Genomic DNA, 57,671 nt, shown 5'->3' with positions numbered 1-57,671 from the left:
TGGGTGCGTTGCCTTATAGCATTAAAAAAACGAGTGCAGGAATTGGAGAAGCCGTTTATACATTGGGATATCCAAAAGATGATGTGGTATTAGGGGATGGTTATGTAAGTTCTAAAACAGGTATTAACGGTGATACACTGGCCTACCAGATCGCAATTCCAGTAAACCCTGGAAATAGTGGAGGACCATTATTGGACAACAACGGCAATATTGTTGGTGTTATTAATGGTAAGGAAAGTAAAACGGATGGTGCGGCATTTGCAGTTAAATCACGCTACATTATGGAAGCTTTAAATGCTATTCCCCAGGATTCTTTAAACAAACGCGTTGCTTTTGGCAAGAAAAGTGTTTTACAAGGTTTAAAAAGACATAAGCAGATTGAAAAAATCCAAGATTATGTATTTATGGTTAAAGTATATAATTAGTCTCCTTTTCGTATCTTGTACTATATTTAATTTTTCATATTTTAATCAGAAAGCATCATGAGTTTAAGAATTGGAGATACAGCACCGAATTTTAAGGCTATAACATCTATCGGTGAGATAGACTTTTATGAATATTTAGGCGATAGCTGGGGAGTTTTATTCTCTCACCCGGCAGATTATACGCCGGTATGCACTACAGAATTGGGAAAAACGGCCTCTCTTAAATCAGAATTTGATCAACGAAATGTAAAAGTTTTGGCTTTAAGCGTCGATTCGGCAGAATCACATCAGGGCTGGATTAAGGATATCAATGAAACTCAAAATACAAATGTCGAGTTTCCAATTATTGCAGATCAGGACAAAAAAATAGCAGATGCTTATGATATGATCCATCCGAACGCTTCAGAAACAATGACAGTTCGTTCTTTATTTGTGATCTCTCCAGATAAGAAAGTAAAATTAATGATTACCTATCCAGCATCAACCGGTAGAAATTTTGTGGAGGTGCTGAGGGTAATTGATTCGTTGCAGTTAACCGCAAATTACAGTGTTGCAACACCTGCCGATTGGAAAGATGGGGAAGACGTTATTGTCATGAACAGCATTAAGACAGAAGATATCCCTGATAAATTTCCAAAGGGACATACAGTTATTAAACCATATTTGAGGACTACACCTCAGCCAAATAAATAATTTGGAAAACTTAATGAGGCCGTAACTGTTTTATGCAAGTGAATTAACTAATACGAAACGATTACAGTCTAAATTTATGAACACAGGTAAAGTTAAATGGTTTAATACCGAAAAGGGATATGGATTTATCATCTTTGATGGCCTCAAGGAAATTTTTGTCCACTTCAAAGATGTTATTGGAGGGATCGATGGGATCAGGGAGGGTGATGAAGTGGAATTTGAAATTACAGAAGGTAAAAAAGGTCCTCAAGCTGTAAAAGTTAGCAAGATTTAAGTCCGTTATAGCGTCATTGCGAGCGCAGAATCCGTCATTGCGAGGTTTCCACCCGTCATTGCGAGGTACGAAGCAATCTAAATGAGATTGCTTCGTACCTCGCAATGACGCTTTATACCTCCCCCTGACGGAGGAAAAACTCCCCCTGACGGAGGAAAACCTACCCCTGACGGGTGCTTAACCAAAATTCTTCGTAAATTCGACTCTATAACGATCAAGCTTTGCTTTAATTGTTTTATTTAAGGCTAACTGCTTGTTACCCGCTGTCGTACGATCTAGTGCCTGTAATACATAAAAGCCAATTTGTATATCGTTTAATAACCCTTGTTGTTGATTGGGCGCTAATGATAAAATATACTCAAATTCCTTTTCGATGTAGGATCCAGTGGCTGTGGTAATTTGATTAGCATCGTTACTGTTTCCCAAACGATATAAATTTTCTATTAGACCTACTTTGTTTAATGTATCTGAAATCGAAGAGTTTGCTAATGGGATTGCGGCCATGGTTTTCTGCATGGCCTTTTTGGCCATTTCGATCTTGTGCTCGTCTAACAGGTTCCTTGTCAGCGTATTGGCAAAAGACAATGTTCCCTGCATTACCCTTCTACTTTCTGGATCTAAATATTTAGCGGTTTTAAACCCTCCCAATTCGAATTTCTCGGTATAATGTTGGTAGGCAAGCTCGTTATTGGTTTGTTCCGTTTTAGTAAAATTCTCTTCTGTAGAAGGTTTTAACGGCAATAAACGATAGGCGAATCCTTCAAGATAAAGGTATTTATCTAATCCAAGATAGGTGTCTTCAGATACCGAAGCGGCAAAATACACCGGTCTTTTCCAGTTGTTATGCACTAAAATATCAAACATGGTCAAGTCTGATTTCAATACATGGTTTTTGGTAAAACTCCATTCCATCTGGTTCGCAATTTTCTCCTTCTCGGTAATAGCAACCGTTTTAGTCGCTAGAATATGAGCCAGATTGATCGTCATTTTTAACTTTTGGGTAGGCATGAAATTTTCAAAGCTCCCATCTCGCATTTCAATTTTATCATTCCTGTTCTCAGAAGTAAGAATGGCCAGGATTTCACTTAGTTCTACACTATCTTTGAGGCCATAATCGTAATAGCTTAAATAATCGCGTGTGCCATCTTTATATTGCTCACTATTCATTTTAATAGGCAAAGGGGCAGACTTATATTGCTGTGTTTTCATTTGGTCGATGTAGGACTCCGATGATAAGAATTGCAGGTTTACCACTCTAATGTCAGTGCGGAAGCCTTCTACTTCCTGAGCGTACCATAGTGGATAAGTGTCATTATCGGCATTGGTAAATAAGATCGCATTTGGCTCACAGCTATTCAAATAGTTTTTTGCCATTTCTATCGCAGTACTCTTTCCACTTCTATCATGATCATCCCAACCATTGACAGCCATTAATGATGGTACGGCACAACAAAGAAGCGTTACAACTGCGAATTTTAATTGCTGGAAGCGATATTTAACCACAAGTTCCCGCAAAGCAAGAACGCCCAGTCCAATTACAATCGCAAATGCGTAAAATGATCCTACATAAGCGTAATCGCGTTCCCTTACTTGCAATGGATCTTGATTGATGTATAAGATAATGGCAATACCGGTACAAAAGAATAGGGTAAGGACAACCAATGCATCGTTTCTATTTTTGCGCCATAGGTAGACTAGCCCGATCATCCCCAGTAAAAAGGGCAAACCATAGAACAGATTATATCCCTTGTTGGTAATAATACTAGGAGGTAAATTGCTTTGATTGCCCAGATTTATGGCGTCGATTGGCTTAATACCGGATAACCAATTTCCTTCTGTAATGCTTCCTTGTCCCTGGAGATCGTTTTGTCGGCCAATAAAGTTCCAGGCAAAGTAACGCCAGTACATAAAGTTTAGTTGATAATGGTAAAAGAAGCTCATGTTCTGCCAGAAGCTTGGTGTTTCACCTTCTGCAAGGTTCATCCAGTTGTTGTAAAACTTAATATGCGCTGGTTTATCGCTGTATGTGCGGGGAAACAGCGTGTTCTTGTCATATACTCTTTGATAGTTTTTACCATTTACCTCATACTTATGCGTACCTTTTCGGTAGGTTAATCCTTTTTCTTCTACAGCGATAGGGGTCGAATTAAAGAATTGTCCATACAATAAAGGTTTATCACCATATTGAGTTCTGCTTAGATAAGAAAATAGCGAGAGTGGCGTATCGGGATTAGAAAGGTTTATGCCGGGCTTGGCATTCGCTCTAATGATAATCATGAAATAGGAACTATAGCCGAACAATACAAAAGTAAGGCATATTAAACCCAGATTTAATAGATATTTGCTTTTTTTGATACTATATCTAATGCCATAGCCTATTGCAAGAGCGCTTAATGCTACAAAAGCTAACGCACCTGATCCGAAGTTCATGCCTAGGGTATTCACAAAAAGTAAGTCCAGTTTCGCTGCAAAAAGGATAAAGTATTGAATGATGCCAAATTGGATTAGGCCCAATAAAAAGCAGCCTATTAAAAAAGCTTTAAAAGTACCCCATAGCGAAGGCTTAATAGTTTTGCGAAAATAATAAATTAGCGCAATGGCTGGAATAGCTAACAAACTCAATAAATGTATACTAATAGAAAGACCTATAATGAATGAAATAAATACTAACCATTTGTCGTTCATTTTATTTTCCCATTTAAGGATTGCCCAAAATACTACCGCCGTGCACAAGGTTGAAATTGCATAAACTTCAGCTTCAACTGCCGAAAACCAGAAGGTATCAGAAAAAGTATATGATAAAGCGCCAATAGTTCCAGCAGCGATAACACTCCAAATATGAATGGTGCTGAGTTCTTCTTGCTGTTTTTTAAGGATTTTTAAAGCAATCATGTTAATTGTCCAAAATAGGAACATAACCGTAGCAGCGCTGGTAATTACAGACAAAAAGTTAATCCAATAGGCAACTTTACTTACTTCATTTCCTGCTAATAAGGAAAATAATTTGCCTATCATTAAGAAAAATGGGGCTCCGGGTTGATGTCCAACCTCCTGTTTAAATGCAGCGGCAATAAATTCACCGCAATCCCAGAAACTTAAAGTCGGCTCCATACAGAGCCAGTAAACAACGGTCGCAAAAGCAAAGATGCCAAAGCCAATGCTCGTGTTAATTAGGTCAAATTTTCTCATATGATCAAAAATACCTTATTAGCTGATGGAGAGTTGTTAAAAGACGTTAAAGAATGTTAAAATTCAAATTGGCAGACAATTCACGAATTGCTGGTTTGTGCGACTATTTGCAGGTTCGATTTATCCCCGACTTCGCAAGTCGGCCGATTTCGGCCGACTTGCGAAGTCGACACTAGTAGTGCTGGATAATTTTGGCCTTAATAACTAGATTTCCGTGAACGGTTTGCGTGAAAATGATAAAGTCATCGTGACTGGGCTGGATTTTGTATTTCTTAGCCAAAGTTTCAGCCTTCTCCGGGAAATTCCGGACAATTACATTGCCTACGAGATTTTTTTCTTTCTTGAGTTCATTTAAGGAGTGCAAAGACTGAATTTCAAATATCCGCCCTAAAAAATCAAAATTCCTCTCCTGGCTAAAGTAAAGCTGACTATGCTGCTGTAATTTCTGCAGATTAAACTGTTGGGCGATCAGGTTAAATGCACCGCTTTTTAACAAGGCTACATCTGGCTCATATAAATAGCCACTAGGCAAATCATCGGCAAAGCTGATGCTGGTTTGTAAGGCTCTTAATTCAAACGAAAAAATCTTTATATGTTCATTGATGGCGGCGCAAACAATTTTTGGTTCACCAACAAAATTCTTATCGATTACCCACAACAATTCTTTACACTCATTCTTTACACTTACAATATGTATTTCGCTAACATTTTGCAATTCCTCCAACCCAGCACTGATATCAAGCAAAGGAGCAGTTTTAATGATAATCCGACTGGCTTTTTCCAGAAATAATGGTAAATGTTCGCTTACATCAGGCGTACAATCTTTAAGTTTGAAAACCTTAGCACTGCCACTTCTTCTTGCAGGATCAATGTAAATAGTGTCGATTTTTAAAGTATTGGTTCTCAGTACTTCAATTCCATTTACCGAATGGCACGCTATATTATGCGCGCCTAAAACTTGCGCATTTTGAGCAGCTATCATAGACAAATCGGTGTTGATCTCACAACTTAGTACCGTTTTGATCTTTTTTGCAAAGAAATAACTATCAACACCAAAACCAGCTGTTAAATCAATTAAAGTTTCCCCAATGGCTAAATTTGCTTTGTAACAAGCAGTTATTTCGGATGAACATTGTTCAATGGATAGGAGTGGAGGATAATAAATAAACTCGTGGTTGTACCAAGTGGGCAATTTATGCATAGACTTTTTCTTTGCGGAAATCTGACCCGCTAACTCCGCTGCACTTATCCCTTCAAATACAGCTTTAGCTAACGCAACTTTACTTACATCGGCATTGATATGCTTACTGATGTATGCTTGTACGACCGGAGTTAGCATTTTCTGGTTCATAGCAATAATAATTAACTACTTACCTTATCTCTCATTACAATCTGACAAGTATGCCTGCTTTTTACCTCAAGTAACACGGTTTTATCAATAATCACCCGATCGATTGTATTTTGGTTATAATAGCGGATGGTTACGAGTTCTAATCCCTTGTTATATTTTACTTTATAGGTCTCTGATAGGTCTTTAAGCAAGGCATCTATTTTATCTGAATCATCGACACTGACTGAAAAACTGAGGGCCGAGTTGAGCATCGTATTTACTTTCACCTTGTTTTTATGGAACAAACTAAAAATATTGCTTAGATTTTTTTCGATGATGAAAGAATAATCCCTCGGAAAAATGGAAATCAAAACCTGGTTTACCTTAAAAATGAAGGACGGTATTGGTAGCGGTATATTAACATTGCTGATTTTGGTTCCTTCACCTTCTGGAGTTATAAACGAACGTACAAACAGCGGAATTCCCTTGTTTTGAAGTGGCTTTATAGTTTTTGGATGAATAACGGTCGCCCCATAATAGGTTAATTCAATCGCATCATGATAGGATAATTGATCTATTTTTTCAGTTTCATCGAACCATTTCGGATCGGCGTTTAATACGCCAGGTACATCTTTCCAAATAGTTAATGATTCGACATTTAAACAGGCACTGAAAATTGCGGCCGAATAATCTGATCCTTCTCTGCCGAGTGTGCTGGTAAAGTTTTCACTTGTTCCTCCAACAAAACCCTGTGTAACCACAATGCCCTTATCCAAAAAGGAAGGTAGATGTTTCTGTATTTCGTGTTCGGTTTTTTCCCAGTTTACATTCGCATCTTTGTAATTATTATCCGTTTGGATGTAATTTCTGGCATCAACCCAAATGGTGAATACCCCTACCTGATTGAGGTAAGCCGCAACAATCTTCGTAGAAACCATTTCTCCAATCGAAACAATTTGATCGTACAGGTAATCGGCTGGATCACTGGCCTCTTCTTCTAATAACCACTCAATTTCCACAAATGTATTGGCAACTTCATTAAAAATGGGGTTTTGATGATCTTCAAATAAAGCATTGAGGACATCAAAATGAAAGGCTTTTATCTCCTCAAAAATAGCGTGACAATTTTCATCCCCTTTTACATAGGCCTTAGTAAGGTCTTCAAGCCTGTTTGTCATCTTGCCCATTGCCGATATTACAATCAAAATTTGATTGGTGCCGTGGCTTTGGACGATTTTGGTCAGATTTTTAATGCCTTCTATGTCTTTTACAGAAGCTCCGCCGAATTTGAATACTTGCATGTTAGTTTTTGGTGGTGAGAATAGTATGTGGTTTTGCCAAATCTTTTAACGCTTCGAAAGGTATCACTAACTCGGTATATCCCTCAGCATACGCTTTGATTTCATAGGGATTGTATAAGAAAACCAATCCCTTGTCGCTGACATGGAAATTCTGGGCAAGTGCAAATATACCTTTGTCGAAAAAATAGCGTTCTTCGAGAGATTGTGTAGGACTTAATTGCTCGTTTTTTCTAAAGATGGCTTCCCCTATCTTTACTAACGCAGGTAATTTTCCTGCCTGGATTAACGAATCAAGCGTAATTGGCGTATTGGTTTTAGGATTGTAATTCAGAAAGGAGATGGTTGTATTTCCATGGGCACCCCCTGCATAGTCTGTGTGGGTATATTTTAAGGCAAGGTAAGTCGGACTTTGCCTTAAAACTTCAATATTGATGTTTAAAAACCAAGCTTGGGGGGTAGTGGGATTAGTGCGCACGAACTCATCATAACCTTTCATAAAACTATCTGCAATAGCCTGATAGGAGGTTGCAGGTTCGTCTTGGGCGAAATAATTGAATACCTGCCTTTTTATAAATTGATTTAAGGCGTCGTTTTTAAATACGGGATAAGAAACAATCGCCTCAGGCGTGTCAATCGGACTAACGTTGTTTTTCGGTATGTTCTTGCTTTGAACTTTTATAGAATCATATGCATAGGTCAAGGTGTCGACAGTCGTAGTATTTCGAGCATCGTCTTCTTTGGTATCTTTTCCATTTCTACAAGCGGAAATAGTTAGAATTAGCAATAAGCAAGCTATGATATTTTTCATATGAATTGATGTGTTTGTTCTTTCGAGAAAGAAGCATTTAACCATCCTTCTTCTATAGACGCTTTGTATTTATTGTAAAAATGAATAGCTGGTTCATTCCAGTCCAACACCTGCCAGGTCATGCCATTATAGTTGTTTTCTTTAGCTTCCCGGATTACTTTTTCAAAAAGCAATTTACCAGCACCCTTACCTCGATAAGCCTCAGTTACTAAAAAATCCTCTAAGTATAAACGACAACCTTTCCATGTTGAGTATCTGGTATAAAATAAAGCAAAGCCTATGATGCCCATGCTTTCATCTTCGGCTACAAATGCTTTCCAAACTGGTTTTTCACCGAATCCTGCATCAACAAATTCTGCTAATGTGACTGTTACTTGTTCCGGCGCTTTTTCATAAACAGCTAATTCGTTAATTAATTCGAGAATGCGTTCGCAATCAGCTTTAATTGCAGTTCTTATAGAAATTGGGGTGGTGTTCATCTTGCTTAGTTGTGTTATGGCGTTGAAATCTTTCTTTTTCCAAATATACTGCTTCCTATTCTAACCATCGTACTGCCTTCGGCGATGGCTAGTTTATAATCGGCCGACATGCCCATGGAGAGTTCCTTGAAATAATCATCTTTTCTAAAAAAACTTAATTTTATACCTTCAAAAAGGACTTTAAGCTCCTGAAATTCAGTTTGTGTTTGCTTTTCTGAGGCGTTGTTGGTGGCAATTCCCATTAAACCTACAATTCTTACGTTTTTACAGGTAGCAAATTCCTCACTTCTTAATAATTCGATAAGCGCATCGTATTCCAGGCCAAATTTTGTGTCTTCATCTGCAATGTAAACCTGTAATAAGCAATCTATTACCCGGTTGTTTTTAGCCGCCTGTTTGTCTATTTCCTTCAGTAATTTTAAACTATCTACCGACTCTATAACTTGGATAAAAGGAGCGATATACTTTACTTTATTGCTTTGTAGGTGGCCAATTAAGTGCCATTGGATGTCTTTCGGTAACTGAGCTTGTTTCTCAACCATTTCCTGTACCAGATTTTCTCCAAATACTCTTTGACCGGCATTGTATGCTGTTAATACCGCCTCTGCCGGGTGATTTTTTGAAACGGCTACCAGTTCAACCTTTGCGCTATCTAATTCACTTTTATATTTTAATAAGTTATCTGCTATGCTCATTTATCAGTATTTTTGGTAAAAATAACAACCTTAGCGTAATTTGGCTAAGAAATTAAAAAGGTTTTAATAATAATGAAGAAAATTTTCGCCATTAGTATAATTTGTAGCTTGATCTTTGCCTGTAAACCAGGGGTTCCAGATGATATTATACAGCCCGATAAAATGGAAAAGGTATTATTTGATATTCATACAGTGGATGGTTACATTGCTACGCTTTCAGTACCTGATACTGCAAAAATAGTTGCTGCAAGTTATTATAAAGGTATTTATAAGAAATTCAACATCGATTCAGCCAAGTATAACAAAAGCCTGGATTACTATTATAGCCATCCAGATGTTTTAACTAAGCTATATGAAAATGTAATGAAGGAACTGGAAGATGAACAGAAAAGAAATGAGAAACGTGTTGAGAATGAGGAATTGAAAAAGCAGCAGAAATATTTAGCAGAACATACCAAGGCGTTAGACGTTTCTAATTTGGGTGTCGGCAGGCCCGTGTTTAGTTTTTCCGAAAATCCATTCGGCCTTTCTTCTACAACGCCTAAATAATTTATCTCATGCTATACCCAGAAAATTGCCAAGATCGTTTAGGTTTTAATGAAGTAAAACAACTGGTGCATCAGCATTGCTTAAGTACCATGGGACAAGCTTTGGTGAACAAGATGCAAGTGATGACCAAGCACGAGCAAATTAATAAGTTCTTGCGCCAAACCCAGGAATTTAAAAGCATACTGATTAACCAAGAGCCCCTACAAATCAGCACTTTTTTTGATATTAAAATCCTTGCGGAGAAAATTAGGGTTGAAGGGACTTATTTAGTGGAAGATGAATTGTTCCAGATTTATTCATCCTTACAAACTGTGTTTTCGGTGATCCGGTTCTTCGACGAGCGAAAGGATATTTATCCAAGTTTGGAAGCGCTTTTTGAACATTTGCAAATTGAAAAGAATATTCTCAAGAATATTGAAACTGTAATTGACGCTAAGGGTAAAATGAAACCTAATGCTTCGGCTGAATTGCAGGAAATTACTACCGCTATTGCTAGAGGAGAGCAGGAAGTGCGTAAAAAGATGGATGCGATCTACAAAATGGCAATAGGGAAAAATTGGGTAGCCGATGGGAGCCTCACTATTCGGGATGGACGAATGTGTATTCCCATTTTAGCTGAGCATAAAAGAAAGCTAAAAGGCTTTATTCATGATGAATCTGCAAGTGGACAAACGGTTTATTTAGAACCTGAGGAGGTTTTTACCTTAAATAATAAGTTGAGAGACCTGGAATTTGACCGGCGTAGGGAAATTATTAAAATTTTAATTGCTTTAACCACGGCCTTAAGACCTTATACGCCTCTTTTGCTTTCTTATCATGGTTTTCTTACGAAATTAGATTTTGTGAGAGCCAAGGCACTTTTTGCCATAGATATTGATGCGAATATGCCTGTTTTGATCAAGGAGGCCAAAACAAAGTTGATCAATGCCAGGCATCCATTATTATTGCTGTCCTTTGCTACCGAAAAGAAGACGGTAGTTCCTTTAAATATTCATATCAACGAACACCTGCGCATTGTTTTGGTTTCGGGACCAAATGCCGGAGGTAAATCGGTTTGCATGAAAACGGTTGGCCTTTTACAGATGATGCTTCAAGCTGGATTACTGGTGCCGGTGGATGAAAATAGTGAAATGGGTATTTTTGATCAGATATTTGCGGACATTGGAGACGATCAGTCTATCGAATCTGATTTAAGTACATATAGTGCTCATTTAACCAAGATGCGCTACTTCGTTGCCCATGCATCACCAAAAACATTAGTGCTTATTGATGAGTTTGGAACGGGCACAGACCCCCAATTTGGAGGGCCGATGGCAGAAGCGGTGTTAGAAGTGCTAAATAACAAGAAAGTAAGAGGAGTAATTACAACCCATTATTCTAACTTGAAACTGTTTGCAGGAAATACCAATGGGTTGGAAAATGCCTCGATGTTGTTTGACAACCGTAAAATGAAGCCTTTGTATATTCTCGATCTGGGAAAACCAGGAAGCTCCTACGCTTTTGAAATTGCACAAAACATTGGTTTGCAGCCAGAGGTGATAAATTTAGCAAGGATAAAGACTGGCGATAATCAAAACAGCGTGGATAGTTTGTTGGTGAATTTGGAACGGGAGAAGCGGCAGATACACGAAACCAAGGTTACGCTTGCCAACCAGCAAAATAAAGTGAAAAATCTGGTTTCCGAAAATGAGAAACTGAAACTGTATTTAGAGGAGAACCGCAAAACACTGATCAAAGAGGCAAAATTGGAAGCGCAGAACATTATTAAGGAAGCGAATAAATTGGTAGAGCATACCATTGCCGAAATAAAAGAAAAACAGGCAGACAAGGTTGCTACGAAGCAACTTCGCCAAAATCTTCAAAAAAGCATTGTTAGCAATGAGGTTAAGGAAGAACGCAAGCCAGTGGTGAAGCTTGATGATTCAACAATTGAAGTAGGCGATTGGGTGCAGTTGGTTAATACGGAAACAAGCGGACAGGTATTGGAAATTAATCGCGATAACCTCGTTCTTGCGCTTGGTGATCTTCGTTCGGTAGTGAAAAGAAATAGGGTGCAGAAAATTAGCAATAAGCAAGCAAAGAAAGTTGCCCAAAGCAATTCTTTTTCTGGAAGAATTTCTGAAGCGATTAGCACTTTTAGACCAGAGTTAGATTTGAGAGGTATGCGTGGAGAAAATGCCATCCAAGAAGTGGAAAACTACCTCGATAAAGCGATCATGCTCGGATTCCCCTCAATTAAATTAATTCATGGTAAGGGTGATGGTATTTTGAGGAAGTTGATTAGGGAATATGTGAGAAAATATAAAGAGGTTACCAGAATGGAAGACGAGCATGCCGATAGGGGCGGAGATGGGATAACATACGTTTATTTAAGTTAAAACTTTAGCGCAGAGATAGTTGTTATCTTGTAAATATTAGCTAATGAAAGCCGTTTTAATAGGTTTGCTTGTGTTGATGTCTTGCTCAACTTGCAGGAAGAAAAACAAGGTAGATGAAATTCCAACTTTGCCAGATGTTACTTTAAAATCAAAAGTTATTGCTGCTGGTTTGGTAAATCCTTGGGAACTGGTGTACGGCCCGGATAATTTGATATGGTTTACAGAGAGAAATGGTAAAATAAGTAGGCTAAACCCTGAAAATGGCCAAATAACAGTCTTATTAACGATCAATGAAGTGCGGAATATTGGTGAAGGAGGTTTATTGGGTATGGTGCTCCACCCAGATTTTACGTCAAATCCCTTTGTATATATGGCTTATGATTATGGCAACGATTATAAAGCGAAAATTGTTAGGTACACCTATAGTAATAATACGTTGATAAGCCCCAAAGTTTTGTTGGATCAAATCCCTGCCGCCTCCATTCACAATGGTTGCAGGTTGTTGATCAATGAAAATAAATTATTTATTACCACCGGAGATGCAGCGGATACTTCAACGCCTCAAAACGTCAATTCTCTTTCGGGAAAAGTACTGAGATTGAATTTAGATGGCTCCATCCCTGGCGATAATCCATTTCCAAATAATCCGGTTTGGACGTACGGACACCGAAATGCCCAAGGTTTGGTGATGGCGGGAACTAAAATGTTTGTTTCAGAGCACGGCCCCAATTCGGATGATGAAATTAATTATATAGAAAAAGGCAGGAATTATGGCTGGCCGAATGTTAAGGGTTTTTGCGATGATAGTGGAGAAACTTCGTTCTGTGCAATAAATAACGTGGTAGAGCCATTGATTAATTGGACACCAACCATTGCTCCGAGTGGAATGGCTTATTATGATTCTGATTATATTCCTCATTTTAAAAATTCTCTTTTGCTTGCCCTGTTAAAGGGCGCTAAATTAATGCAGCTCAAGTTTGATGATACGCAGACTAAAATTGTGGGAACAAAGGATTTTTATGTGAATGAGTTTGGAAGGCTACGGGCCATCTGTCAGTCGCCCACAGGGAAGATCTATATTTGTACCAGCAATGGTAACAATGACAAAATTATAGAGATTAGTAAATAATCAAAATTTTAAGTATTTCTGGCTATTTAAAGGCCTTTCTATTGCGTGCTTAGTGTATTTTATACATACCAGATGGCGATAATTTCATTTGGATAGCGGCTAATATCTTGCTAATTTAGCCCGAAAACACGATTATATGATCAATAAAGTAGTAGTTGGACCGGAAGAGGCTATTAAAGATATTAAAGATGGCGACACTTTGATGCTTGGAGGATTCGGATTATGCGGAATTCCGGAGAATTGTATTGCAGCTTTAGTTAAAAAAGGAGTTAAGCAGTTAACTTGTATTTCCAATAATGCTGGTGTGGATGATTTTGGTATCGGTTTGATGCTCCAAACCCGTCAGGTAAAAAAAATGATTTCTTCTTATGTAGGTGAAAATGCAGAATTTGAGCGTCAACTATTAAGTGGGGAGCTTGAAGTTGAATTAATACCGCAAGGAACCTTGGCTACAAGGTGTTTGGCGGCGGGTTATGGTATGCCGGCAGTTTTTACACCTGCAGGGGTTGGAACTGAAGTGGCAGAAGGGAAGGAAGTGAGAAACTTTAATGGCAAAGACTACCTGATGGAATATGCATTTGAAGCAGACTTTGCTTTAGTGAAGGCATGGAAAGGTGATACGGCAGGCAATTTGATTTTCCGATCTACCAGCCGAAATTTTAATCCAGTAATGGCCATGGCAGGGAAAGTTACGATTGCTGAAGTAGAGGAGTTAGTGGAAGCAGGGGCATTAGATCCTGATCAAATTCATACGCCGGGCGTATATGTTCATCGAATTTTTCAGGGAAAAGCCTATGAGAAGAGAATTGAGCAAAGAACGGTAATTAGCAAATTAGCTGATTAATAAATTATCAAATTAAAAAATGTTAGATAAGAACGGAATTGCGAAACGTATCGCAAAAGAAATAAAAGATGGTTACTATGTGAATTTAGGTATTGGGATACCTACATTGGTAGCAAATTATATCCCAACTGGTATCAATGTTGTGTTGCAGTCTGAAAATGGATTGCTTGGCATGGGCCCATTTCCTTTTGAGGGAGAAGAGGATCCTGATTTAATTAATGCCGGAAAACAGACTATTACCACCTTAGCAGGCTCTTCCATCTTCGATTCGGCGATGAGTTTTGGAATGATCCGGGCACAAAAAATTGATTTGACGATTTTGGGTGCCATGGAAGTTTCGGAGAATGGCGACATTGCCAATTGGAAAATTCCAGGTAAAATGGTTAAAGGAATGGGAGGGGCAATGGATTTGGTAGCATCTGCAAAAAACATTATAGTTGCTATGCAACATGTAAATAAGGCAGGCGAGAGCAAACTCCTGCCTAGCTGTACACTTCCTTTAACCGGGGTAAGGTGTATTAAAAAAATTGTTACTGAATTAGCTGTATTAGATGTATTGCCAGAGGGAGGGTTTAAGCTTATAGAGCGTGCGCCAGGCGTTAGCGTAGATTTTATTAGCAATGCAACTTCAGGCAAACTGTATGCTGACGATGATGTACCAGAAATGTTGCTTGATTAAATTTTAAGAACAAAATTTTGCTTTTAGCTCATCCGTAATCTCTGCGGTAATACGAATAATCTCATCAGGGATATCCATATTATTAATTACGATTTTTTCGCAGGAATTACGGTATGGCAATAAGAATTCTTTATAGGCCGGTACAACGTGGTTCTCCCATTTATAAACCACATCATCTTCAGGATAACCACGTTCCATTCCATCACGTTTAATTCTGCGCAATAAAGCTACCTCCTCATCGGCTTCAATAAAGATACGAAGGTTTAATAGTTTGGCAATTTCGATAAAATGTAAGATAAAAAGACCTTCCACGATAATAATCGGGGCTGGGTTGATCTCTAAAATTTTGACTACGGCAAGGGGATTGTTAAAGTTATATTCTTTTTTATAAACAACTTCTCCTTTGATCAACTTTTTAATGTCTATGAGAAATTGTTCATCGTCAATGGTTGATGGAAGATCGAAATTATAAAGCTTATTTTCTTCTTGGGTCATTTCTCCAGCAGGGATATAATAGTCGTCCTGCGATAATAAAGTAACCTCATCATGTTTAAAATGATGGAGAAAACTGTTTAAAAAAAAGGTTTTGCCCGACCCACTGCCACCTGCAATACCAATAATTAAAGGCTTATTGTTGTTCATTGTCAACTGCACCGTAATTTAAATTACAAAAAAATCGTTTATCTAAAGCGCCAACGGCATCTGCTACCGCTTTTGTCATTACAATGATAACATCTTTTGTGGTTTCATTCTCGGTAAATTTACCAACAACCTTGGCAAAAGCCGAACGATTAGTCGTTGGGTTAGTTACCCTGATAATTGTTCCAACTGGGGCAGTACGATGCAATACTAACATTTTTGACGGGTCTAAATCCGGCTCTTCAATCCAAACTGCAGTTCCTTTTTCATCAAATCTAACTAATCCATATTTGCTTGGAGCTTGTCTCAAGGCAGGGTCTCTCATAGTTTGAGAAGAAGCATCATCCTCTTCTTCAGCCATAGTTACCTGGTTATTGGCTCCTTTAATCCGCAATTTTTGTCCAACTGTTAACTCGTTACTGGTTAAATTATTTGCAGTAGTTATTTGATAGGTGGTTAAGTTATATTTTTTTGCAACTGAATATATAGTTTCGTTTGCTAAAACAGTATGCTCAAAGCTACCATCATTTACGGTTGATACAGCGGCATCCGTTTCGCCATTGGTAGCGGGTATTTTTAAAACCTGCCCAATTCTTAAGTTTATTGAACTTAAGTTGTTTAATTTCTTAATAGCATCAACGGTAGTTCCATATTTTTGGGCCAAGGCATTTAGGTTTTCTTTTGCCTTTATTGTATGAGAAATAATGGTGCCAGACGGCGTATTATCGGCTGGTTCAATTGTAGCGACAATCGCTTTTTCAGCTTGCTTAACTATTGGTGCTGCAGGTGTTTCAACGGGCGCGGACTGTTCATTGCCGGTTGGTATTTTTAAAACTTGTCCAATCTGCAAGTTGATGGAACTTAGCTGATTTAGATTTTTTATTTCCTCAACCGTGGTACCGTATCTGTTGGCAAGCATGTTTAAATTGTCTTTCGCCTTAATGGTATATTCTATAAAACCTGCCGAAGAGGAGGCAGCTGTCGTACTTGAATTTGCAACAAAAGGTAAACCTGTAGGTATTTTGAGGATGACACCAATCTGTAAAAACTGGCTGTCATTAAATTCCATTACCTCTTTGTAGGGAACGTTGTATTTTTTTGCAATAGAATAATAGGTTTCCTTTGGCTCAACCTTATAAATGATTACTTTTTTGCCTTTATTATTTTCGACACCTATCGAATCAATGGTGTTGCTGGCTAAAGAAACGGAAGTGTTTGCAAGTAAGGCAGCCAGTAATAGGGTGTATAGTTTCTGCATTAATTAATTTCAAATATTTGGACATACAATGATACGAATAATATATTTTATGGTCGTATGCTATGTTAAACGATAACATATTGCTTCTTATTGTTATCAAAACCGATTTTAAAAACCATTTTCCTTATATATTTGTTGTAACGATAAATCAATCTTTATTATGAACGCTAAAGAAATAAGCTTAGACGAAAAAGCCGTTAAACCGGTAGTAGATATGTTAAATGACTATCTAGCTAACTATCACATTCATTATCAAAAGTTAAGGGGTTGTCACTGGAATATTAAAGGACAAAACTTTTTTACCCTTCATCTCAAATTCGAAGAGTTATACACAAATGCTCAACTAACGATTGATGAAATTGCCGAACGAGTATTAACATTAGGTAAACCTCCTCATAGTAGATTTGCCGATTATATAAAAGAATCAGTTATCAAAGAAATTGATACGATAGGTATGAATGATATGTTGATGGTTGAGGCTGTTTTAGACGATATGTCGAAGTTGATCGAAATTGAGCGAGAATTACTTAAAGCAACGGATGAAGCTGGTGATGATGGATCTAACGACATGGTGAACAGATTTATGCAATTTAAAGAAAAGACTACCTGGATGTTAAGGTCGTTTGCAGGGAAAAAATAATGAGTAATTAGCTAATTTTCGAATTAGCTAATTATCTTTGAACATGGGATACAAAAGCTTATCAGCCTGTGTTGAAGATTTAGAAAAGAATGGACATTTAATCCGCATCACTGAAGAGGTAGATCCCTATCTCGAAATGGCAGCCATCCATTTAAGGGTTTACGAAAATCAAGGCCCGGCGCTACTGTTTGAGAATATTAAGGGAAGTAAGTTTAGTGCTGTTTCCAACCTCTTTGGTACTTTAGAACGGTCGAAATTTATGTTTCGGGATAGCTTGGCTAAGATTAAACAGTTGGTAGAGCTTCGTTCTGATCCCATGAAAGCTTTAAAAAATCCGCTTGCTTATGCCGGATCTGCCTTAACCGCGGTATCTGCATTGCCCTTAAAACAGTCGCTTTTTAAACAAACCTTCGCTAAAACTACAATTGCCAGCCTACCTCAAATTGTGAACTGGCCCATGGATGGAGGCCCATTTATAACCATGCCGCAGGTTTTTACAGAAGATGTAACTAAACCAGGGGTAATGAATGGGAATTTGGGGATGTATCGGATCCAGTTAGCTGGAAATGACTATATAACAGATCAGGAAATTGGGTTGCACTACCAAATTCATAGAGGAATCGGTGTTCACCAAGCTAAGGCTAACGCAAAGGGAGTACCTTTGAAGGTGAGTATATTTATAGGTGGGCCGCCATCCCATCCATTGGCCGCAGTGATGCCTTTACCGGAAGGATTATCAGAGCTGACTTTTGCCGGCGCCCTGGGCAATCGCAGGTTCAGGTATTTTTATGATGAAGAGGGTTTTTGCATCTCGGCCGATGCTGATTTCGTGATTACCGGTACCGTTTATCCGCAACAAAATAAACCAGAGGGACCGTTTGGCGATCACCTTGGCTATTACAGCTTAATCCATCCCTTTCCTTTGATGAAAGTTCATCATGTTTATCATAAGAAGGACGCCTTATGGTCGTTTACCGTGGTGGGCCGTCCGCCCCAGGAAGATACGAGTTTTGGTGCATTGATCCATGAAATTACGGGCTCTGCTATTCCACAGGAAATTGCTGGCTTAAAAGAAGTTAATGCGGTCGACGCTGCAGGCGTACACCCTTTGCTGTTTGCCATTGGTAGCGAGCGTTATACACCTTTTTTAACGGAAAGGAAGCCACAGGAAATATTGACCATTGCCAACCATATTTTAGGTAAGAACCAATTAAGTTTGGCTAAATACTTATTTATTGCGGCTAGAGAAGATAATGAACAATTGCGTACCGCTGATATCGCTCCATTTTTGCAACATGTATTGGAGCGAATTGATCTGAGCAAGGATTTACACTTTTATACCAATACCACCATTGATACCCTGGATTATTCCGGTGATGGCTTGAATACAGGTTCTAAAGTGGTATTTGCAGCAGCAGGAAGTCAGAAAAGAACGCTATGGCATGAAGTTCCAGATAAAATTGAATTACCCGATGGCTTTAGCGCTCCGAAAATTGCAATTCCAGGGGTGCTCACAATTAGCTGTAAGCCATATATTACCCATGCAGCACGCATCAGAGAAATGGAATTGCTGAGCTCGACTTTAAAGGGACAAGATTTAACCGGGCTCCCTTTAATTGTGGTTTGTGACGACTCGGAATTTACAGCTGCAGCGGTTAATAACCTAGTTTGGGTAACATTTACGAGAAGCAATCCGGCTGCCGATTTATTCGGTGTTGATGCCTTTACCGTAAACAAACACTGGGGTTGTAATGGTTCGGTGATGATCGATGCAAGAAAAAAGCCACATCATGCGCCAGAGCTGATCAAAGACGAGGCTGTTGAGCGCAGGATTGATAGGTTTTGGGAAAAAGGCGCCGTGCTTGCGTCATTGCGAGGTACGAAGCAATCCTAAAACACAAGATAAGCTACAAACCTATCGCTTTAAGATTGTTTCGTACTTCGCAATGACGACTTAATTTTATTTAATTCTTAGCTCATAGTCCATTTTCGCTTGAATACCGGCATTGGTAATTGCTTTTTGCATTTGCTTATACAATAAGTAGTTTTCGCCCAATTCTTTTTTGGTGTAATATAAACTGATATTGTCTTTTGCATCTGTTAATAAAGACTTTAACGGATCAATTTTTTCTGGGTACTCTACAATTTTATAGTCGCTTAATTTAGCCTTTTTTGCAGCCGACTTAATGGCGTCATTGAAACTCCCTAGTCGATCAGCTAGACCATTTTTGATTGCATCGGTACCGATCCAAACATGCCCGCCGCCTATACTATCAATCTGCGCTTTGGTTTTCTTTCTCCCCTCGGCTACGCGGGTCAAAAAGGTATCGTATATATGATTTACGCTATTTTGAATAATAAAGCGCTCTCCAGCGGTTAGCGGTCTATTTACACTCATAATATCAGCATACTGACCAGTTTTAACGCCGTCGAAGGTAATACCCAGTTTATTGTTTAATAAATTCTGGAAGTTTGGAATGATCCCAAATACGCCAATAGAGCCTGTAATGGTGTTCGGTTGTACAAAGATACTATCTGCGGCCGCACCGATATAATATCCCCCTGATGCGGCTACATCCCCAAAAGATGCGATAACAGGTTTTATTTTCTTACTTAACGAAACCTCTCTCCAGATTACCTCAGAAGCTAATGCACTACCGCCACCAGAATTTACGCGTAATACGATTGCTTTAATATTATCGTCTAATCTTGCTTTTCTGATTGCTCTTGAAATGCGTTCTGAACCAATTTGTTCATCCGATCCTTCGCCACCAACAATATCTCCGTTGGCATAAATCACTGCGATGCTGTTTTTACCTGTTGTGGTATGATGAGAAGGCAAGTTTGCTGCATAATCATTGATGCTAACGATATCTATGCTTCGCTTTTTATCCTTATTGGTTAAGGCTCTCAGTTCATCAAGTACTTCATCCTTATATTTAATACCATCCACTAATTTGTACGTTAAAGCGTCTTGTGGCTGCTGAATTTTATAGGCATCTGCCATTGCGCTTAGTTCGGCGGTGCTGATGTTTCTACTAGCGGAAATGCCTTCTAAAAAGGTTTGATATAATCCCGCTACATACGCCGTTACCTGCTTGCGGTTATAATCGCTCATTTTAGTATTGATGAATGGCTCTACCGCGCTTTTGTAGTTGCCTACCCTAATTATTTGTGCTTCAATCCCTAATTTATCAAGCGCACCTTTAAAAAAGGTCAGTTCAGCGCTAAAGCCTTTGAACTCCAATCCGCCTTGAGGATTTAAATATACTTTGCTTGCAGCCGATGCTAAATAGTAGGCACCTTGTGAGTAAACCTCACTGTAGGCAATCACAGGTTTTCTGCTTGTTTTAAAATCAAGAATGGCATTTCTAACTTCCAGCATGGTGGCCATACCTGCATTTGGGGCACTTACATTCATATAAACCCCATTAATCTTATCGTCCGTTTTTGCGGCTTTTAGGGCCTTAATAACATCGTTAAATCCAATGGTCTTTTCTGACCCACCTCCAAAAATGGGAATTCCAGCAAGTGAGTTGTCTGGAGTTCGCTCTGTAATTTCCTGATCTAGATTGAGATATAAGATGGAGTTGTTTTTTACCATCACTTTCTTCTCTTCGCCAACCGAAGATACAATGGCTACCATCACTACAAAAAACAACACAAACAAAATAACTGTGGAAATTACGATACCTACAACGGTGGCAAAAACATATTTAAAAAAATCTCTCATGTGCGAATTAAAGTATTTAATTTGTAAATATATAAAATTGGAGACTACTATGCTATCAGATAAAAATACTGTGCATTTGTTACTGGGAAGTAATTTGGGTAACCGCCAAAAAATTATCGACGAAGCATTAACATTACTCGGACAAAGAGTGGGTGAAATACAGTTAACTTCTTCCATCTATGAAACAGCAGCTTGGGGAAAGGTAGACCAGCCAAGCTTTTTAAATGTTGCTGTGGCTATTCAAACCGAGCTTACTCCGCTACAATTACTGGAGGCTGTATTGAAAATCGAAGTTGAGCTGGGTAGGGTTAGACACGAAAAATGGGGAGCCCGGATGATTGATATTGATATTATTTTGTATGGCGACGAAGTTGTTAATCTACGACATACACTTCAAATTCCCCATCCAGAGATGCATAACAGGCGATTTGTTTTGCTTCCGATGATGGAAATAGCTCCGGATAGAGTTCATCCGGTTTTGCAGCAAAATATCTCAGAATTATTAGCTAATTTAACCGATGATTTATCTGTTTTGAAAAGGTAGATTAATTGGAAAAAGTAACATTTTTTTTTAAGTTTGATTAATGATCGATCAAAATATAAATAATCATCCTTTAGATTTATCTTACCTCAGGGAGATGTCTGGAGATAGTCCCGAGTTTATGGTTGAAATGTTGGAAGTTTTTCAGAAGCAAACTCCCATTTATATGGCTGATTTGGAAAATGCGATTGCTGCGGAGGATTGGAAAGCTACTTCTGAGTTTTCTCACAAAATTAAACCTACATTTCATTATGTTGGAAGAGATGATTTAAGGGAGCTGATGCAAACTATTGAACGAAATTCGCGTGATTTAACAGAATTAGCTAAAATTCCTGAAGACTTTGCTATATCGAAGAAATGGGTAGCACGCCTCTACGAACAATTGGAAGAAGCTAAAGTGGAATTGCTCAAATAATATCCAGTGTATATCAGGCCTTGATGCGGAAGTGTAAGATCGAAAGACCTATATAAAGGATTAAAATAAAAGGAACAGCAGTAAACTTCAGCGAAACAATTAACGCCATGGAGAGGATTAAGAAAATGAACTTCATTTTGTTCTTTGTCCAACTGAGGTCACTTAATTTGAAAGAAAAGATCTTAATTTCGCTTACGAGTAAAAAACTAGTAATTGCCACTAACGCCATTAGTATCCAAGTTGAGCCAATGATGGCAGGATAATCTTTTGCAATAAAGGGTAAGGAAACGATCAATAAGGTATTCATCGGCGTGTTTAAGCCTATAAAATCCTCAGTTTGTCTTTCGTCAATATTGAATTTCGCTAAGCGTAAAGCGGAGAAGACTGTTATAATGAAACCCAGATAGGGGAGGTATTCATTTTTAAAATCCCCCATTTTTAACAACTGAAACATCACAACGCCAGGTAGAAACCCGAAACTTACCATGTCGGCCAATGAATCTAATTCCTTCCCAATTGCTGATTTAACATGAAGAAGTCGGGCAACCATGCCATCAAAGAAATCAAAAATACCCGATAGTAAAACGAAATAGGCTGCTATTTCAAGTTCACCATTAAATGCAAAAACAACACCTATGCAACCCGAAAACAGGTTGGCACAGGTGATGGTATTGGGAATATGCTTTTTCATTAGCCATTCATCCCCATTAGGAATTCTTCATTGCTTTTCGTGCCTTTAATCTGAGCTTGTACTAATTCCATAGCTTCTTGAGAGTTCATGTCGGCTAAGTGGTTTCTTAATACCCAAATGCGTTGCAGTGATTCTCTATCCAATAATAGATCCTCTCTACGCGTACTTGAGGCAGTAATATCGATAGCAGGGAAAATACGTTTGTTAGATAATTTACGGTCTAATTGTAATTCCATGTTACCGGTACCTTTAAATTCTTCGAAAATAACCTCGTCCATTTTAGAACCCGTATCGGTTAAGGCTGTTGCTAAAATAGTTAAGGAACCTCCTTTTTCGATGTTACGTGCTGCACCGAAGAAGCGTTTTGGTTTATGCAATGCATTGGCATCGACACCCCCTGAAAGAATTTTTCCAGAAGCAGGTGCCGTTGTGTTATAGGCCCTGGCCAAACGGGTAATTGAATCTAATAAAATAACTACATCATGACCACATTCCACTAATCGTTTAGATTTCTCTAAAACAATGTTTGCAATTTTCACATGTCGCTCAGCAGGCTCATCAAAAGTAGAAGCAATAACTTCAGCCCTTACACTACGGGCCATATCTGTAACCTCTTCTGGACGTTCATCGATCAAAAGAATAATTAAATAAACTTCTGGATGGTTTTTAGCAATTGCATTGGCAACCTCCTTTAATAGGTTCGTTTTACCAGTTTTAGGTTGTGCAACGATTAAACCACGCTGACCTTTACCAATTGGGGTAAAAAGATCCATGATCCTGGTGGAATAATTGCTGTTATCAGTAAATAAATTTAATTTCTCGGTAGGGAATAAGGGCGTTAAATAATCAAATGGTACCCGATCTCTTACATCGGCAGGCATGCGACCATTGATGCTAATTACCTTAACCAACGGGAAATATTTTTCTCCTTCTTTTGGTGGGCGAATACTGCCATTTACCGTATCTCCTGTTTTTAAACCGAAAAGTTTAATTTGCGATTGAGATACATAGATATCATCCGGAGACGACAGATAATTATAATCGGCAGAACGTAAAAACCCGTATCCATCTGGCATGATTTCCAAAACACCCTCATTGGTAATGGTGTTGTCAAAATCAAGGGTCGAATAACTGGTTTCGTTTTGTTTGTGATTATTGCTATTGTTATGGTTTTTAGCAGGGCGATTATCTTCTCTCGGTGCTCTTTCTTCGCGAGCTGGTTTCTCTTTAACTTCAACGCCTTCAGTAGGTACAGCTGCAGCCTCGTTACGGGTTTGCTTTGGACGATCTCTAAAAGATTTGTCTTCCTTGGCTTGGTTAGTTGCACCCTCTTTTGCAGGTCTATTTTTTTCTTCTCTCGGAAGTTTTTCTTTTTTTGCTTGATTTTGTAACTTGGCCGCAATCGTTTCTAAACGATTAGGATCATCCACGAAATCAGGTGGCAAAGTAACCGGAGTTGGATCCGTCGTTTCTTCCTTGGTGATTCTAGTTTGAGGCTCGTCAAATAAGGTTGCTCTTTCAGGTTCAGGAGCAGGAGTGTCTTTAGCAGCAATTCTTACTCTCTTTCTTGCGGGCGCTTTATCAGTAGCTGCCTCCTTTACCACTTTGGGCTTTGATTCTTTAAGCGTAACGGGAGCTGGAGCAGTGGCTTGATCCTTTTGTTTCGATAAAATTTGGTCTATCAAATCGTTTTTACGCAGATCATCCGCATTTGCAATGCCCTCACTTTTTGCTAACTCACGTAATTCTGCAGTGAGTTTTTCAGTTAATTCTGTTTTATTAAACATTTATATGTGCTTGTCGAGAAATTTTAAATTGGGTTTATCAAAGAAATACAACGGAAAAATGCCTTTCAAAACATTTATTATTAGCTATGGATAAGAAATTTTTCTGGGATATTCAGATAAACATTTGAGAATTATGGCACAATTGTATGTATTTGAAATTTAATCTGCAACAAAAAATTGAAAATGTTTAAAAATAAATCATAAAAATTTTGGTGAGGCCTCCATAAAGAGGTTGAAAATTAACATCTTTGTGCTCCATTTTTCCTATTAGAAATGAATAAAGAACAACTTTTTGAGCAGATTAAACAAAAAAAATCTTTTTTGTGTATAGGGCTAGATCCGGTTTTAAATAAGCTTCCTAAACACCTCCTGAAATATAACGACCCTATTTTGGAGTTTAATAAACAGCTGATAGATGCTACACATGACTTGTGTGTGGCTTATAAACCGAATACGGCCTTTTATGAAAGTTATGGTGCAAAAGGTTGGCAAACACTTACAGAAACGTGGAAGCATATTCCAAATAATTTGTTCACCATAGCCGATGCTAAACGTGGAGATATTGGTAATACCTCTGCAATGTACGCCGAAGCTTTTTTTAATGAGGAGGGTTCTGGTATGAGTTTCGACTCGGTTACAGTTGCTCCATATATGGGGAAAGATTCGGTATCTCCTTTTTTAAATTTTAAAGATAAATGGGTAATCCTTTTAGCGCTGACTTCGAATGAAGGGAGTCAGGATTTTCAAACCAGGCAAAGTGGAGACGATAAACTTTTCGAACAAGTTATTAAAACTTCCTCTCAATGGGCAAGTACCGATCAGATGATGTTCGTGGTGGGAGCAACTAAAGCCGAAGCCTTTGAAAATATCCGCAATTTGGCACCTGATCATTTTTTGCTGGTACCAGGGGTAGGAGCGCAAGGCGGAAGTTTAGCGGCTGTGTGTAAATATGGCTTAAATAGTAAATGTGGCTTATTGGTTAATGCTGCCAGAAGCATTATTTATGCGAGCGATGGTTTAGATTTTGCTGAGAAGGCTCGAGCAGAAGCTTTGACATTGCAACAAGAGATGGAACAAATTTTAGGTGCGGCTCAGTTAATATGACCAAAACGGTGAATATTAAGTTAGTTGTTGCCCTTTTAATCGTTGCCATAGTGTGGGGAACTACTTATTTGGGTATTCGAGTAGCTGTGCACACGATACCACCCTGGTTTGTTGCAGGATTGCGTCAATTGATCGCTGCGTTGATCTTGCTGATTATCTTATGGCGAAAGGGTGAATTGGCGTGGATTGGATGGAAAAATTTACGCAGACAAATGTTGCTCTCTAGTTTAATGATTGTGATTGCTAACGGAATGACGACTGTTGCAGAACAAACTATTTCCAGCGGACTTACCTCGTTACTTAATTCACTGGCTCCAATTGCGGTGTTTTTGGGAAGTGTTGCTATAGGCTTGCAGAAACCAAGTTGGAAAGGTTTTATAGGAGTGATAGTAGGATTTTCGGGAGTTGCTTTTATATTTAGAGATGGATTAAGTGAGTTACTGGATCCTAACTATCAAACAGGGATAATCTGCATAGCTATCGCCATCGCTGGCTGGGCAGGAGGAACAATTTATACGAAAAAACATACGTTACAGAGCTCTAATATTTTCTTAGACCTATTTTATCAATTTGCCTTTTCTGCTGTTGTTCAGCTGATTTTAGCCGTTTGTTTATCGCCTGTTATTGCACCTGCTCGGTGGAGCATTGAAAGCTTGGGTGCGGTAGGTTATTTGGCAGTATTTGGTTCGGTTATTGGCTATTTTAGCTATCATTATGCCTTAAAGAAGGTGAGCGCAACAGAAGTTTCTATGCTTTCTTATTTTAACACCGTTATTGCCATATTTTTGGGTTGGCTGGTATTGGATGAAGTGATTACCATCGATTTATTGATTGCTACAGTATTGATCATTGCGGGGGTTTTTATTACAAATTATAAGAAGCCTGCGAGAGCTGTTACACTTTAAATTAATTTGCTGCCCTTAGAATTAACTTATTTTGATTTTTTTTAAACGGCTGTAAGTCAGGGTTAAATGCTATTAAAACTTCTTGTTTGAGGAGTTTTTTTGATAGGTTTAATCATGAGATTTCCAGAAGAATTCCTCCATTTTATATGGCGATTTAAATTATACGGGGTGGATCAGCTTTATACTGAAGCTGCCGAATTAATTGAAGTGATTCAGTGTGGAACTTTGAATAAAAATGCTGGTCCAGATTTCTTGCATGCTAAATTGGTAGTTGACGGGACTGTTTGGGTAGGGAGTATCGAAATTCATCTTAACGCTTCAGATTGGCTGGTCCATCAACATCAACATGATGCCGCCTATGACAATGTGATTTTGCATATCGTTTATGTAAATGATAGACCTATTTACAGAACAGACGGTACGCTGATCCCAGTATTGGTAATCAAGGGCCGTTTTCCAATTGCACTTTTAACAAACTACGAGCAACTCATCCTGTCTGCGAATAATTTTCCCTGCGAGAAACAAGTTAAGGAGGTTGACGGATTGTTTGTGGAAAATTTTTTAACCCGGGTAGCTATTGAAAGACTTGTTTGCAAGTCGCAAGATGTATATGATCAATTAAATGCGCTTAAAGGAGATTGGGATGAAACTTTTTATCATTTTATGGCAAAAAATTTCGGCTTTAAGATTAATGCGGCCCCAATGGAGATGCTGGCCAGGTCGCTACCTCAACAAATTTTAGCCAGACACAAAGATAATTCTCTCCAAATAGAAGCCTTGCTATTTGGTCAGGCTGGTTTTTTAGCTCAGAAATTTACCGATGATTATCCTCAGAGACTAAAAAGAGAATATCGGTTCCTGAAAAGAAAATATAGGTTAAATTCCGTGGATACCTCTTTGTGGAAATTTATGCGAATGCGCCCACAAAATTTCCCAACGCTCCGCCTGGCTCAATTTGCGGCTTTGATTATCAATTCAAATCACTTATTCTCTAAAATAATTATCATTAAGGATTATAAAATGATTGTACAGCTTTTTGAACACCTGCCAGTAAATGCTTATTGGAAAACACATTACCATTTTAATAAAGCTACCGAAAATGTTAATCTACAATTGGGTAAAGAGAGTATAGATAATATTTTAATCAACACACTGAGCTTATTTTTATTTGCTTATGGAAAGTATATTGATCAATATATGCTTGTGAATAGAGCTATTGAGCTACAGGAAAAACTGCCGGCAGAACATAATGTTATCATTAAACAATATGTTGATGCGGGTGTGCAGGTGAAGTCTGCCTATTTTTCGCAAGCGTTATTACAACTGCGGCGTAGTTATTGTAGTAGTAAAAAATGCTTAAATTGTGGTATCGGAGTTAAACTTTTGAACCGGCCTTAAATGAATTATTCATTTCAATAAAAAAATCGTAAATTGTATTTAAAATTAAAATTATAGGGTAATAAGATGTTTCAAAGCGTAATTACTTTTTTCGAAAAACAGAGTTTTGGTGTTTCAACCTATCTGGCAAATACGTTAAATATGAGTACTACTAAAGTGCGCTTGTTTTTTATTTACTCTTCATTCTTGGCGGTAGGATTTCCAATTTTATTTTATTTACTAGCTGCTGTGGTGCTTGATATAAGAAGTTATGTAAAGAAAGTAAGGTTAAAAGTATGGGATATTTAATCGTCGTCTCTTAATATTTCTGCAATTTCTTCAAAGCCTTTTTCTGCAGCTAAGTCGGCAGGTAGCTTTCCACCTTCCATCCGTAGATTTACGTCAGCCCCATGCTCCAGCAGTAAAATTATCAATTCAATGTTTCCTAATTGAGCGGCAGAATGTAATGGCGCCATACCTGATTTTTGACAGACATTTGGGTAGGCTCCAGCATCGAATAATATTCTTGTAATATTGATGTTATTTGCAGCGACAGCCGAATGAATAGGGAATACATTAAATCCATTTTTACTGGGTACGTTTACTTCTGCGCCTTTTAGCACCAAAAATCTAGCAATTTCTTCATGTCCGAAATAGCAAGCTAAGCCCAGAGGGGTGAAGCCATCTTCTGAGTAAGAATTTATGGAGGTCGGATTCTTGAAAATCAGCAAGGTGGTCTCCTCAAATTTTCCGAGGGCACAGGCTTCAAAGATGGTTAATTCGGGCACAAATTCTGCAATGGCATTGGCAATATCAGGTCTTTGATAATAGGCAGCTAATAATAACGGAGAGATATGATGAGATGTTGCAGCGATAGCAAGGGCTGGTTGCTTACTTAATAATTCGGTAATTTCTGCAAGCTTATTTTCTTCAATCAGCTTCTCGAGAGGCGTATTGTCCATCTTTAATAGTAAATAAATTTCTTTATCAGTGCGAATTAACAGCTTAAAATAACAAAAATAAAATGAGATTTTAGAATCCTGACAGCGAAAGTTGCCCGCCCGCCCGACAGACCCCCCGACTTCGTAAGTCGACTTTTTTTAGTCGACTTACGAAGTCGGTTGTTTTTAGGTCGACTTACGAAGTCGGTTATTTCATAATTAAGTTTGGTATAGCTATTTTTGCAGAACGAATAACCTTTCGAAATATGCATGAAAATTCACCGTTGGTTAATCCACAATGGCTTTTTGAAAACCGTAATAATCCCTTGCTAATCATATTGGATGTAAGTTTGTCAAATCCTATAAAAAGTAGTTCGGCAGAGGATGATAAAATTATTCCGAATGCTTTAAAATTCGACTGGGATAAATTTAGTAGCGCAACTAGTGATTTGCCGCATATGATGCCCAGTGAGAACGAGTTTACGGCTGCTGCACAAGAGCTGGGGATAAACAACAATTCTTTATTGGTGGTTTATGACCGTGTGGGTGTTTATTCCAGTCCGCGGGTATGGTGGATGTTTCGGGCCATGGGATTTAAGAATTGTTATGTACTAAATGGTGGTTTGCCTTTATGGCTGAGGAGAGGTTTCGACTATAGCCATATTCATGCTTTGCCGACAAGCAAAGGAGATTTTAAGGGTGTTTATCAGTCTCAATTTTTTGTTAATTTTCAGGAAGTGCTTAATGCCTTGGATGCCCCTGATAAAATCATTATCGATGCTCGAAGTGCGGGACGTTTCAATGGGAGTGTTAGCGAACCAAGGCAAGGGCTTAGGGCCGGTCACATACCAAATTCTATCAATATACCGTTTGAAGAAGTATTGGCGGAGAACGAAATGGGGACTACGGACAAGTTGGAAAACATTTTTCAGAAGATTGGCCCTAAAGATTCGCATTTGATATTTAGTTGCGGATCGGGTGTGACCGCTTGTATTGATGCCTTAGCGGCAACCTTAATTGGTTTTCAAAATATAAGTATTTATGATGGTTCTTGGAGTGAATGGGGAATGAAGTATACAAAAAATCCTGCCTAAAAAATTAAGCAGGATTAACCTAAAACAAAACTATATAAAACTAATCTATTCAAAAAACAGCTAAACCATAAATGAAAATTATTTGCTGATATTATTAAGACCTAAGTTGGTTGAAAAGGTTTAAAATATTTTTATATGTAACTAATTATATTGCATATAAAAGTAATTTATCTAAGTTTGTTCATTATAAATTTACAAGAGATGTCGGTAAGGGGAAACCAATTTAAATCCAACTCATTTAAACAAGAAAGTGATCCTTCGAAGGGCCAACGACCTTCTGCGAGCCGTTCTACACGTCCAAAGGCTAACATAATGCCATCGTTTGATTTAAGGGACGGTAGATTTGTTAAAATCGTGGGCTTACTTTTCATCATTTTTTCGCTTTACTTTTTTGTAGCCTTTACCTCTTACCTTTTTAGCTGGCAAGATGATCAGAGTTATGTAATTGATGCAAATGGGGGATGGAGTAATCTTTTTAAAACAGCAGAGGAATTAAAGGATAATGGTGTAGTTGCTCCGGTAGTGGAGAACTGGTTAGGTAAAGTAGGCGCGTTATTAGCGCATCAATTTATTTATGAATGGTTTGGGATAGCTTCGTTCTTGTTCGTCTTAATCTTTTTTGTGATCGGATATAGACTATTGTTTAAAGTAAAGATTTTTGCCCTCGAGAAAACGCTGGGTTACAGCTTTTTCTTTTTAATTTTTATTTCCTTAACGCTGGCATTTGCACATTCTTTTATTGCCCAAAGCCCACACTTTTTAGAAGGAGAATTTGGCTATTGGACTAATAAATTATTAGTCGCCCAAATTGGTCCCGCCGGAGTTGCAGGGCTAATTATTTTTTTAGGTTTAACCGTATTGATCATTGCTTATAACATAGATTTTAAAATTCCTAAACGTGAAAAGGAAGTTTATTTAGACAATGAAGTACCAGCCTATGTTAACGATATAAGGAATGCTGAGGCTAGTAACAAAGTGCCAGAGGATGTTGCTGAGTCTGTTGAATTTAGCATAAACGATCAGTACAAAAATAAAGCTAAAAAGGAACAGCATATTGTATTAACTCCAAACCGTTTTGAAAATAGGGAAGAAAGCGTTGAAAGTGTCATTGCAACGCCATTAGCCTCGAATGTGTTATTAACTCCAACTGTTACTGCTCCTCCTATTGCACCTGAACCCTCCTTTACTGTCGAAAAGAGTGAAGAGGAAGTAAAGGCTGCTGGTTTGGTTGAACAATTTGGAAACTACGATGAAAAATTAGACTTATCGGGTTATCAGTATCCTAAATTGGATTTGCTTGAAAACTATGGTTCGAACAAGATTTCAGTAAATGCTGAAGAGTTGGAGGCTAATAAAAATAAAATTGTAGAGACTTTAAACCACTATAATATAGAGATTGATAAAATCAAAGCGACGATTGGTCCTACTGTTACTTTGTATGAAATTATCCCCGCTCCTGGTGTTAGAATTTCCAAGATCAAGAATTTGGAGGATGATATTGCGTTAAGTTTGGCGGCTTTGGGTATTCGTATTATTGCGCCCATGCCTGGTAAAGGGACAATCGGTATTGAGGTGCCCAACCAGCATCCCGAGATGGTTTCTATGCGAAGTATTTTAAATACAGAGAAATGGGCACAAACTACGATGGACTTGCCTATTGCCTTAGGTAAAACAATTAGTAATGAAGTGTTTATTGCAGATTTAGCTAAGATGCCCCACTTGTTGGTGGCGGGAGCAACCGGGCAGGGAAAATCAGTTGGGATCAATGCAATTTTGGTGTCGCTACTTTACAAAAAACACCCGGCTCAACTGAAGTTTGTGTTGGTAGATCCTAAAAAAGTGGAGTTGACTTTATTTAATAGAATTGAGCGTCACTTTCTGGCCAAGCTTCCAGGTGAAGCTGATGCGATAATCACCGATACTAAAAAAGTAGTCAATACCTTAAATTCTCTTTGCATTGAGATGGATCAACGTTATGATTTATTGAAAGACGCGCAGGTAAGGAATTTAAAAGAATATAACGATAAGTTTATCAAGCGTAAGCTTAACCCAAACAATGGACATAGATTTTTACCGTTTATAGTTTTAGTAGTTGATGAGTTTGCAGATTTAATGATGACTGCGGGAAAAGAGGTAGAGGCGCCTATTGCCCGTTTGGCTCAGTTGGCAAGGGCTATTGGAATTCACCTGGTTCTAGCCACCCAACGCCCTTCTGTAAATATTATTACTGGTACGATTAAGGCGAATTTTCCTGCCAGATTGGCATTTAGAGTGTTGTCTAAGATAGATTCGAGAACAATTTTAGATAGTGGTGGTGCAGATCAGCTGATTGGAAGGGGAGATATGTTATTATCCACTGGTAGCGACTTAATAAGGCTACAGTGTGCGTTTGTAGATACTCCAGAGGTTGACCGGATTTCTGAGTTTATTGGTAATCAAAGGGGCTATCCAGATGCTTATCAATTACCAGAATATATTGATGAGAACGCTGAATCCAATAAATTGGACTTTGATCCTGATGATCGCGATCCTTTATTTGAAGAAGCTGCCCAACTCATTGTAACCCATCAACAAGGCTCCACATCGTTAATTCAGCGAAAAATGAAGCTGGGCTATAATAGGGCAGGGAGAATCATCGATCAATTAGAATCAGCTGGAGTAGTTGGTCCGTTCGAAGGAAGCAAGGCTAGAGAAGTTTTATTGCCGGATCAGTATGCTTTGGAACAATTCTTGAATGACTTAAATAAAAAATAATTGGTTTTAAATTTTGCTAACTTATTTTTAACCCGATTTAGCAATTAAATTAAAGAAAAAGATGAAGAAATTAATAGTAGCATTAGTGATTATTGGAAGTTTTGGATTGAAGGCTTCGGCACAAACAGATTCAAAAGCGAAAGAGATTTTGGCTGCAGTAAGTAAGAAATATCGTTCGTATGATGTTGTTAAGACTGATTTTACATTTACCTTAAACAATGCACAGGCAAAGGTTAATGAAACCCAACAAGGAACTTTATATGTAAAGGCAAATGCCAACAAATATAAGGTAGCGATGACTAATCAAGATTTGATTAGCGATGGTAAGGTACAGTGGACGTATTTAAAAAATGACAAAGAGGTTCAGATTTCCAATGTTGATCAAAGCAGCGATGCGATAAACCCGGCAAAGATCTTCACTATTTATGAAAAAGGCTTTAAGTATCTTTATACTGGTGAAAAAAAGGTTGGTTCTAAAACTTATCAGATGATTGATTTATCACCTACGGATACGAAAAAAACTATTTTTAAAGTTCGCTTAAGTATTGATAAAGTTTCTAAACAAATAGCGAATGTTGTTATTTTCGAGAAAAACGGAAATACTTATACTTATAACGTAAAAACTTTTTCTCCGAACATTAAAGTGCCGGCGACTACGTTTGCTTTCGACGCTAAGAAACATCCAGGAGTTGAAGTTGTAGATTTACGATAACATATTTTACCTGTTAATATGAGGGGTTTAGGTCATGTACTTAAGCCCCTTTTTAATGCTCGACATCCAGGTTCAATTATAAGCGATTAAAATTATTTTCGGTATTATTGTATTACCTTTTGCCAATCTTTAACCGAAATGAAAAGAGTTAGATTTTTAATCGTACTTACTTTCCTAAGTTTATTTGCCTTTGCTCAAAAGGCAACTTTTACAATTTCTGGAACGATCAATTGGAAGAATTCTGGTTATATCTACCTTAGTTACCGGGACAAAGATGGGCAATCTAAAACGGATAGCAGCATCATTATTCAGCAAACATTTAAGTTTAAAGGGAATATTAATGAACCTACAAATGCTTATTTGCGCGGATCATTGAAAACTAGAAATGTGGATGACCCTAATTTCACTAGTTTTTTTATAGAGCCTTCTGAGATGAAACTGGAAGTGACGGAGGGTAATTATAAAGACTTTAAGCTAAAGGGTTCAAAAACTCAGGATGAGGTTGCCCAACTTGCTAAACTTAAAGGCTCGATCACCGCAGGTCTGAAACCGTATCAAGATGCTTATAAGTTAGCGAATGAAGCATATATAAAAGCAATCAAGGATAAGTTGCCTCCAAGCGTACAAGACTCGCTCAAAAAAGTTGCAAATGTTATTCGTAATCAGTTCGAACCCTTTAGTAAGAAATTGGATCAGGTAGATTATGCCTTTGTCGCAAAAAATCCAAATTCGTATTTGTCGGCCTATTTAATGACTTTTAAAGTTTCCAAACTACCTTTAGACTCTGTAGTGCTTTTTTATAAAGGATTTTCCGAAAAGATCAAACAAAGTGGCTTTGGTAAACAAATTGAAGCAGAAATTGTAAAGTTGAGAAAAGGATCTCCCGGTTCGGTAGCTGGCGCGTTTACTTGGGTTGATATTGACGGAGCACCTTTAAGTTTGGCAGATTTTAAAGGGAAATATGTGTTGTTAGATTTCTGGGCGAGTTGGTGCATACCTTGTAGGGAGGGAAATCCACATTTGAAAAAATTATATACCCTATATAAACCCAAAGGTTTTGAAATTATAGGTATATCGGACGATGACACTAAACCTGAAGCTTGGAGAGCTGCTGTGGCTCAGGATGGGATTGGAATGTGGAAACATGTATTAAGGGGGTTGAAGTTAACGAAAGATGGATTTGATAGATCAAACGATATTAGTGATAGTTTTGGCATTCATACACTACCAACAAAGATTTTAATTGATAAAACGGGCAAAATTATTGGACGATATGGCGGAGGCGGGGAAAGTGATGAGGCACTGGACAAGAAGTTAGCGGAAATAATGAGTACACAATAATTGTGGATTAATGAAGCATCTAATAACAGAATTTTGAGAATAACATTTTTAGGCACAGGAACATCACAAGGGATACCCGTTATAGGTTGTAGTTGTGAGGTATGTTTGTCGGCCGATTTAAGAGATAAAAGATTAAGGGTATCGGTACTTATTGAAACGGATAAGACTATTGTAATAGATAGCGGCCCAGATTTCAGGTATCAAATGCTACGAGCCGGGGTGAAGGATCTGGATGCGATATTATATACACATGAGCATAAAGACCATGTTGCTGGGTTAGATGACATCCGGCCATTTAATTACCTGCTAAAAAAGCGAATTGCTATTTATGCAACGGAAAGAGTTCAGGAAGCTTTGCAAAGAGAGTTCTCTTATATCTTCGCTGACACTAAATATCATGGCTTACCACAAATCGATATGCATACGGTTAACAGTCAGAGCTTTATTGTTGGTGAAACTGTGGTTACACCGATTGAAGTGATGCATTATAAATTACCAGTAATTGGTTATCGAATCAGGGACTTTACTTATATCACCGATGCAAAAACTGTTTCCGGCAACTCACTATCAAAAATAAAGGGAACTAAATATCTTGTGATTAACGCTTTGCAAAAGGAGGATCATATTTCTCACTTCACTCTAAAAGAAGCGATAGCTTTCTCTGAAAAAGTAGGGGCGGAGATGACTTATTTTACGCATATGAGCCATAATTTGGGTTTACATGCCAACATTGAGAATGAATTGCCTCCTCATATTAGACTGGCTTACGATGGTTTAACGATTAGTATTTAATTTATCTTTTAAAATTCAATCATTCCATTATATTTGCAGCGCAAACCCAGGTGGCGAAATTGGTAGACGCACCAGCTTGAGGGGCTGGCGCCCTTATGGGTGTGGGAGTTCGAATCTCCTCTTGGGTACTAACAAAAAAAACTTCCCATATGGGAAGTTTTTTTAATCTTATTCTGTATACGGCAATCTGACTGACTTTCTCGCTCCAAATCGAAGATATTTAAGGTTTCATTCCTTTTTTTCTGATTTCTAAATTTTCAATAATTGCACCATTATATTTAAATTTTTGCTCTGGAATAATAGTTTCTAATATTAATTGATCACCGACTTTTTTGCCTGGGTTAACACGTAACGAAAACATAGCAGTCGGTAACTCCATAAAATCTTTCTTTGAAATATTTTGCTTTAAATAATTGTTTTGAGAAACTATAGGGTAATTTGACTCAAAAGCCCTTAAATACCAAGTTTGTTTTTTTTTACCTGTCATTGGATCGTATAATTCAATTTGATCTTCAAAATAATTTACTGTAAAGTCAAGTTCTGCTAGTACTTGATTTATTGCACACCCAATATATTCAATCTCAGACTTTTTGTTTAAATATCGGTAAGAATAGGCCTTTCCAAGCAGTCTTAGAAAACCCTTGTCTAAAGGGTCAAGTACAGCAATATTACTATTCCCGAATTGTTTTTTCAGTTCTTTCATTCTGTCCAAATGTACTTCTCTTGGTGTTTTGCCTATTGCCAAAAGATATGCTTTCATGTACTTTTCAACTGAAGAACTAGCCAAAGTTAAACCTTGTAGTATTTCGTTGTTATTTAGCAACAACCTTGCACCTGTATAATCTTTATAAGCTATATACATTAATGAGGCAACAAATTCTGGAGTATTCATTCAGATATATTTTTTATGTCTCTTTATTCCATAAATATACTAAATGAAATAGTTCAAAGTTAAGCTGCTATTGTATATTTACTTCTTGGTCTGGAATACCCAAAGCCGCTATTTCCTCCAAATTCGTACCAAAGATTTTTCAAATATTATTATGGAAATTTTAAATTGGTGTCCGAATGGTATAAAAGTAACTGCGATGGAGATTGGGAACATGGTTTTGGAATCTCAATTGAAACAATCGATAATCCTGGATGGTCAATTAAATTGATTTGGAAGAAACTTCCCTCGCTGGCAAGTTGTTGGAACCAGTAGAAGGGAAAGCATCAACTGATGACTGGTACATATTAAGTTCAGATGGAAGAATATTTAAAGGTTATGGCGATGCAAGTAAATTAATTTTCATTTTAGAAGCATTCAAAGACTTTGCAAGCACGAACAAAGTTGAACCTGCTAGATAGTTTAAAGTTAAGGTACGAATGTATTTCGGAATCTTCTTCTGGCTTGCTTAAATCCGCTCTTTCTTCTAAATTGTCAATAAAATTTTTCAAAGTAAAGTTCTCCGAGAACACAAAGGCCCTTTTGTTTTAAAGATGGCTTAAGTTTATATATTATTTTATTAAATCCTTAAAAAATCCAATTCTCGCCGTGTGATTGTTGGCCATTTACTGTTCTATTGAGGGATGAACTGTTCTCTATTAGCTTTTCACTAATTGGTTTTACCGGCTCTGCTTTCTTGCCCTTGAGTCTGCTAATTGGATTGCCCGATGTATTTTTTGAATGAGATAAATTGCTTTTCTATTGTTTTTTTATTGATAATCAAAAGTAGCTGTACGGGGTGTAATGGGGAATTGAATTGGCTTATCATCATCAGTAAATAAGTGTATTAAACTTATTTATCTTTGTTAAAATGGATTTATATGAATATAATATGTCAAATAGTAATTAGCGCAAATAAAGCTGAGTTTATACAAGCGATTTGTGCGGTGATCGTTGCAGTTATCGCTTTAGTCGCTTTATTTTCCTGGAGGTCTCAAAAGCGGTTTGAAGCAGTGATTGAATTATTAATTAATACCCATAAAGCAAAAGAGTATATGGAATTATTAAGAGATCAATCAGCAGGAATTAAAGGTTACGCTAGCGCTATGTCCTTTCGAAAAACACTTAATTTAAAAGACATTGAAAATATTTACGAACGTAGAATGACTGAATATCAATTAGTTTTGGAAGCAAAAGAACCACAACTATCTGAGCTCTACGGAATAGTATTGGATATGAGGACAAAGGCATGGGTACTATTTGGAAAAAACAATAAGTTCTATAGATTTTATGACGAAATTATCTCAATGAGCATGGGTATATACTTTACTCATACTGCGATGATATTTACTTTAGAAAGGCTAATTAAAGGAGGGCTTTCGGAAGAAGATATCAAAATTTGTCAAGATCAGGAATATAATTTCCATGATCGGATCTATCGCAAACCTAACGATGAAATCACAAAAAAAATAGAGGAGATGATTGCTAAACTTGAAGAGGAGAGGCCAATATTTTTTTGGTCGGATTATGAAGAAGATAATTACACTAACTACTAATTTTTGGAGAAATATTTTGCAAGGCAGGTTGTAAGTTAATGAAGAAGTTGTACTTTTGTGGCTATGACAGTAGTGTTCATGTCTGGGATAGCCACGGTTATTCTGGCGGTCTGTGCTTTGGTTCAATTAATTTTGGCTATTGCTGATCGTTATCGCAGTAAGTAGGAAACTACCGAAAACACGAGTAAAATCGTAAGATAAAATCGTAACATGAGATCGGAAAAACACCTTTGGGTAAGTTTTTTTAGGGGTTTAGTTGAAAAGCTAACCCCATTTTTATTTTAATCATTTGTCTATTTAAAGATTAATCAACCTCATATTATGAGTCAACAGAGAAATTTGGGGAAGGAGCTCTTAAAAATTAGGGATGTAATTCTCGAAGCAAAGAGCACGGAAGAAACGATGAGCTGGTAGGCAGAGCTATTAGTCTTGCAATTTCAGTTGATCCTCATATGATGAATGCTGATGTTTTAGGAACAACAAGAATAGTCGAAAGTAAACAAAGGACTATAGAAATGATTGAAAAAGAAAAGGACTGGTCTAATACTGGTTTTGCCTTAAATGATATAAAGTTTCAGACTGCAGCTTCCTTGGTTATGTTGATGAATAAATTCGTAACAAGTTCTGACCTCGACGAATTGAATAGTCAGGGTTAATATCTCGGTATATTTTATACCACTGTTATAAAATTTCAAAACTCAATCTGAGCGATGTTTAAGGGTGCTTAAAAGACCTTGTTTCAAATCTTTTTGGAAAATTATCGACGATCAGGATTGGGTGGAGGAAATTTTATTCAGCTCAAGAATTTTCGTAAAATACGGTTTTCAATGTACATATGAGGTTCATAATATGATTTGATGCCAACATAACGGCGCTTCACTTATAAACATACTTTCTCGTGCTTATTTTTGCTTTTTATGCAAGCTACTTGAATCCAAGAATTAATTGGTAAGAAATTGACTACATTTATATTCTAAATTAGCACTCTCAGAGAATGGCTACAATCACAGCTAGGGCAAGAGTTATCGAAGACTCTGTCCATTTGGAAAAAAACATTTCAACATATCTCTGCTTACTACTGGGCATAGATATTAAGACCACCAAACTGTTCAGGTCTGAATCAATGAGTTTCGATGTAAAGCTCAATCTTTTGCTAGAATTGAAATATTTTGATAAGCTCAAACGTGAAAAATTCAAGCGGTTTTCGGAAATCAGGAACAAGTTTGCACACTTAGCGGATGTCATCACCTTTTCGGATTGTTATCAGAGATTAGATGGCATTCTAAACCATTTTAAAAGATGGTACCCTGAGATCGCTTTGAAGAAAAATGGCGAAGAACTTAATAAAGAATATTACAATCAATTAAAGGCTGATTTATTCAATGATATAACACATTTCTCTGACTATTTTGAATCTAGTAGGAAAAAGCAATTAGATATTGCAGAAAAGGCAAAAAAATATTCGCTTCTATTGAAAGCAATGAATGAATTGGCTAAAAAAGGAACGGAACAGCGTATGATCTTCGATTATATCAAAAGACGGGTGCAGGAAACCTTTCGTAATTCCCAAGCCTAGTTAATTTGGAGAAGCTCTATGGCAACTTTAAACATGCTCGCTTTTTCATGATAATGATTCTCCGACACATTTGTGGTTTTCACACACCTCGTGTAAATATTGTGCGTATACAGATGATTATTGCAGTTGGGGAAATCGAATAATTTCTCCCAGCTGTTCTGAAATACTATCCCGGCATCTTTTGGCGAAATCCTTATCTTTACTTTCAACGATATACTTACATACATCGAAAAGATCTGCTGTTTTCACGAGTCCAATTTGTTCCCGTTTGGCGCCGGTTTGACATTTTTGAGTGAAGGATAAGGATCGCTCATTTGGTGCTTGAAGTCGTTGAGGATTACCGAATAGTAACCCTGATGCACGTTCTTCTACAGAATCCTTTTCAAAATCTGCGTTTAAGCCATCTAATAGCTGTCTAAATTTTGAAACATCGATATCCTTACTTTCCTTGCCCTCGCATTCGCCTATAAATCTTTGTCCTTCAGGTGATAAAATGATCTGGTCAAGCTCTAATTCACCATCATCGTAATTTTCAGCTGAATATCCTAAAATAGTTAGTGCTTTAATGACAGCCTTTTCCAATGGCTTTCCCGTTTCAAATAACAAATCTTTCAAACTCTCCTGCTCTTCCAGCACCCCCTCTAACTTGACGATCTCCTTTTGCTTTTTAAGTATTTCCTCAGACAGCTTCGCAATCTTTTTTTCGGTTAGAGCCGATTCCGACAACTCAAATATATTTTGTGCAAGCCAGTTAGGTTTAGGCGTTTTATCCTGTTCCTGCTTTAATACTTTATCAATTTGTGCCAAAGAATTTAAGAAAAGCTTTCCGATTTTAACGCCTTCAGCATTCCATGTAGTTTTATTGGTTTTTGAATTGTATTTGGTCAATGTGTTTACCCTGAAATCAATATAGGGCAGGAATACAATGAAACCTTTCTTTAATGCGATTGATGCACCGAGTATCCTGTCTTTATTTTTTGTTGTAAATGTCGTGTCGGTAATCTTATCACTTTTTATGTAGGTCTCGAAAGAAAAATAGTCTTTGCAATTTTTATGCAGTTCAGCAACCAAACTGGAGTTGGGATATACAGTCGTTCCGCTGGCAGAATGAAATTCAAAAGAACTAAAGGGTAAATATTTGTAATTTGAATGCGGCGTGACATGGTTGGTGGTCTTCTGGTTCCGGCCGGTTCCACTAAATGATTGGGTGCCCGTGTAGATATAAAAATCGGTTTTTCTACACAATACTACAAACAAAGTGCCTCCATTTTCGATGAAGTGCAATATTTCTGCTTTCCAATGTTTGGTATGGTCAATGATCCTGGAAGAGGAATCTTTGTTGTATAGCGTTTTACCTTCATACTTGCCATTATCAGAATATCCTTCATAGGTAGAATAGCTTGTCAAGGCCAAATCAGGACTAATGATAGCAATATCGGTTTCCGATAGCGAACTGAGGCTGTCAAGGTTTATATAATTATCATCGTTAGTGGGTATGTGAATACCGATATTTGAAATGCGTTTCATTTATTCAGAATGGCTTAGAAGCTCTAAGATAAAATTTAATCCTGAGATCAAAGGTTGATGAGGAACAATTACGTAACGCAGTTGTAGTTTTCAAGACAATCACAGAAAAAACCAAAGAGGAAAAATTTGGTCCTGTCAAAGAAATTAAGTTAACGATCAAAAAACGGAAGTGATACAGACATTTGCTGGTACATGTTTTTGTTCAGGAAAATTTATGACTTCCTCATTATTGAGGCTAAGTATGTAAAATTGAAAGTTCAAATTTTACGCTACGATTGTATTTCGAAATCTTCTTCTATATCGCTTAAAGCCGCTGTTTCTTCTAAACTGTCGATTAAGTTTTTCCAATTAAAGTTCTCCGAGAGTACTCACAAAAAAAACTTCCCATATGGGGAGTTTTTTTATTTTAATCCTTATAGGCTTTTTCGGGCTTCCTCAATCTGCTTTTCTGCTAGTAAAATTTGTTGCTTTATTGCCATTTTAATCAACTTTTTTATGAATTCTAGTGCTGATGCGGCCTCTTCTTCGGTCATTTCTGTGCCGTGAGCTTTTAGTATTTCAACTGCTTTTTGAGGAGTAATTCTACTTTTTTCGACATCTGGATAATACATAGTTTTAATTTTTAATATGTATTTATAACGCCTTAAATTAACTTTTGGACATAGTTGAATGGTCGACCCATACATTTTAAAACGTTCAATATTTGTTCTCCTAGCTTCCTAGCCATAATGAAAATGCCCAAAATTTTTGCATTTATTACTCTACCGTCTTTCATCAATACATTGACTAACAATACACACAGTGTTAATAAAAATTATAGGTAAACAAGCTTTAAATTGGTGAACTTTCACAAATGGAAAAAGCAACGATCCGTGATACTCTTTTCATTAGTCACGCTACACCAGAGGACAACGAATTTACCATTTGGCTGGCAACCAGGTTGGAACAACTTGGTTATAAGGTATGGATTGATAAAAATCAACTGCTCGGCGGGGAAAACTTTTGGGGGGATATTGAGCAAGCAATCAAATATGAGACTGTCAAGTTCCTATTAGTTTATTCAAATAACATTGTCTATAAGCGGGAAGAAATCGAGGTTAAATCTGGTATCCTTACGGAGATTAATTTCGCGAAACAGGTCGCTGCTGAAAACCCAGATCTCAAAGACTTTTTTACAATCCTTAACATCGACCGGGCACCGAGGGGTCTTTTTGAAGGCTCGGCAGATACCAATCAGATTTCGTTCGAGGAAAACTGGGCCGTTGGCCTAGGTATTTTGGTGAAAAAGCTGGAAAAGGATCAAATCGTTAAAGCTTATGAAGGGGAGAAATCAGCGATTGCGAAGTTTTATCTTTCTCAATATCTGTCCGGTAATAAAGTGTTCAAAAAGAGGGAATTATATTATACCAATTGGTGGAATGCTGAAAAACTTCCCAAGCATTTCTATATTTTCAGATTTGTTAACGAAGTGCAAGCTATTGCTGTGAGTAAGGCTAACAATCAGATAATCAGTTTCAGGGGTGCAAACTGTATTGTGTGCTTTAGTGAAATTCTCAATCGGATTGTCGACAGCCCTGTTGGAAAGGTCGAAATCGAAAATGTTGAGCGATTTGATGTGGAAATCGGAAAGCTCATTGCAGGATATGATTCGGATACCTTCCCAAGTTATCTTGATGCATCAAACTATTTCAAGAGATTGCTCAAAAGGGCACTTCACGTTTCTCTAAGGGAAAGAGGGCTTTCCTGGTATGAGCTTTCCAACAAGAACAATATCTATTTTCATACGATAGAAAGTTTGCCCAAGGGAAAAGTGACATTTGATTTTGCAAAACAGGAACGTAAAAAGACAAAAAACCTTTTAGGCAAACATCTTGAAATCGGAAACTGGCATTTTGCGCTATCATTTAGGAGTGTACTGCACCCAGAGCCAGGTTTCCATATCAATAGCCATATCCTTTTTACAAGCAATGGAAAGATTCCGATTGAGAGTAAGTCAGTCCAACATAGCCACCGTAGACGAAAGGGAAGACGCATGTTTAATGAAGAATGGAGGGACCAGATGCTCGCCTTTCTTGCTTCGCTGAAAAGATATGAAGATCCGTGCGTCTCGATGAGGACCGATTGTGCTTCTGCTATTGAAATGAAAGCATTTCCTGAAGTCTTTTGGTCGCAGTATGGCTACATTGATCCAAAAGAAAAAGAGAGAATGGAAATTTTTATTGACGAAACCGACTTAGACCATCTAGATGATGAAGAGTTTTGAAATCTATAAACAGCAACCCGAGCTCAGCTTTCTAAGAGAACCTACATTGTCATTTGGGCATGGGCAAACTACTGCTGATCCTAGAGATGGACTAATGCTCTATGGACCGTTTGATAGCAGAAAAATAAAGGGCCAGGTTAATATTGGGGTCATAGGTAGTTCGACCCAGCGAAGATACATGATAGAATACCTGCAAAAGCTGCACGAACCTGTTCTGCCTTCGGAAACGGCAAGGCCATTTTTTCCTGGGCTTGAAACGGCCTTTGGAATACATATCAATCTTGAGAATATCGTTGAGATCGAAGTTAGTGAGAATGAAGTGAACAAATTCCTGTCTTATGAGGACGGAAACCAACGGGTACATAACCTAACGAATCTATTTGCCGATGCGCTTGCAAGGTATGTTCGTGAAGAGGAACGACCGGTAACGCTTTGGTTTGTGGTCATTCAGGACGATATCTATAAGTTTGGAAGGCCCAAGAGCCGGCTGCCCAAGTCAGATGGTAACATAAAATTAGGGTTGAAGAAAAAACAGGTACAAGGTAACCAGTCCCTTTTATTTCCGGAGATGGAAGAGCTTCGAGACGCCTATGATTTCGAGATTAATTTCCATAATCAATTAAAGGCAAAACTGCTATCGGAAAAAATAGTCACCCAAATCATAAGAGAGGGTACGATCGCATATCGACAATTGGAAGTGGACGAAAAGAAAATTAAGCAATTGGCAGTCTTTGATAGTGCTAAGGCCTGGAATATCTCTACTACAATGTACTACAAGGTTGGCGGGCTTCCATGGCGCCTGGGAGATATACGTGAGGATGTTTGCTATTTAGGTTTGGTATACAAGAAGCTCAACGACGATCCGAATAACAGAAGTGCCTGTTGTGCAGCCCAGATGTTCATTGATTCTGGCGATGGGATGGTCTTCAGGGGTAATATTGGGAATTTTTTCAATCCCAAGACCAAGGAATTCCACGTTTCGGAAAAAGATGCTATTGATCTAATCACCCAGTCGCTCGAAGTTTTCAAAGAAAAACTTGGTAAGGGAAAATATCCCAAAGAGATATTTGTGCATGCAAAGACCTATTTTGACGATAAAGAGTGGAAGGGATTTGCGGATGCTGTTGAGGGAAAATCAAAGATTATCGGGGTGAGAATCCAATCTTCTGGTGCGTTCAAGCTGTACAGGCAATTCTCTTTCTGCGTTCCAAGAGGAATGATGATGACGGTTGGCACCCATAAGGCTTTTTTATGGACAAAAGGCTTTGTGCCTAGATTACAGACGCAGATTGGGCTTGAAGTTCCAAATCCCATTTCGGTGGAGATTACCAGAGGTAACGCGGACATAAAACAGGTATGTAAGGACGTTCTTGCACTGACAAAACTCAACTATAATGCCTGCATCTTTGCAGATGGGCAGCCTGTGACACTAAGATTTGCCGATTCCATTGGTGAGGTGCTGACTGCCGGAAAAAACATCACCACAGGAATCTTGCCATTTAAACATTACCTATAGTTCGGGGAAAGATTTGCTAAAGTAGAGATTAGAATATCCAAAGTGGTTCCTGTTGCCAATTGGGCTTCATTCCCATTGCATTCTGGTCGACACTCGGATATTTTGCAAAGAGTTCGGCGAGCTGGATAGTGAGGTTGTTCTGTGGTTGGATCACATTAAGTAAATACTTGATGCAGCACAAGTGCACATATATTTTTGGGAAGTCGGTCTGTGTTGGGACATCTGCAATCCATGGATTTGGTGGCTTTGGTAGCAATTTGAGCGTTGAAGGAAGGTTTCGGTTCCAAAGTCTACTGTGATGAGCACAGTAGTTTCTTATCTGGGCAATTGACTGGAGCCAGCTTGGAAGAAAAGTGTGATTCACAACGCCGAATTCAGCCGCGATGGTGTCTTTCGAGGTAATAGTATTCTTCAGGTTTCCATATATTCTTGAGAGTGCACCAAGACTTGTGAGCTCAAGACTTTTCCATGATGGTGGAAAGCGTAAGTCGTCCTTATATTTTCTCTTGTGCTCCTTGATGAAAGCGTCTTTGGAACGCTCTATCTCTTCTCCCAATGTAGCTAAGGTCTTTGCTGCTTCCATGCCGTTCTGGTAGATTTCCAGGTTCTGGAACCACCAAGGACCGAACTCATGTGAAAGGTGGTAGATTAGCTTGGTGCGAAGGCTGATCTCGATCTTTTCTATGGCATCAAAAACAACTATGCGGAATTCCCTATCGAAATTATAGAGAGAGATTACGTCCGCGAATTTGCTGTCGGGCTTAAAAATATGATTTTCTTTCGGCTCTGCCTGCATTGGCCACCAGTAACCGGCCAACCTATAATAGCTTATATGGGAAAGGAAGTGCGGAGCATTGTCGTCAGCTGTGATCTCAAGGCCGCGGGCTCGCAATTGAGCGATTTGCTGGTTTATGGTAAGGGGAGCTTTGTTGTACATACAGTAGGTGTTTTCTCGGAACGAAATGTCCTTAAAGCAAAAGACACGCCCTGGTACGCTGTTCTTATGATGTAGCGTGGCGTGTACTGTTAACGCAAATATCGGAATAATTTTTAATTAATATCAAGTATTATTTAGAATAATAGAAAAGTGAAATATTTTGCGGGAGGACTGATTAAAAAAATCCACTTAGTTCGTGAATAGACCTTTTAACAATCTTTTCCTGAAATCTAGAACTATTGTAGCTTCTTCGGTCATTTCTGTACGGTGGGCTTTAATAATTTCTACAGCTTTTTAAGAATGATTCTACTTTTTCCAAATCGGGTGTGAACATCGGAAAAAATTAAACCTGTATTCTGACAATATAGGACATCATACTATTGCTAAGAGAGTTCATTATTAAGCTACGATTGTATTTTCTACATTGCACTGGGGTCATTTAAAGCAGCAATTTTCTGCAAATCTTCGATTAAGTCGTTTAAGATAAAGTCATCCTGGAGTACAACCGCACATTGAACAACTCAAAGTGCGGTTTTTTAGTTCAAAATCGGCCTTATATTGTGCCTCAGCCTTGTTCAAAGTATTCCTGCTAATGGTCCAGTCTGGTAAAGGGGGATGAGCAGATTAGCTTAGAACTATTTATTCCAATTGGCGTCGTGCCTATTGACCAATGGGGCTGTTATAAATAGTTTAATTGTGTAGGCAGACCGCTTGCACATTTTTGCAGAGGCGTTACTTGGTGGCAGATTTTATATTCTCAATCAGATTATTAACGTTTTTTTTATTTCTTCCCATCGAAACTACAGATGTTTTTTTGTTAGGATCACAAATACTATTTATCATTATTCGAGGATTATCGATAATAATTGTAATCTGCTCTCCCCAACTTCCTGTCCACCATTTTGGATGAGTTCTTGCAATCACCATTTTATCATTATTTATTTCCAAGTGCCATTCTAAGGTTTGTGCTGTTTGCTTTATAACAGCTCTAATATTTTCTGTTGATAGGTTAGTTTCAATTATTTTAAATTTGAGTCTATTGTTCTGGATGAAATAAAATAAGACTGCAATTAATCCGAAAGATAAAGTAAGGATAAATGTCTCATCTGGATTTCTTACTCCTTGATAATTATGAAATACATGTTTTTGAATAAAATAAAATACATTCAATGCCAACGGTATCAATAAGAAAAAAACAATCAGATAATGAGTCAGCAAATCTGTGAATTCCATTTTTAATTTCCCTGTCTTTATCATTAAAGGAATCCACTCTTTTTTCATGCTTTATAATCTAATTATTATGTTAATTTATTTTACTAGGTTAAACTAAATCTCAAATATATGTAATACATTTCTGATATCAATCTATTGTCACTTCTTGCTAAGTAATGGTAAACAACTATGTTCTTTGTCTATATTAGTGCCTCATCGACTGTTTTCCTTAAATTGAAGTATGATAACTAGATCGAAGAATCTGGGGTATATTAGCTTCGGTAAGATAAAACCCTTACATGGCTTTGAATGCGGTAATGATTGAGGCATTATTTGCTACACAGTTTGTAGCAAATTGACATGGAGCCATAATAGATTAATTATGAGAGTTGAAAGTGAAATTATGAAACAGCTTCGTTTTTTACTGGTTCTTTAAGCATACATATTACTCTTGTATACCGCCAATTATTCTATTAAAATCCTCTTCAGTTGGTAAATATTTAGCAATTTCTTTTGGTAACTGCCTGTAATTGTATGTAGCTACGCCCATTGGTTTATTTACAAGTTCAAGCGCATATTCTACCGTTAGTTTGCTTTTACTTTTACATAATAAGATACCGATGCTTGGGTTATCTTCAGGATATTTTACAGTTTTATCCAGCAGGTGCAGATACCAATTTAATTGCTGGCTGTGTTCTGGTTTAAATTCTGTAGTTTTTAATTCCAAAGCCACCATCAGTTTAAGTTTTCGATGATAGAATAACAAATCAATAAAATATTCTTTTTCGTCTAACTCCAATCTGAATTGCCTGCCCATAAATGCAAAATTGTTTCCAAATTGGCCAAGAGTTTTAGTTATATTTTCGACCATTGCATTTTCAAGTTGTTTTTCTGTGTGCGTATCTTCCAACTCCAGAAAAGAGAGGTTGTATTCATCCCGAAATTCAAGGCGATGCTCGCTTAGTTCACTTTCATTTAATGTTTTGAGGAAATTATGCTGAAAGTTCTCTTGCTTGCTATAGCTATCAAATTTGATTTCTTCCTCCAGTATGCTTCTGCTCCAACCCCTTTCTTTACACATCTGCAAGTAAAATATTCTTTGCTTTTCTTCTTTTACCTTGGTAAATATAAGGTTGGTATGTCCCCATGGAATTTTGGACACAAGCTGTGTCCAAAATTCATTCCCTTTGGTATATTCGTATACAAGTCTCATTCTGCGTAGGTTACGAGATGAAAAACCCTTTAAACCAATATATTCGGCCTGTATATCACTTGCTAAGGTATCAACTACACCATCTCCCCATCCTGATTTAAGCTTTTGTGAAAGTATCCTACCGATATCAAGGTATAGCAAGATCAGTTCCTGATTAACAGCTAAAAGACTTTTGTATTTAGTAATACTTATTCTCTGCTTTAATTCAGCTAGTGTTTGATGATAATTAACGGGTATAATCGACATACAGAATATTAAAAACTAGTACCCGAAATTACTTACAATATTCATTAATTTTTTAGAAAATTTCCAACAACCAATACTAAACTACTTTATTTGGATATTGCCAACTTTTTTGTTCTATTATAATCTGGTCAAAGTAGTCTAATCAAAATTTATCTTGATTTTTGACCTCTGATTAAATGAATTTTTTTCGCTCTAAATCCTCGATGATAGGCTCAATAAGCAATAAAAAGCGATTTAAATGTTCAAAGTATTCCTGCTGATCGGTACAACCGCACTTTGAGTGTTCAAAGTGCGGTTTTTTACTTGAATTGCGAGGGCGTGATTTGTCGAGTACTCAATGCTTAAGGGATAACATACTACAATTTCGTGCCTTGTTTATGTTCGTAATAGCCATTAAAACATTGAAAGATTGTATTGATGAATTTCATCAGGCTGAACAGGCTTTGTTAAGCTGGCTGATCTGATCTTGTTAGCTATTTTTTTTATTCGCCTTCCATCTATTTTCTGTTGCTTTAATACATACATTTACTTATGGAACACCTAAACCAAATTGAAGAGTTCAAATCGTCGCCAGAACTAATTGCTAAATTATATCAGCATAGTATTCAGAAAAAATATAAAGCGGGTAGTATTATTTTAAATGAAAATGCCCATATCCGAGCTATCCCAATTGTGATTAAGGGAAGTATGAAAGTAATCCGTACTGAAGAAGATGGGAGAGAGATTTTATTGTATTATATTAAAGCTGGAGAAAGTTGTATTATGTCGTTCTTAGGTGGTATGCATAACGAAACCAGCAAAGTAAAAGCTGAAGTAGAAGAAGATGCTGAGATTTTATTTCTTCCAATAGATAAGGTTTCTCTTTTTATCAAGGAATATCCACAATGGCTCGACTATATTTTTCGCCTGTACCATAAACGCTTTGAAGAACTGTTGGAAATTGTAAATGCTATCGCCTTTAGGAAAGTGGACGAACGATTGCTAAACTTGCTGCATAAGAAGACTGATTTGACCGACAACAAGACCATTGTAATTACACATGAGCAATTAGCTAATGAACTCGGTACCGCAAGAGTGGTCGTTTCTCGTCTGTTGAAGCAATTGGAAGATAATGGTATCGTTCAGTTGGGCAGAAATAAAATTACACTTGTGTAACTTAAGTAACCGTAACCTAAATTGATTTGAGCTAGCTTTGAATTATAAAATCTAGCAATGGAAATTACAGGATATTCGGCTTCGATTCTTATAGGCATCTCACTCGGATTAATAGGGGGTGGTGGCAGTATTCTAACTGTCCCGGTATTGGTTTATTTATTTAGCGTTGATACAGTGCTGGCTACCACCTATTCGCTTTTTGTAGTTGGCTCTACGAGTCTAGTTGGCTCATTCTCCTATTTTAAAAGAGGATTTATAGATACTAAAACTGCACTATTCTTTGGCATCCCATCCATAATTGCTGTTTTTTTAGTACGGCATTATGTTCTTCCTCTCATTCCCGAACATGTGATGAATATTGGAAGTTTTGAACTTAGTAGATCTATTTTACTTATGGTATTTTTTGCGGTGCTGATGGTTTTTGCATCCTATAGCATGATTAAAAAAGATAAAGAAGAGGGGTTTGCCATTACTAAGCCTTCCAATACTATTTGGATAGTGGCACAAGGCCTGAATGTGGGGGCTGTAACCGGGCTTATTGGTGCAGGTGGTGGTTTCTTAATTATCCCCGCTCTAGTTAACCTCCTAAAGTTACCCATGAAAACTGCGATTGGTACTTCCCTAGTTATCATTGCGGTTAACTCACTCATGGGTTTTAGTTTTTCGTTGGGACATTATCCAATCGAATGGACATTTCTACTTACCGTAACCCTAATTGCAATTGCGGGAATTTTTATTGGGATGTATTTATCGACCAAAGTAGATGGCAAAAAATTAAAACCCGCATTTGGTTGGTTTGTGCTGGTAATGGGTATTTATATCCTAGTTAAAGAAACAATACTGAAATAATTTTTCTTATGTAACTTAAGTAGCGGTATAGAAAAATTAAGAGTAGCACTTTTGTACTATAATAATAAAATCTAATATTATGTTTTTTCAACACGTATATGATAAAAGCTTAGCTCAGGCGAGCTTTGTAGTTGGCTGCCAAGCGACTGGCGAAGCCATTGTAATTGATGCACAACGCGATATGGATGTGTATCTTAAAATTGCTGCACAAAACAATCTTAAAATCACGCACATTACTGAAACGCATATCCATGCGGATTTCTTAACAGGATCAAGAGAATTGGCAGCTGTAACGGGTGCACAACTCTTTTTATCGGACGAGGGCGGCGCCGATTGGCAATATCAATTTGCTCATACAGGTTTAAAGCATGGAAACAAAATTAAAGTTGGAAACCTCACATTAGAGGTATTACATACGCCAGGACACACTCCAGAAAGCATTAGTTTTTTGCTAACTGATCATCCTGCCAGCGATGAACCGGTAATGATTTTTACCGGAGATTTCGTTTTTGTAGGTGATATCGGACGTCCAGATTTACTGGAAAAAGCTGCTGGCTTAATTGGTACGCAAGAAAAAGGAGCCAAACAGATGTATGAATCTATTCAACGTTTTGCTTTACTGCCTTCTTTTGTGCAGGTTTGGCCCGGTCATGGCGCAGGTTCTGCTTGTGGAAAAGCCCTTGGCGCTGTACCAAGCTCAACCGTAGGTTACGAAAAAATAAGAAATTGGGCCTTTCAATATGAAAACAATGAAGAGGGCTTTGTTGACTACTTATTAGCAGGACAACCTGAGCCACCAAAATACTTTGCCATGATGAAATATCTTAATAAAGTAAGCCGCCCACTTTTGGTCGAAATACCTCATCATCAAGAGCTAAGTTCGGCACAGTTTTTACAGGCCTACGGCGATGGAATCAAAGTCATTGATACACGTAATAAAGTAGATTTTGCCGGAGGTTTTATTCCTGGTAGCATCAACATTCAGCATAATAATAGCCTATCTACATGGGCTGGATGGTTTTTAAATTATCAGGAGCAATTTATCCTAGTTGCTAAAGCTGATGAAATGGAGGAAATTACCAGAAAGCTCATGAGAATTGGCTTAGACAATATTTATGGCTTTGTAAGTGGTGTTGGAGATCTAGGAATTGAGTTGCAAACAGCTGATGTGATTAATCTCGAAACAGTTAAGACTTATGTAGGTAACGACGATGTGCAAATAATAGACGTACGTGGTTTAAAAGAATATAATGAGGGTCATATTGAAGGTGCAGAGCATATATTTGTGGGCACGCTACAAGATGACCTAGATAAAATTAGTAAAGAAAAACAAGTGGTGGTCTATTGCCAAAGTGGAGATAGATCTGCAATAGCTTACGCTATTTTAAGAAGAAACGGCTTTGATACAATAAAAAATTATTCAGGTGGTATGAAGGAATGGTTAGCTAACGAAGGTAAAATAATATAAAATGGGATTTTTTTCATTACTGTTTGGTACTCCAGACAATAAACTATTGGCTGAAACGATTAATAAAGGAGCATTTTTAGTAGATGTTCGTAGTCCAAGAGAATTTTCTTCGGGTAGCGTAAAAGGGGCAGTAAATATTCCCTTGGATAGCTTAACACAGCAATTAGCGAAGTTTAAGGGCAAAGAAAATATTGTGGTATTTTGTAGAAGCGGAAACAGAAGTAGTACGGCTAAGAGCATATTAGCACAAAATGGATATCCACAAGTGTTGGATGGGGGCGCTTGGCAAGATGTAAATAAGATTTTAACAAACCAGTGAATGACAAAAAGTAAATGATAATATGACTTTTCAAGAAATCATCAATCAAGATAAACCAGTTTTAGTTGATTTTTTTGCCGAATGGTGTGGTCCATGTAAAATGATGGCCCCTATGTTAGCAGATCTAAAGAAACGGGTAAGTGATAAAGCTAGCATTATTAAAATCGATATCGATAAAAATCAAAATGCTGCAGCCAGATATAGGGTAAGTAGCGTTCCAACATTGATTTTATTCAAAAACGGAGAAATACGATGGTGCCAATCGGGTGTAATACCAGTTTCTGATTTAGAAAAGTTAATAAACAATAACCTATAATATGATAGAATTTTTTAAACAGCCTTGGCCTTGGTATATAGCGGGGCCGTTAATTGGATTAACTGTACCTGCGCTTTTGATATTAGGTAACAAATCTTTTGGGATTAGTTCGTCATTACGACACATATGTGCCTCGTGCTTCCCTGCAAACATCCCTTTTTTTAAGTACGATTGGAAAAAGGAAGTATGGAACCTCGTTTTTGTTTTTGGAATATTTTTGGGTGGCGCAGTTGCGATAAATTTTTTAGCGAACCCCAATCCTATTGAAATAAACCCGAAATTGGCTAATGAATTAGCTGGTTATGGAATTAACAACTATGATCATCTGGTACCAACAGATGTGATAAATTGGGCTTCGCTGTTTACCTTTAGAGGTGTGATGCTAATGGTTGTAGGTGGGTTTTTAGTGGGTTTTGGCACTCGATACGCTGGCGGTTGTACCAGCGGGCATGCCATTATGGGCCTTTCTAATTTACAATGGCCTTCATTAATTGCAACAATAAGTTTTATGGTTGGCGGTTTCATGATGGCTAACTTAATTTTACCTCACATTTTATCGCTTTAAAAATTATGATGGAGCCAAATACAAATACAGACTTTGAAGTTCGTTCTTTAGACGCTATATGCGTAAACGAAAGTCATTTAGAACATCAATGGTATCATAATATTAAATATTTGGTAATAGGGGTGTTATTTGGTGTGGTTTTCGTTAAATCAGAAGTAGTAAGCTGGTTCCGGATTCAGGAAATGTTTCGCTTACAATCGTTCCACATGTATGGAATTATTGGCAGTGCAGTAATTGTAGGTATGATTTCTGTTTGGCTAATCAAAAAATTCAATATTAAAACCATTTATGGCGAGACCATTGAATTCCATCCTAAAAAATTTAATAAAGGACAAATATATGGGGGCCTACTATTTGGATTGGGCTGGGCAATAACCGGCGCTTGTCCAGGTCCGCTTTTTGCACAAATTGGTACTGGCGCAACCGTAATTATAGTTACCCTTATCAGCGCCATTGCAGGTACTTGGGTTTATGGCTTATGGAGAGACAAACTTCCACATTAACATTTTTTTAGTTTAAATTTGCAGCTAAAGAATAGTAAAACAACAATAATAAAAACCATATGTCTATTACGAAAGAAGCGGAGTTGTTAGGGATGCAAAAAGCTAGTGAGGCTGTTGCATTTGCCTTAAAGGAAATGATGAAATATGCCGCAGTAGGAATGACCACAAAGGAGCTCGACTTGTATGGGGCAAAAATTCTATCGCAATTTGGAGCAAATTCAGCACCCTATGTGACCTATGGTTTTCCTGGTTGGACCTGCATCAGCGTAAATAATGAGATTTGCCATGGTATTCCGTCAGACGAAAAAGTTCTTAGAGATGGCGATTTGATCAATATCGATGTTTCTGCCGAACTTAATGGTTTTTGGTCGGACAATGGAGCGTCATTTGTGCTCGGGAATGATATTCATCAACATCAAAAATTAGTGAATGCCTCGAAAGAAATTCTTATAAAGGCACTTAGCCATATAAAAGGCGGGGCAAAGATAGCCGATATTGGATTTTTGATTGAAACTGAAGCTAAAAAGAGAGGTTATCGGGTCATCAAAAATCTTGGGGGACATGGGATTGGTAGAAGCTTACATGAACAGCCTGACGAATTGCTCAATTACAAAAACAAATATGACCAGCGAAGATTTAGGAAAAATTCAGTGGTGGCGATTGAAACATTCATCTCAACAGCATCATCTTATGCGGAAACGCAAAACGATGGGTGGACCATGGTTGGCAATAAAGGAGGTTATATGGCACAACATGAGCATACGATTGTTGTAACGGATGGCCAGCCGATTATTTTAACAGCAACAAATGGAATATTAGCTTAATAAATTTAAAAGAAAAACCGATAAATTGAGGACGAGCTAATTTTTACAAGCTGTTTCTGAGAATACAAACCTTCCGTTATCATAGTCGATGGGAATGCGATTGTCAAAATGTGCTGAGCCCATGATTAGGATAAATTGCCCAACGCCCATAGTCAATTTTCCATCTTTTTTCAAGAAAGCTACTGGATTGCGGTTCCAAAGATCTGCCTTGTTTATTTTGAAGTCATAATGCCCCCTAAGTGTATCGCCATACATTTCGCCTTTAAACTGACCTTCATAGCGTTCTTTTTTGTCGACATAGTTAAAGGTTAAGAGGCCATTGATTATTTTTTTAGAAGTATCAATCGACAACCATGCGGTATCTTTTTCAGAAATTGCCTGATAACAGACAGTTTGCTTTTTATCCATTAATTCTTCTTTGGGCTTTTCTTGTTGGCAGCCAAAAATTAATAGGCTAAGTGCACATAAGGACGTAAAAAGAAAGGGTTGGGTTTTCATTAGCTATAAGTTATGTAATTAATATAACAAAAAGATGTTGAAATGATCAGGTTTCCATAAAAATGAAAATATTATTGTCTGTCTTTGCTAGTTTTTATCGTTTGGTCACCTTTATCGTTTTTAATTGAATGGATTATTTTCTGAGTATTCATAGCGTGAGCATAGTGTGCTTTTAGAATAGGAAGATGTTTTTTAGCAAATGCCCTTATTTCAGGGTTGGATTCGGATTCGCTGGCCGCAGAAAATAGTGCTATCGCTGCTTTGTGTTCTTCAACCATCAGATCGGCATAGAAGCGATTGCATGTTTCCTCTTGGAGTGAATCTAATGTATTGATTTTAGCTAATTTTTCTGCTGGTAAGCTTTGGGGAAAAAAAATTTCTTCCTTTTTGGCAATACTTTTAAGTTCTGCATTTGCTGCGCCATGATCTTTGACCATGATGGTAGCTAATGTTTGAATATCGGGATTTTCAGTATGTTTAATCATTCTTGCACTGGATTCTACTTCCATCATACCTCCAATTGCCGCCTGTTCAACAAATTCATTCTTAAGTGTGGCGCTCGCCAGGTCGTTATCAATTGAATCTTTTGCGATTTGATTTAAGTCGTTCTGACTATCAGGAGCTGGCTTGGGATTACAGCTGGAAATAACTGCGGTTAATAGAACTAGCGATAACAGGCTCGGTATTTTCATAATAATGTTTTTTAGGTAATGGTCAGTTGATTATAAACCGTTCGGGTAATATTTTGTTTTGTGTTTTTTTTAAATCTTCATTGGTAAACAAACATGGGTAGAAATACCGATAAGTTAGCGCAAACGTTTGTGTGGAGTTGAGTGAACTTAGAAAGAATTTGTTTAGTTATTTTGGTACTGTTAAAAAATAAGCGCATTAAGCCAAATTAAAATTCACCAAATGAAACTATTAGTTACAATGATCCTACTTGCAACTGGCCTAACCACCTTTGCACAAGACGTTATGAGAAACCCCGAAACAGTGCTTATCAGTCCGACAAAAACTTTGTCAAAAAATGATACTGTTTTTAGAAAATCGATTGCACAATGGAGTGACGAAATTTTGAAAAGCACAGACTACAAAAGTGTCAAATCGCAGCCTTCGTCTGATATTTTTCCAGGTGCAGTAAAATCAGGTTATCAATTTGTAAATAAAGCAGTAAAAATAACGCATACAAAGCTTGCTGATAATCTGGTCCCTATAGTATCCACACTTGGTTATTCTGGTTATGATAATGCAACAATGTATAGTACAGGTTTATATGCCGTTGCCGGGGAATATGTTGAAATTGATGTGCCAAAGCATGCGAATGTAAAAGAACTGGAAGTTCAGATCGGGGCGCATAGTGATAGATTAAATACTTGGGTAGCCGGAAAAGAAGACTGGCGTCGTATGCCGATTATCACCAAGAAGCAAAAACTGGAAACTGGCAAAAACAGGCTGGCATCACCCTTTGGTGGATTAATCTATATAAATGTGAAGCCAAAAGCCGACAGCAGGGAAATTGATGTTAAGATCAGTCACGCAGTCGAAGCACCACTTTTTGTTTTGGGTAAATCGTCGGTGAGCGACTGGCAAAATCAATTGAAAAACAATAAAGCTCCATGGGGTGAAATGGCGACTGAAAATGTAATTTTAACTTTGCCGGATAGTGTTTTACAAACCATTAAGAACCCTGAAGAAGTACTTAAATTGTGGGATTTGGTTGTACTTGGAGAGCTGGATCTTGCAAATATACCTGCTCCATTTTATCGCCCGCAACGGATGGTACCTGATGAACACATTGGAGGGGGGTATATGCACAGTGGCTATCCGATAATGATTCATCATTCGCCAACGAGAAAAATGTTGTCCAATGAAATTATGGCTAATCCGGAACTACTGATGAAACCGAGTAAAGGTGGCGCAAATTGGGGGTTTTTTCATGAGATTGGTCATAATATGCAAAATTTAAATTGGGTGTTTGGAGGAACTACAGAAGTTAGCAATAATTTCTTCTCGCTGTATATGTTCGACAGGTTAATTGGAGGCAGGGATGATGCGCATAGCGGCGTTTCAAGTGTGAATACGCAAAAAATGATGAAAAAATATTTTGCCGAAGGACCAAGTTATGAGAAATGGAAAAGTGATCCTTTTCTTGGGTTAATCATGTTTCGACAGATGCAAGAAGGATTTGGATGGGAAAGTTTTAAATCATTCTTTAAAGAATATCAGACAATTGGTTCCGAAATAAGGAGATTAAACGATCAGAAAAAACGTGACTTATGGGTTAAAACCTATTCAGACGTTGTTAAAAGGGATTTAGCTCCTTTTTGGGAAATTTGGGGAATACCAATCAGCGATGATGTAAAAAAAGAACTGACAAAATACCCCGCATGGAAACCATTCAACTTTCCGCCACAGAATTAGCAGAAAGGCGTAAAAATTCAATAATTAACGTACTTGAAACTTGTCCCGGTATTGGGATGGGGTCATGCCAACGTTTTTCTTGAACATTTTTCTAAAAGCTTTGGGATCGCTATATCCTGATTGAAATATAACTTCATTCATTTGATGGGTAGTGCGTTCCAAAAGCTTTTTGGCAGCTTCAATGCGAGTCTGTTGTAGGTACTCAATCGGTGTTATCCCGGTTATTTGCTTAAATCTCCTCACGATGTTTCTACGACTTGATGGGATATCTTTAATGAGTTC

General features: G+C 37.7%; 56 protein-coding genes, 1 tRNA gene and 1 pseudogene (2 of these 58 cut by a window edge). 37 read left to right on the top strand and 21 right to left on the bottom strand.

Going from position 1 to position 57,671, the window contains the following annotated elements:
• From BM207_RS17935 to BM207_RS17925, 3 genes are all read left to right on the top strand, one after another.
• On the top strand, window positions 1-425 hold the end of the coding sequence (locus tag BM207_RS17935; RefSeq protein ID WP_090997709.1) for a S1C family serine protease. Its footprint begins 664 nt before the window's first position; the window shows 425 of its 1,089 coding nt (coding positions 665-1,089); its start codon lies beyond the left edge, outside the window; the stop codon is at window positions 423-425.
• 57 nt (window positions 426-482) lie between these two features.
• Window positions 483-1,118: a peroxiredoxin gene (locus BM207_RS17930; RefSeq protein ID WP_090997706.1), complete on the top strand. Its 636-nt coding sequence runs from the start codon at window positions 483-485 to the stop codon at window positions 1,116-1,118.
• Window positions 1,119-1,194: 76 nt separating this feature from the next.
• Window positions 1,195-1,392 carry a cold-shock protein gene (locus BM207_RS17925; RefSeq protein WP_090997703.1) on the top strand — a complete coding sequence of 66 codons (198 nt, stop codon included), beginning with the start codon at window positions 1,195-1,197 and terminating at the stop codon, window positions 1,390-1,392.
• A gap of 177 nt (window positions 1,393-1,569) precedes the next feature.
• On the opposite strand, the gene BM207_RS17920 is transcribed toward BM207_RS17925, so the two are convergent.
• From BM207_RS17920 to BM207_RS17895, 6 genes are all read right to left on the bottom strand, one after another.
• A complete protein-coding gene (locus BM207_RS17920; RefSeq protein ID WP_090997701.1) occupies window positions 1,570-4,581 on the bottom strand; it encodes a glycosyltransferase family 117 protein in 3,012 nt (1,003 codons plus the stop codon).
• A 172-nt stretch (window positions 4,582-4,753) separates the two neighbouring features.
• Window positions 4,754-5,932: a THUMP-like domain-containing protein gene (locus tag BM207_RS17915; RefSeq protein WP_090997698.1), complete on the bottom strand. Its 1,179-nt coding sequence runs from the start codon at window positions 5,930-5,932 to the stop codon at window positions 4,754-4,756.
• Window positions 5,933-5,943: 11 nt separating this feature from the next.
• Window positions 5,944-7,212, bottom strand: coding sequence for an aspartate kinase (locus BM207_RS17910; protein WP_090997695.1), 1,269 nt, complete (start codon window positions 7,210-7,212; stop codon window positions 5,944-5,946).
• A gap of 1 nt (window position 7,213) precedes the next feature.
• A complete protein-coding gene (locus BM207_RS17905) occupies window positions 7,214-8,020 on the bottom strand; it encodes a DUF3298 and DUF4163 domain-containing protein (RefSeq protein ID WP_177217172.1) in 807 nt (268 codons plus the stop codon).
• Window positions 8,017-8,499 (bottom strand): GNAT family N-acetyltransferase, encoded by a 483-nt coding sequence (locus BM207_RS17900; protein ID WP_090997690.1) that lies wholly within the window; start codon window positions 8,497-8,499, stop codon window positions 8,017-8,019. The genes BM207_RS17905 and BM207_RS17900 overlap by 4 nt, the downstream gene beginning before the upstream one ends.
• A 14-nt stretch (window positions 8,500-8,513) precedes the next feature.
• Window positions 8,514-9,194 (bottom strand): YggS family pyridoxal phosphate-dependent enzyme, encoded by a 681-nt coding sequence (locus tag BM207_RS17895; RefSeq protein WP_090997687.1) that lies wholly within the window; start codon window positions 9,192-9,194, stop codon window positions 8,514-8,516.
• 72 nt (window positions 9,195-9,266) lie between these two features.
• On the opposite strand from BM207_RS17895, the gene BM207_RS17890 reads away from it, so the two are divergent.
• The 5 genes from BM207_RS17890 to BM207_RS17870 all read left to right on the top strand — a co-directional run bounded on the left by BM207_RS17890 (window position 9,267) and on the right by BM207_RS17870 (window position 14,773).
• Entirely contained in the window at window positions 9,267-9,743 is a 477-nt protein-coding gene (locus tag BM207_RS17890) for a DUF4296 domain-containing protein (RefSeq protein ID WP_090997684.1), read from the top strand.
• Between the two features lie 8 nt (window positions 9,744-9,751).
• Window positions 9,752-12,121, top strand: coding sequence for an endonuclease MutS2 (locus tag BM207_RS17885; RefSeq protein ID WP_090997681.1), 2,370 nt, complete (start codon window positions 9,752-9,754; stop codon window positions 12,119-12,121).
• Between the two features lie 43 nt (window positions 12,122-12,164).
• Complete coding sequence (locus BM207_RS17880; RefSeq protein WP_090997679.1) at window positions 12,165-13,250, top strand: PQQ-dependent sugar dehydrogenase; 1,086 nt, start codon at window positions 12,165-12,167, stop codon at window positions 13,248-13,250.
• Between the two features lie 136 nt (window positions 13,251-13,386).
• Window positions 13,387-14,094, top strand: coding sequence for a CoA transferase subunit A (locus tag BM207_RS17875; RefSeq protein ID WP_090997676.1), 708 nt, complete (start codon window positions 13,387-13,389; stop codon window positions 14,092-14,094).
• 19 nt (window positions 14,095-14,113) lie between these two features.
• Window positions 14,114-14,773 (top strand): 3-oxoacid CoA-transferase subunit B, encoded by a 660-nt coding sequence (locus BM207_RS17870; protein ID WP_090997674.1) that lies wholly within the window; start codon window positions 14,114-14,116, stop codon window positions 14,771-14,773.
• A 3-nt stretch (window positions 14,774-14,776) separates the two neighbouring features.
• On the opposite strand, the gene BM207_RS17865 is transcribed toward BM207_RS17870, so the two are convergent.
• Window positions 14,777-15,415: a uridine kinase family protein gene (locus BM207_RS17865; protein WP_090997671.1), complete on the bottom strand. Its 639-nt coding sequence runs from the start codon at window positions 15,413-15,415 to the stop codon at window positions 14,777-14,779.
• Window positions 15,402-16,670, bottom strand: coding sequence for a LysM peptidoglycan-binding domain-containing protein (locus BM207_RS17860; RefSeq protein ID WP_090997666.1), 1,269 nt, complete (start codon window positions 16,668-16,670; stop codon window positions 15,402-15,404). Before BM207_RS17860 ends, BM207_RS17865 begins: the two co-directional genes overlap by 14 nt.
• Before the next feature lie 160 nt (window positions 16,671-16,830).
• Between BM207_RS17860 and BM207_RS17855 the strand changes: the two genes are divergently transcribed.
• A complete protein-coding gene (locus tag BM207_RS17855; RefSeq protein WP_090997662.1) occupies window positions 16,831-17,310 on the top strand; it encodes a Dps family protein in 480 nt (159 codons plus the stop codon).
• A gap of 43 nt (window positions 17,311-17,353) precedes the next feature.
• Window positions 17,354-19,204 carry a UbiD family decarboxylase gene (locus BM207_RS17850; RefSeq protein WP_090997659.1) on the top strand — a complete coding sequence of 617 codons (1,851 nt, stop codon included), beginning with the start codon at window positions 17,354-17,356 and terminating at the stop codon, window positions 19,202-19,204.
• Window positions 19,205-19,270: 66 nt separating this feature from the next.
• Here BM207_RS17850 and sppA read toward each other — a convergent pair whose 3' ends face one another.
• Window positions 19,271-21,043, bottom strand: coding sequence for a signal peptide peptidase SppA (gene sppA / locus BM207_RS17845; RefSeq protein ID WP_090997656.1), 1,773 nt, complete (start codon window positions 21,041-21,043; stop codon window positions 19,271-19,273).
• A 49-nt stretch (window positions 21,044-21,092) separates the two neighbouring features.
• On the opposite strand from sppA, the gene folK reads away from it, so the two are divergent.
• Both folK and BM207_RS17835 read left to right on the top strand, forming a co-directional pair.
• Window positions 21,093-21,587 carry a 2-amino-4-hydroxy-6-hydroxymethyldihydropteridine diphosphokinase gene (gene folK, locus BM207_RS17840; RefSeq protein ID WP_090997761.1) on the top strand — a complete coding sequence of 165 codons (495 nt, stop codon included), beginning with the start codon at window positions 21,093-21,095 and terminating at the stop codon, window positions 21,585-21,587.
• 40 nt (window positions 21,588-21,627) lie between these two features.
• Complete coding sequence (locus BM207_RS17835; RefSeq protein ID WP_090997653.1) at window positions 21,628-21,999, top strand: Hpt domain-containing protein; 372 nt, start codon at window positions 21,628-21,630, stop codon at window positions 21,997-21,999.
• 13 nt (window positions 22,000-22,012) lie between these two features.
• Here the strand turns inward: BM207_RS17835 and pssA are convergent, their stop codons facing one another.
• The gene (pssA, locus tag BM207_RS17830; protein WP_090997651.1) at window positions 22,013-22,690 is read right to left on the bottom strand and encodes a CDP-diacylglycerol--serine O-phosphatidyltransferase; all 678 of its coding nucleotides are present in this window, start codon (window positions 22,688-22,690) and stop codon (window positions 22,013-22,015) included.
• On the bottom strand, window positions 22,690-24,477 hold the full coding sequence (rho, locus tag BM207_RS17825; protein WP_090997648.1) for a transcription termination factor Rho: 1,788 nt from the start codon (window positions 24,475-24,477) through the stop codon (window positions 22,690-22,692). The genes pssA and rho overlap by 1 nt, the downstream gene beginning before the upstream one ends.
• 273 nt (window positions 24,478-24,750) lie before the next feature.
• On the opposite strand from rho, the gene pyrF reads away from it, so the two are divergent.
• The 4 genes from pyrF (at window position 24,751) to BM207_RS17805 (ending at window position 28,172) form a co-directional block, all read left to right on the top strand.
• Entirely contained in the window at window positions 24,751-25,581 is an 831-nt protein-coding gene (pyrF, locus tag BM207_RS17820; protein ID WP_090997645.1) for an orotidine-5'-phosphate decarboxylase, read from the top strand.
• A gap of 8 nt (window positions 25,582-25,589) precedes the next feature.
• The gene (locus BM207_RS17815; RefSeq protein WP_245768161.1) at window positions 25,590-26,486 is read left to right on the top strand and encodes a DMT family transporter; all 897 of its coding nucleotides are present in this window, start codon (window positions 25,590-25,592) and stop codon (window positions 26,484-26,486) included.
• Window positions 26,487-26,600: 114 nt separating this feature from the next.
• On the top strand, window positions 26,601-27,884 hold the full coding sequence (locus tag BM207_RS17810) for a DUF2851 family protein (protein WP_090997641.1): 1,284 nt from the start codon (window positions 26,601-26,603) through the stop codon (window positions 27,882-27,884).
• Window positions 27,885-27,950: 66 nt separating this feature from the next.
• A complete protein-coding gene (locus BM207_RS17805; protein WP_090997638.1) occupies window positions 27,951-28,172 on the top strand; it encodes a PspC domain-containing protein in 222 nt (73 codons plus the stop codon).
• Here the strand turns inward: BM207_RS17805 and BM207_RS17800 are convergent.
• Window positions 28,169-28,825, bottom strand: a complete 657-nt coding sequence (locus BM207_RS17800; RefSeq protein ID WP_090997635.1) for an ankyrin repeat domain-containing protein — start codon at window positions 28,823-28,825, stop codon at window positions 28,169-28,171. The two genes, BM207_RS17805 and BM207_RS17800, sit on opposite strands and share 4 nt — an antisense overlap.
• 245 nt (window positions 28,826-29,070) lie before the next feature.
• Between BM207_RS17800 and BM207_RS17795 the strand changes: the two genes are divergently transcribed.
• The 6 genes from BM207_RS17795 to BM207_RS17770 all read left to right on the top strand — a co-directional run bounded on the left by BM207_RS17795 (window position 29,071) and on the right by BM207_RS17770 (window position 35,625).
• Window positions 29,071-29,898 carry a sulfurtransferase gene (locus BM207_RS17795; protein WP_090997631.1) on the top strand — a complete coding sequence of 276 codons (828 nt, stop codon included), beginning with the start codon at window positions 29,071-29,073 and terminating at the stop codon, window positions 29,896-29,898.
• 312 nt (window positions 29,899-30,210) lie between these two features.
• Window positions 30,211-32,652 (top strand): FtsK/SpoIIIE family DNA translocase, encoded by a 2,442-nt coding sequence (locus BM207_RS17790; protein WP_394332976.1) that lies wholly within the window; start codon window positions 30,211-30,213, stop codon window positions 32,650-32,652.
• 61 nt (window positions 32,653-32,713) lie between these two features.
• On the top strand, window positions 32,714-33,364 hold the full coding sequence (locus BM207_RS17785; protein WP_090997626.1) for an outer membrane lipoprotein periplasmic chaperone LolA1: 651 nt from the start codon (window positions 32,714-32,716) through the stop codon (window positions 33,362-33,364).
• 138 nt (window positions 33,365-33,502) lie between these two features.
• Entirely contained in the window at window positions 33,503-34,705 is a 1,203-nt protein-coding gene (locus BM207_RS17780) for an AhpC/TSA family protein (RefSeq protein ID WP_090997623.1), read from the top strand.
• 33 nt (window positions 34,706-34,738) lie between these two features.
• Window positions 34,739-35,497 carry an MBL fold metallo-hydrolase gene (locus BM207_RS17775; RefSeq protein WP_090997759.1) on the top strand — a complete coding sequence of 253 codons (759 nt, stop codon included), beginning with the start codon at window positions 34,739-34,741 and terminating at the stop codon, window positions 35,495-35,497.
• A 44-nt stretch (window positions 35,498-35,541) separates the two neighbouring features.
• Window positions 35,542-35,625: transfer RNA gene (locus BM207_RS17770), tRNA-Leu, on the top strand.
• Between the two features lie 92 nt (window positions 35,626-35,717).
• Here BM207_RS17770 and BM207_RS17765 read toward each other — a convergent pair.
• A complete protein-coding gene (locus BM207_RS17765; RefSeq protein WP_090997620.1) occupies window positions 35,718-36,389 on the bottom strand; it encodes a HEPN domain-containing protein in 672 nt (223 codons plus the stop codon).
• 168 nt (window positions 36,390-36,557) lie between these two features.
• Here BM207_RS17765 and BM207_RS19325 point away from each other — a divergent pair.
• The 4 genes and pseudogenes from BM207_RS19325 (at window position 36,558) to BM207_RS17745 (ending at window position 39,557) form a co-directional block, all read left to right on the top strand.
• Window positions 36,558-36,847: pseudogene (locus BM207_RS19325) on the top strand (immunity 53 family protein).
• Window positions 36,848-37,306: 459 nt separating this feature from the next.
• Window positions 37,307-37,981, top strand: a complete 675-nt coding sequence (locus tag BM207_RS17755; protein ID WP_090997618.1) for a hypothetical protein — start codon at window positions 37,307-37,309, stop codon at window positions 37,979-37,981.
• Between the two features lie 452 nt (window positions 37,982-38,433).
• The gene (locus BM207_RS17750; protein WP_090997615.1) at window positions 38,434-38,637 is read left to right on the top strand and encodes a hypothetical protein; all 204 of its coding nucleotides are present in this window, start codon (window positions 38,434-38,436) and stop codon (window positions 38,635-38,637) included.
• Between the two features lie 338 nt (window positions 38,638-38,975).
• Complete coding sequence (locus tag BM207_RS17745) at window positions 38,976-39,557, top strand: hypothetical protein (RefSeq protein WP_090997612.1); 582 nt, start codon at window positions 38,976-38,978, stop codon at window positions 39,555-39,557.
• Between the two features lie 117 nt (window positions 39,558-39,674).
• On the opposite strand, the gene BM207_RS17740 is transcribed toward BM207_RS17745, so the two are convergent.
• Window positions 39,675-41,084 carry a hypothetical protein gene (locus BM207_RS17740; protein ID WP_090997609.1) on the bottom strand — a complete coding sequence of 470 codons (1,410 nt, stop codon included), beginning with the start codon at window positions 41,082-41,084 and terminating at the stop codon, window positions 39,675-39,677.
• A gap of 413 nt (window positions 41,085-41,497) precedes the next feature.
• Window positions 41,498-41,695, bottom strand: a complete 198-nt coding sequence (locus tag BM207_RS17735; RefSeq protein WP_090997606.1) for a hypothetical protein — start codon at window positions 41,693-41,695, stop codon at window positions 41,498-41,500.
• A gap of 242 nt (window positions 41,696-41,937) precedes the next feature.
• Here BM207_RS17735 and BM207_RS17730 point away from each other — a divergent pair, with 242 nt between their 5' ends.
• Both BM207_RS17730 and BM207_RS17725 read left to right on the top strand, forming a co-directional pair.
• A complete protein-coding gene (locus BM207_RS17730) occupies window positions 41,938-43,347 on the top strand; it encodes a toll/interleukin-1 receptor domain-containing protein (RefSeq protein ID WP_090997603.1) in 1,410 nt (469 codons plus the stop codon).
• On the top strand, window positions 43,331-44,863 hold the full coding sequence (locus BM207_RS17725) for an argonaute/piwi family protein (RefSeq protein ID WP_218155074.1): 1,533 nt from the start codon (window positions 43,331-43,333) through the stop codon (window positions 44,861-44,863). The genes BM207_RS17730 and BM207_RS17725 overlap by 17 nt, the downstream gene beginning before the upstream one ends.
• Window positions 44,864-44,891: 28 nt before the next feature.
• On the opposite strand, the gene BM207_RS17720 is transcribed toward BM207_RS17725, so the two are convergent.
• The 3 genes from BM207_RS17720 to BM207_RS17710 all read right to left on the bottom strand — a co-directional run bounded on the left by BM207_RS17720 (window position 44,892) and on the right by BM207_RS17710 (window position 48,471).
• On the bottom strand, window positions 44,892-45,800 hold the full coding sequence (locus tag BM207_RS17720; protein ID WP_090997600.1) for an Abi family protein: 909 nt from the start codon (window positions 45,798-45,800) through the stop codon (window positions 44,892-44,894).
• Between the two features lie 732 nt (window positions 45,801-46,532).
• Window positions 46,533-47,081 (bottom strand): hypothetical protein, encoded by a 549-nt coding sequence (locus BM207_RS17715; protein ID WP_090997597.1) that lies wholly within the window; start codon window positions 47,079-47,081, stop codon window positions 46,533-46,535.
• A gap of 376 nt (window positions 47,082-47,457) precedes the next feature.
• Entirely contained in the window at window positions 47,458-48,471 is a 1,014-nt protein-coding gene (locus BM207_RS17710; RefSeq protein WP_090997594.1) for a PDDEXK nuclease domain-containing protein, read from the bottom strand.
• A gap of 531 nt (window positions 48,472-49,002) precedes the next feature.
• On the opposite strand from BM207_RS17710, the gene BM207_RS17705 reads away from it, so the two are divergent.
• The 8 genes from BM207_RS17705 (at window position 49,003) to map (ending at window position 54,470) form a co-directional block, all read left to right on the top strand.
• Window positions 49,003-49,626: a Crp/Fnr family transcriptional regulator gene (locus tag BM207_RS17705; RefSeq protein WP_090997590.1), complete on the top strand. Its 624-nt coding sequence runs from the start codon at window positions 49,003-49,005 to the stop codon at window positions 49,624-49,626.
• A 57-nt stretch (window positions 49,627-49,683) separates the two neighbouring features.
• Window positions 49,684-50,475 carry a sulfite exporter TauE/SafE family protein gene (locus BM207_RS17700; protein WP_090997587.1) on the top strand — a complete coding sequence of 264 codons (792 nt, stop codon included), beginning with the start codon at window positions 49,684-49,686 and terminating at the stop codon, window positions 50,473-50,475.
• A gap of 79 nt (window positions 50,476-50,554) precedes the next feature.
• A complete protein-coding gene (locus BM207_RS17695; protein ID WP_090997584.1) occupies window positions 50,555-51,943 on the top strand; it encodes an MBL fold metallo-hydrolase in 1,389 nt (462 codons plus the stop codon).
• A gap of 1 nt (window position 51,944) precedes the next feature.
• The gene (locus BM207_RS17690; RefSeq protein WP_090997582.1) at window positions 51,945-52,262 is read left to right on the top strand and encodes a rhodanese-like domain-containing protein; all 318 of its coding nucleotides are present in this window, start codon (window positions 51,945-51,947) and stop codon (window positions 52,260-52,262) included.
• A gap of 22 nt (window positions 52,263-52,284) precedes the next feature.
• On the top strand, window positions 52,285-52,578 hold the full coding sequence (trxA, locus tag BM207_RS17685; RefSeq protein WP_090997579.1) for a thioredoxin: 294 nt from the start codon (window positions 52,285-52,287) through the stop codon (window positions 52,576-52,578).
• Window position 52,579: 1 nt separating this feature from the next.
• Window positions 52,580-53,143, top strand: a complete 564-nt coding sequence (locus tag BM207_RS17680) for a YeeE/YedE family protein (protein WP_090997576.1) — start codon at window positions 52,580-52,582, stop codon at window positions 53,141-53,143.
• Window positions 53,144-53,148: 5 nt separating this feature from the next.
• On the top strand, window positions 53,149-53,646 hold the full coding sequence (locus BM207_RS17675; protein WP_090997573.1) for a DUF6691 family protein: 498 nt from the start codon (window positions 53,149-53,151) through the stop codon (window positions 53,644-53,646).
• A 59-nt stretch (window positions 53,647-53,705) separates the two neighbouring features.
• On the top strand, window positions 53,706-54,470 hold the full coding sequence (map, locus tag BM207_RS17670) for a type I methionyl aminopeptidase (RefSeq protein ID WP_090997571.1): 765 nt from the start codon (window positions 53,706-53,708) through the stop codon (window positions 54,468-54,470).
• A 36-nt stretch (window positions 54,471-54,506) separates the two neighbouring features.
• On the opposite strand, the gene BM207_RS17665 is transcribed toward map, so the two are convergent.
• Window positions 54,507-54,968 carry a hypothetical protein gene (locus BM207_RS17665; protein WP_090997569.1) on the bottom strand — a complete coding sequence of 154 codons (462 nt, stop codon included), beginning with the start codon at window positions 54,966-54,968 and terminating at the stop codon, window positions 54,507-54,509.
• Between the two features lie 71 nt (window positions 54,969-55,039).
• Window positions 55,040-55,660, bottom strand: coding sequence for a DUF4142 domain-containing protein (locus BM207_RS17660; protein ID WP_090997566.1), 621 nt, complete (start codon window positions 55,658-55,660; stop codon window positions 55,040-55,042).
• A 220-nt stretch (window positions 55,661-55,880) separates the two neighbouring features.
• On the opposite strand from BM207_RS17660, the gene BM207_RS17655 reads away from it, so the two are divergent.
• Window positions 55,881-57,389, top strand: coding sequence for a M60 family metallopeptidase (locus BM207_RS17655; protein ID WP_090997565.1), 1,509 nt, complete (start codon window positions 55,881-55,883; stop codon window positions 57,387-57,389).
• A gap of 24 nt (window positions 57,390-57,413) precedes the next feature.
• On the opposite strand, the gene BM207_RS17650 is transcribed toward BM207_RS17655, so the two are convergent.
• On the bottom strand, window positions 57,414-57,671 hold the end of the coding sequence (locus tag BM207_RS17650; protein ID WP_090997562.1) for a GlxA family transcriptional regulator. It continues 705 nt past the right edge of the window; 258 of the gene's 963 nt are visible here — the last part of the coding sequence; the start codon falls outside the window, past its right edge; its stop codon occupies window positions 57,414-57,416.

It is taken from the genome of Pedobacter insulae (assembly GCF_900113525.1).
Taxonomy (GTDB): domain Bacteria; phylum Bacteroidota; class Bacteroidia; order Sphingobacteriales; family Sphingobacteriaceae; genus Pedobacter; species Pedobacter insulae.
This window is presented reverse-complemented; position numbering and strand designations above follow the sequence as displayed.

Excerpts from the sequence above, each read along its gene's own strand:
- rho (WP_090997648.1), bottom strand. The coding sequence starts at position 24,477 with ATGTTTAATAAAACAGAATTAACTGAAAAACTCACTGCAGAATTACGT.
- BM207_RS17735 (WP_090997606.1), bottom strand. The coding sequence starts at position 41,695 with ATGTATTATCCAGATGTCGAAAAAAGTAGAATTACTCCTCAAAAAGCA.
- BM207_RS17730 (WP_090997603.1), top strand. The coding sequence starts at position 41,938 with ATGGAAAAAGCAACGATCCGTGATACTCTTTTCATTAGTCACGCTACA.
- trxA (WP_090997579.1), top strand. The coding sequence starts at position 52,285 with ATGACTTTTCAAGAAATCATCAATCAAGATAAACCAGTTTTAGTTGAT.
- BM207_RS17655 (WP_090997565.1), top strand. The coding sequence starts at position 55,881 with ATGAAACTATTAGTTACAATGATCCTACTTGCAACTGGCCTAACCACC.
- BM207_RS17720 (WP_090997600.1), bottom strand. The coding sequence starts at position 45,800 with ATGTACAACAAAGCTCCCCTTACCATAAACCAGCAAATCGCTCAATTG.
- BM207_RS17790 (WP_394332976.1), top strand. The coding sequence starts at position 30,211 with ATGCCATCGTTTGATTTAAGGGACGGTAGATTTGTTAAAATCGTGGGC.
- BM207_RS17725 (WP_218155074.1), top strand. The coding sequence starts at position 43,331 with ATGATGAAGAGTTTTGAAATCTATAAACAGCAACCCGAGCTCAGCTTT.
- BM207_RS17780 (WP_090997623.1), top strand. The coding sequence starts at position 33,503 with ATGAAAAGAGTTAGATTTTTAATCGTACTTACTTTCCTAAGTTTATTT.
- BM207_RS17740 (WP_090997609.1), bottom strand. The coding sequence starts at position 41,084 with ATGAAACGCATTTCAAATATCGGTATTCACATACCCACTAACGATGAT.
- BM207_RS17875 (WP_090997676.1), top strand. The coding sequence starts at position 13,387 with ATGATCAATAAAGTAGTAGTTGGACCGGAAGAGGCTATTAAAGATATT.
- sppA (WP_090997656.1), bottom strand. The coding sequence starts at position 21,043 with ATGAGAGATTTTTTTAAATATGTTTTTGCCACCGTTGTAGGTATCGTA.
- BM207_RS17890 (WP_090997684.1), top strand. The coding sequence starts at position 9,267 with ATGAAGAAAATTTTCGCCATTAGTATAATTTGTAGCTTGATCTTTGCC.
- BM207_RS17710 (WP_090997594.1), bottom strand. The coding sequence starts at position 48,471 with ATGTCGATTATACCCGTTAATTATCATCAAACACTAGCTGAATTAAAG.
- BM207_RS17765 (WP_090997620.1), bottom strand. The coding sequence starts at position 36,389 with ATGAATACTCCAGAATTTGTTGCCTCATTAATGTATATAGCTTATAAA.
- BM207_RS17675 (WP_090997573.1), top strand. The coding sequence starts at position 53,149 with ATGATGGAGCCAAATACAAATACAGACTTTGAAGTTCGTTCTTTAGAC.
- BM207_RS17800 (WP_090997635.1), bottom strand. The coding sequence starts at position 28,825 with ATGGACAATACGCCTCTCGAGAAGCTGATTGAAGAAAATAAGCTTGCA.
- BM207_RS17920 (WP_090997701.1), bottom strand. The coding sequence starts at position 4,581 with ATGAGAAAATTTGACCTAATTAACACGAGCATTGGCTTTGGCATCTTT.
- BM207_RS17785 (WP_090997626.1), top strand. The coding sequence starts at position 32,714 with ATGAAGAAATTAATAGTAGCATTAGTGATTATTGGAAGTTTTGGATTG.
- BM207_RS17860 (WP_090997666.1), bottom strand. The coding sequence starts at position 16,670 with ATGCAGAAACTATACACCCTATTACTGGCTGCCTTACTTGCAAACACT.
- BM207_RS17660 (WP_090997566.1), bottom strand. The coding sequence starts at position 55,660 with ATGAAAATACCGAGCCTGTTATCGCTAGTTCTATTAACCGCAGTTATT.
- folK (WP_090997761.1), top strand. The coding sequence starts at position 21,093 with ATGCTATCAGATAAAAATACTGTGCATTTGTTACTGGGAAGTAATTTG.
- BM207_RS17910 (WP_090997695.1), bottom strand. The coding sequence starts at position 7,212 with ATGCAAGTATTCAAATTCGGCGGAGCTTCTGTAAAAGACATAGAAGGC.
- BM207_RS17930 (WP_090997706.1), top strand. The coding sequence starts at position 483 with ATGAGTTTAAGAATTGGAGATACAGCACCGAATTTTAAGGCTATAACA.
- pssA (WP_090997651.1), bottom strand. The coding sequence starts at position 22,690 with ATGAAAAAGCATATTCCCAATACCATCACCTGTGCCAACCTGTTTTCG.
- BM207_RS17705 (WP_090997590.1), top strand. The coding sequence starts at position 49,003 with ATGGAACACCTAAACCAAATTGAAGAGTTCAAATCGTCGCCAGAACTA.
- map (WP_090997571.1), top strand. The coding sequence starts at position 53,706 with ATGTCTATTACGAAAGAAGCGGAGTTGTTAGGGATGCAAAAAGCTAGT.
- BM207_RS17745 (WP_090997612.1), top strand. The coding sequence starts at position 38,976 with ATGGCTACAATCACAGCTAGGGCAAGAGTTATCGAAGACTCTGTCCAT.
- BM207_RS17690 (WP_090997582.1), top strand. The coding sequence starts at position 51,945 with ATGGGATTTTTTTCATTACTGTTTGGTACTCCAGACAATAAACTATTG.
- BM207_RS17905 (WP_177217172.1), bottom strand. The coding sequence starts at position 8,020 with ATGAAAAATATCATAGCTTGCTTATTGCTAATTCTAACTATTTCCGCT.
- BM207_RS17750 (WP_090997615.1), top strand. The coding sequence starts at position 38,434 with ATGATGAATGCTGATGTTTTAGGAACAACAAGAATAGTCGAAAGTAAA.
- BM207_RS17680 (WP_090997576.1), top strand. The coding sequence starts at position 52,580 with ATGATAGAATTTTTTAAACAGCCTTGGCCTTGGTATATAGCGGGGCCG.
- BM207_RS17915 (WP_090997698.1), bottom strand. The coding sequence starts at position 5,932 with ATGAACCAGAAAATGCTAACTCCGGTCGTACAAGCATACATCAGTAAG.
- BM207_RS17665 (WP_090997569.1), bottom strand. The coding sequence starts at position 54,968 with ATGAAAACCCAACCCTTTCTTTTTACGTCCTTATGTGCACTTAGCCTA.
- BM207_RS17835 (WP_090997653.1), top strand. The coding sequence starts at position 21,628 with ATGATCGATCAAAATATAAATAATCATCCTTTAGATTTATCTTACCTC.
- BM207_RS17810 (WP_090997641.1), top strand. The coding sequence starts at position 26,601 with ATGAGATTTCCAGAAGAATTCCTCCATTTTATATGGCGATTTAAATTA.
- BM207_RS17755 (WP_090997618.1), top strand. The coding sequence starts at position 37,307 with ATGAATATAATATGTCAAATAGTAATTAGCGCAAATAAAGCTGAGTTT.
- BM207_RS17895 (WP_090997687.1), bottom strand. The coding sequence starts at position 9,194 with ATGAGCATAGCAGATAACTTATTAAAATATAAAAGTGAATTAGATAGC.
- BM207_RS17805 (WP_090997638.1), top strand. The coding sequence starts at position 27,951 with ATGTTTCAAAGCGTAATTACTTTTTTCGAAAAACAGAGTTTTGGTGTT.
- BM207_RS17795 (WP_090997631.1), top strand. The coding sequence starts at position 29,071 with ATGCATGAAAATTCACCGTTGGTTAATCCACAATGGCTTTTTGAAAAC.
- BM207_RS17715 (WP_090997597.1), bottom strand. The coding sequence starts at position 47,081 with ATGAAAAAAGAGTGGATTCCTTTAATGATAAAGACAGGGAAATTAAAA.
- BM207_RS17700 (WP_090997587.1), top strand. The coding sequence starts at position 49,684 with ATGGAAATTACAGGATATTCGGCTTCGATTCTTATAGGCATCTCACTC.
- BM207_RS17925 (WP_090997703.1), top strand. The coding sequence starts at position 1,195 with ATGAACACAGGTAAAGTTAAATGGTTTAATACCGAAAAGGGATATGGA.
- BM207_RS17900 (WP_090997690.1), bottom strand. The coding sequence starts at position 8,499 with ATGAACACCACCCCAATTTCTATAAGAACTGCAATTAAAGCTGATTGC.
- BM207_RS17695 (WP_090997584.1), top strand. The coding sequence starts at position 50,555 with ATGTTTTTTCAACACGTATATGATAAAAGCTTAGCTCAGGCGAGCTTT.
- BM207_RS17850 (WP_090997659.1), top strand. The coding sequence starts at position 17,354 with ATGGGATACAAAAGCTTATCAGCCTGTGTTGAAGATTTAGAAAAGAAT.
- BM207_RS17870 (WP_090997674.1), top strand. The coding sequence starts at position 14,114 with ATGTTAGATAAGAACGGAATTGCGAAACGTATCGCAAAAGAAATAAAA.
- BM207_RS17855 (WP_090997662.1), top strand. The coding sequence starts at position 16,831 with ATGAACGCTAAAGAAATAAGCTTAGACGAAAAAGCCGTTAAACCGGTA.
- BM207_RS17880 (WP_090997679.1), top strand. The coding sequence starts at position 12,165 with ATGAAAGCCGTTTTAATAGGTTTGCTTGTGTTGATGTCTTGCTCAACT.
- BM207_RS17865 (WP_090997671.1), bottom strand. The coding sequence starts at position 15,415 with ATGAACAACAATAAGCCTTTAATTATTGGTATTGCAGGTGGCAGTGGG.
- BM207_RS17885 (WP_090997681.1), top strand. The coding sequence starts at position 9,752 with ATGCTATACCCAGAAAATTGCCAAGATCGTTTAGGTTTTAATGAAGTA.
- pyrF (WP_090997645.1), top strand. The coding sequence starts at position 24,751 with ATGAATAAAGAACAACTTTTTGAGCAGATTAAACAAAAAAAATCTTTT.